The following is a 55,234-nucleotide window of genomic DNA, read 5'->3' on the forward strand; positions in this document are numbered from 1 at the left end:
CGCAGCAGCCGCGAGAAGGTGTCGTGGCTGGGGGCTGCGTCATAGTCGATCAGCCGCGACAGCGCCTGCTTGCGCTCCTGCGCGAACAGGGCAAATTCCGTCGCATTGCTGGCGCCGCACAGGCTTGCTGCGATCATCATCACGATCAGGTCGCCAAGCCGGTGCGTGGCGTTGGGCGCGCGTGGATCAGGCACCGCGCCAAAGTAGCTCTCAAGGCAGGAAATGGCAGTCGCTCCTTCGCTCAACTGCCTCTCCAAAGAATCCTTTCTCAGCCTAAACTCAACCCCAAAATCGCCATATGCGATTCCCCTGCCCCTCAAGGGGGGAGATTACGCAGCTCAACCCGCCAGTCGGCTAACCATCTCGTGCTGCGCGTAGGCGCGGCCGAAGCGGTTGGCCAGGAAGGCGTCGAGCGCGATGTCCTCCTGCTTGATGAAGCCCTTTGCCGGCAAGGTGCCATCGGCCAGCATGTCGAGCACGGCGCAGATGGCGGAGGCAGTGGTGATCTGGATGGCGCTGCGTACCGTATCGCCGACACGCCTGGCGTAGATCTTGTTGGCGTAGGTCTCCTGCAGCAGGCGGCCGTTCTTGCGGCCGCTGACGGTGACGAAGACGATGACGACGTCCTGCAGCGTCGCCGGCAGGGCGCTTTCGAAAATGTCCTTCAGCACGTCGCGGCGGTGGCGCAGGCCGAGGTCGTTGAGCAGCGCCTTCATGATCGCGGCGTGGCCGGGGTAGCGGATGGTGCGGTAGTTCAGCGTCCGCACCTTGCCTTTCAGCGTTTCGGCCAGCGTGCCCAGCCCGCCCGAGGTGTTGAATGCCTCGTAGCTGACGCCGTCGAGCGAGAATTCTTCACGCTCTTCCAGCGGCGGCACTTCGACCAGCTCGCCTTCGACGATCGCCTCACAAGGCTCGCAATATTCGTTGATGACGCCGTCGGTGCTCCAGGTCAGATTGTAGTTCAGCGCATTCGACGGGTATTGCGGCAGCGCGCCAACCCGCATGCGCACGCTTTCCAGCGTGTCGAAGCGGCTGGCGAGATCGTTGGCAACGATCGAGATGAAGCCCGGCGCCAGCCCGCATTGCGGGATGAAGGCGCTGTTGCCGGAGCGCGCCAATTCCTTGACGCGCCTGGTGCTGACGACGTCCTCTGTCAGATCGAGATAGTGCACGCCGGCGCTGGCCGCCGCTTCGGCGATGCGCGTGGTCAGATGGAAGGGCGCAGCGCTGAGCACCGCGAACTTGCCGGCCAGGGCGGCTTCGAGGGTGCCGACGGCCTCGATGTCGAGTTCCAGCGTCTCTACGCCGGCCGGCAGTTCGGCCGCGCCGAGCTGCGCAGCCGAGCGGTCGACCAGGGTGACATGGTAGTCGCCCGTGGATGCCAGCATCTCGGCTATGGTCGAGCCGATCTTGCCGGCGCCGACGACGATGATTTCCTTCATGACCGGTCCCTCGCACCAATATTAAATAGACGGCTAGAATCGCAGCTTGCCTGTCGAAAGGAAGCGTGGGATTGTGCAAAACGCAGTCTCTGTTTGATCAATGCGCCGGCAAGGTTCGTCGAAATGCTTAGTGATGCCGACCAGGCGCTGCTTTCCCTGCTGCGCATCAATGCACGCGCCTCGACCGCCGAACTGGCGCGGCGGCTGGGCGTCTCACGGACGACGGTGCAGAGCCGGATCGAGCGGCTGGAGCAGCGCGGCACCATCACCGGCTACGGCGTCAGGCTTTCGCCGGATTACGAACAGGGACTGGTGCGGGCGCATGTCCTGCTCACCGTCACGCCCAAGCTTGCGGACAAGGTGGTGCGCAGCCTGCAGGCGCTGCCGCCGGTGCGGACGCTGCATTCGGTGAGCGGCAATTTCGACATGATCGTCATCGTCGAGGCGCCGTCGATCAGGGATCTCGACACGCTTCTCGACCAGATCGGCGCCATGGACGGGGTCGAGCGGACGTCGTCGTCGATCATCCTGTCGACGCGGATCGATCGCTGAGCGGGCTGGTGTCGCGGGTCAAGACGCTGGCGGGACAGCGCCCCCCTCTGCCCTGCCGGGCATCTCCCCCTTTTGGGGGGAGATCGGCAGCTTCGCTGGCAGCGCACCTTTTGCAAGGTCGGTGGTTGGCGAAATCAGTGATGACGGCCAATCTCCCTCCTAGTGGGGGAGATGCCAAGTAGTGGGAAAGAGGGCAGGACAGAGGGGGGCGCGAAGGGTCACCGAGCGTGGTGACCAAGCTGGCGCTCCCGCAGCAAAGCGATATAGCTTCCAAAATGTTGGATGAGAACCGCGGTGGCAGGCATAAGGGCGGTCACGCAAGATTTCCAGAGGAGGCCTCCTTGCCCAAGCAGTGTTTCGGAAAATCCCATGTGCCGTTGTCGCCGGCGGTCAGGGCCGGCGATTTCGTCTATGTCTCCGGCCAGGTGCCGGTCGGCAGCGACGGGCTGGTGGTCAAGGGCGGCATCGCCGAGCAGACCGAACAGGTGCTGTCGAACATCAAGGCGGCACTGGCGCTGGCCGGCTGCACGCTGGACGACGTGGTCAAGACCACGGTCTGGCTCGAGGACGCGCGCGATTTCGGCATCTTCAACACCGTCTATGCCCGGCATTTCCCGAAAGACCCGCCGGCACGCACGACGGTGGAGTCTCGGCTCATGATCGACATCAAGATCGAGGTCGAAGCCGTCGCCTACAGGCCGGCCTGACGGAAAAGCGGAGACAGGCGCAATGCAATTCGATCTCCTGATAAAAGGCGGCCGCCTCATCGATCCGGCGTCCGGCCTCGACGCACAACGCGATCTGGCGATTGTGGACGGCCGTATCGCGGCTATCGACGCCGAAATCCCCTTCGAGCGTGCCGCCCGCGTCATCGACGCCACGGGCTCCATCGTCGCGCCGGGCCTGATCGACCTGCACAGCCATGTCTATTGGGGCGGCACCTCGCTCGGCGTCGATGCCGACCGGCTCGCCGCAAAGAGCGGCACGACCACCTTCATCGATGCCGGAAGTGCCGGCGCCGGCAATTTCCTCGGCTTTCGCCGCCACGTCATAGAGCGCTCGAAAGTCCGCATCCTGGCCTACGTCAACATTTCCTTTGCCGGCATATTCGGCTTCTCGCAGACCGTGGCGGTCGGCGAGTGCAGCGACCTCCGGCTCTGCGAACCGCGCGAAACGGTGGCGGCGGCGCGCGAGCACGCGGACGTGGTTGTCGGTGTCAAGGTCCGTTCGGGTCGCCATGCCGGTGGCACCAGCGGCATCGCGCCGGTCGATCTCGCGCTCGAAGCCGCCGACAAGGCCGGCCTGCCGCTGATGGCGCATATAGACGAGCCGCCGCCCGGCCGCTCGGAAGTGCTGCCGCGGCTGCGCAAGGGCGACATCCTCACCCACTGCTTCCGGCCGTTTCCCAACGCGCCGGTCTTCGCCTCGGGGGCGGTGCGGCCGGATATGCGGCTGGCGCGCGAGCGCGGCGTCATCTTCGACATCGGCCACGGCATGGGCTCGTTCGATTTCGAGGTGGCCAAAGCGATGCTCAGCGAGGGTCTGGCGCCGGACGTGATCAGCAGCGACGTGCATCTCTACTGCGTCGACGGGCCGGCCTTCGACATCCTGGTCTGCATGTCGAAACTGCTGGCGCTCGGCATGCCACTGGTCGAGGTGCTGCGCGCCGCAACGCAGCGGCCAGCGGAAGCGATCGCCAGGCCAGATCTCGGCAGGCTGGCGATTGGCGTGGTCGGTGACGTCGCGGTGCTGCGTCTGCGTCCAGGCCACTTCACCTTTGTCGATTCGGTCGGCGCCTCGCTGGTCGCCGAGCAAAGGCTGGTCTCGGCCGGCATCGTGGTCGGCGGCACCTGGTGGCCGAACGAGGCGGTGGACGATCTCGGCGAGACCGAACGCTTCGAAGCGCATGCGCACGACACGCATGTCGAGGTGGCGAGCCGGCATTTCGGACATAGCCACTATTGACGGCGATGTGGCTCCCCTTCTCCCCTTGTGGGAGAAGGTGTCGCCGAAGGCGACGGATGAGGGGTGCTCCAGCTTGGCACCCACGGCGATCCGTCCAACACCCCTCATCCGTCTCGGCGCTACGCGCCGATCCACCTTCTCCCACAAGGGGAGAAGGGAAAGGCAGCCCTATCGCACCGGCGCTCCATAGACTGGCGTCGGAATGCCTTCCATGCGCGCCTTGATCTGCAGCGCCACGAATTTTGAATAGAAGCGCGACAGCGCAAGATTGCCGCCGTGGAACCACAGCGCTTCCTGCGCTGTCGGCTTCCACATGTTGCGCAACTCGCCTTGCCACGGACCCGGGTCGCCTTTCACGCCCGAGCCAATCCCCCAGCACGGCCCGACCTTGTCGGCGACTTCGCGCGAAACGATCGCCGCCACTGTCTCGTTCATCGAGAGATAGCCGGTGCAGGCGATGATCGCGTCGGCCGCCAGTTCCGTGCCGTCGTCGAAGAGGATGCCTGTCGGCGTCAGCGACTTGATCCCGACGCCGCTACGGATGCCGATCTCGCCGTCGATGATCAGATCGCAGGCGCCGACGTCGATGTAGAAGCCCGAGCCGGTGCGGTAGGCCTTCATCAGGAGCCCAGTCTCGTCGTCGCCGAAATCGATGGCGAAGCCGGTGCCGCGCAAGCGGTCGTAGAAAGCCGCGTCGCGCGCCTTGATGACGTCGTAAAGCGCCCGCTGGCCTTGCGGCAGCAGCGCGAACGGCGTCGAGGCGACGATCATGTCGGCCTTCTCAGTGGTGATGCCGCGGGCCAGCGCCTTTTCCGAAAATATCTCGAAACCGATCTCCATCAGCGTGTCCGACTTGACCACCGTCGTCGGCGACCGCTGGACCATCGTCACCTCGGCGCCGCTCTCCCAGAGATCGACGCCGACGTCATGGCCGGAACTTGCCGCGCCGATGACGGCGACCTTTTTGCCGCGGAATTTCTCGCCGCTGGAATACTGGCTGGAATGCAGGATTTCGCCGTTGAAGACCTCGGCGCCCGGCAGGTCGATGCGCCTGGGCGGGCCATAAGCACCGGTCGCGAAGACGATGTGCTTCGGCTTCAGCGTGATGCGCTCGCCGGCGCGGTCGAGCTCGACCGTCCAGACCTTTTCGGTCTCGTCATAGGAGGCACTGACGCATGTCGTGGAGGTCCAGTAATTGAGCTCCATGACGCGCGTATACATCTCCAGCCAGTCGCCCATCTTGTCCTTGGGCGTGAACACCGGCCAGTTCTCGGGAAACGGGATGTAGGGCAGATGGTCGTACCAGACCGGGTCGTGCAGCACGAGCGAGCGATAGCGCTTGCGCCAGGAATCGCCGGCCTGGGCGTTCTTCTCGATGACGATGGCCGGCACGCCCAATTGCCTGAGCCGCGCCCCCAGCATGATGCCGCCCTGGCCGCCGCCGATGACCAGGCAATAGGGCTGCTGGCTAACGCCGAGGTCACGCGCCTCGCGGCGCCTTGCCTCCAGCCAGGTTTCGCGTTCCGGATCGGCCTTGTGGCGGACGCCCAGCGGCCGCGCCGGGCCTTTGCGCTCTTCAAACCCCTTGAGATCGCTCATCGCCGTGAACAGCGTCCGGCACTTGCCGTCCCTGAGGCGCATGATGCCTTGGCCCCACGCCGATGACGTCTCGAAAGAAAACCAGGCTTCGATGGTGCCTTCGTCCGAAGTCGCTTCGCCGCTGAGCTGCCATTGAGCAGGCCTTGTGGTTGCCAGCGTCGCCGCCAGCATGTCGCGGATCGCGGCCGCCCCCTCCATCGTCTTGATGTTCCAGGTGAAGGTCAAAAGATCGCGCCAGTAGCAGTCCTCGACGAACAGATTGGTTGCGGCCTCGACGTCGCCCGCTTCGAGCGCTCGCGCAAAAGAACCGAGCCAGGTGGCCGCCTGTTTCGACGGTGAGATGTCGAGCATCTATCCTCCTCGTCGACCAAGAGTGCCAGAAGCCGCGCAAAATTCGGTAGGGCCAGTACAAAATTCAGAAGGGATCGTAGCCATCTACTCCCGTTATAACGGCTCCTCGGCGGTTGCCAGGTGGGACCATGATTTCCGTGCCGTTGTCAAATCTGACCCGAACCGTGTCCTCCAAGGCTACTTCTACAAGTCGCGTTCCGACCAAAGCCCAGATTAAGCTTAAATCGCCGCTACGGTTATCCGGTTTTATCCAGACGTCAGGCCCTCCGTCGTAGGCCACCTTGAATAAAGTCCAGAGTTGGACGGTAACGCCAGCAAACTCCAAGTGCACTGAGTCGTTCTCGAGAAGCACTCTGATCAGCTCGTTTCCAACCCACGAGTCACGCATAGCGCATCTTCTAGCAACCTTTCTCCCTGCTGTCAGGCCCGCGCGCGGGCCTGATCCGAACCGCTATCCAGCCATGCAAGATCGTCCGGCGAAAGTGAGATGTCGAGCGCCTGGAGGCTGTCTTCCAATTCGTCGAGCGAGCGGGGCCCGATCAGCGGGACGGACGGGAAGGGCTGCGCCAGGACGTAGGCGAGCGCGACGTGGATCGGGCTTTTGCCCAGCCGCTTGGCGAGCTCGATGGCACGGTCGCGACGGCCGAAATTCTTGTCCGAGTACCAGACCCGGACCAACTCCTCATTGTCGCGCCGGTCGCGGCCGGCGCGGTCGGTGAAGAAGCCGCGGCCCTGGCTCGACCAGGCGAAATTCGGCATCTGCCGGGCGGTGAGCCAGGCCTTCCACGCGTCGCTGGAGGAGGTGACACAGCCTGCCCAGATCGGCTCCAGCATCTCGGCCAAGGAGAAATTGTTGGAAAGCGCGCCGGGCTTCTGCTTGCCGGTGCGCTCGGCATAGGCAATCGCCTCGTCCATGCGTTCCATCGTCCAGTTCGAGCCGCCGAACGGACCGCGGATGCGGCCGGCCTTGACCTCGCGGTCCATCGCATCGACGAATTCGTCGACCGGCACGTCCGGATTGTCGCGGTGCATGAAATAAACGTCGATATGGTCGGTCTGCAGCCGCTCGAGCGACTGGGTGAGCTGCTTGCCGATGACGTCGGGATAGCAGAGCGGCGAGTGCGCGCCCTTGCCGATGACCACGGATTGCTCGCGCACGCCGCGGTTTTTCAGCCATTGGCCAAGCAGGGTCTCGGTATAGCCGGAACCGTAGACGAAGGCGGTGTCGAACAGATTGCCGCCGGCCTCGAAATAGGCGTCGAGCAGGATGGCGCCCGACGAAAAGGTGCGGAAATCCTCGAAGCCGAGCGCCAGGCACGAGGCCCGCCGCGGCAGGCCCGGAATGCTGCGCTTGGAGATGGCGGTCCCGCCGGAGCGCAGCTTCCGTCCGGAGATCGTGTTGACGCGCTTTGCCGGTTTCTCGATGTCGTATTCGAGCCCGATCGCGGCACGCCATTTGTCGAGCACGCGCAGATTGCCGAGACTGTCGGCCCAGCCCATGCCGGGCCAGGCGAACTCCTGCTTCCCGCCGAGAATGGCCTCGCCGGCGGCGTCGACCTCGAACGCGTAAAGCCAGCCGTCCTCCTTGACCTCGACCACCTCGGTGTTACCCGGACGGATGATGCGGATTTCGCCGGTGCCGCCTTGCTGGCCGCCGGCATACCAGAAGTCCGCCACCTCGATGCGGCCTTTGCTGCCGAGAATGCGCAAGACATTGTCCTGAGCGAGCGAGATGCTGCAGGAGACTTCCGCGACGATGCCGCCCGGAAAATGCAACAGCGCCGACGCCCATTCGTCGACACCGGATTGGCCGAGATGCGCAGTACCCACCACTTTGTCCGGCTCGGCGAAGGGCTTTCCCGCCGCGGCGCCGGCAATCAGCCGCGCCATCGACACGGGATAGCCGCCGACATCGAGGATGCCGCCGCCGGCAAGATCCTTGGCGTAAAGCCGGTGCTCCGGCATGAAGCCCGGCATGGCGAAGCCGAAGCTGGATTTGATCATCTTGATCTCGCCGATCGCACCGGCACTGATCAGCTCGACCAGCTTGGCCGTCTGCGGATGCAGCCGGTACATGAAGGCTTCGCCGAGAAAGGTGCCGGCCTTGCGCGCCGCATGGATCATCGCGTCGGCCTCGAAGGCGGTCAGGCCAAGCGGCTTTTCGCAAAGCACATGCTTTCCGGCCTCGGCTGCCTTGATCGCCCATTCGGCATGGCTCGGATGCGGCGTCGAAATATAGATCGCGTCGACATCCGGATCGCCAAGCAAAGCCTCGTAGCCGTCGAGGATGCGGGCGCCGGGGAAAGCCTCGGTGAGCCCGGCCTTGCCGGGATTGCGCGCCCCTAAGGCGACCAAGGTGCCGGTGCGCGAATGGGCGACGCCGCCGGCAAAGGCCTTGGCGATGTTGCCGGGCCCGAGAATGCCCCAGCGAATTTTTTCTGGTTTGGAAGTCATGTCAAATCTCCGTGGGGTGGCCGCGAGCAATCGCGATCGGACAAAAGAAAGATGGGTTAGCGAATGCGTGCGCCGGTGGCGTCGAAGAGAAGCGAGCGGTCGGCCTTGATCGACACCACCAGGTCGTCGCCGTTGGCGCGATGCCGCGAGGCCTCGCGCTCGATGATCAGTTCTTCGCGCCCGCCCCCGGTCCCGGAATTGGCATAGACATAGCTCACCGATCCCAAGTGCTCGGCGACGTCGGCCTTGAGGGTAAGGTCGCAATCGCCCTGGCCGGCGTCGAAGAAATGCTCCGGCCGCACGCCAACCACGACATCGCCGCCTATCGCAGGCAAGGCATCGGAAAGCGGCTTGCGCAGTCGCACGCCGCGATGGTTGACCAGCTCCACGATCGCCGCGCTGTTGTCGGTTCCGACCACTTTCGCCGCCAGAAAATTCATCTTCGGCGAGCCGACGAAGCCGGCAACGAAGCGGTTGGCGGGGTCGTCGTAGAGATCGAGCGGCGCGCCGATCTGCTCGATATTACCGGCGTTGAGCACGACGATCCTGTCGGCCAGCGTCATCGCCTCGGTCTGGTCGTGCGTCACATAGACCATGGTAACGCCAAGCTCCTTGTGAAGGCGCGATATCTCGACGCGCATCTGCACCCGGAGCTCGGCATCGAGATTGCTGAGCGGTTCGTCGAACAGGAACACTTGCGGCTCGCGCACGATGGCGCGGCCGATGGCGACGCGCTGGCGCTGGCCGCCCGACAATTGCCGCGGCCGCCGCTTCATCAGCTCGGCGATGCGCAGGATTTCGGAAGCCCGCTTCACCCGCCGCTCGGTATCTGCCTTGGGGTTGCCGGTCATTCTCAGGCCGAAGCTCAGATTCTGCTCAACCGTCATGTGCGGATAGAGCGCGTAGGACTGGAACACCATGGCGATGCCGCGATCGGCCGCCTCGACGTCGTTCACCACCTTGCCGCCAATGGCGATCTCGCCGTCGCTGATGTCCTCGAGCCCGGCGATCATCCGGAGCAGCGTGGACTTGCCGCAGCCGGAAGGGCCGACGAAGACGACGAATTCGCCGTCATCGATATCGATATTGGCGCCGTGGACGATCTCGAAGACGCCGAAGCGCTTGATGACGTTTTTGAGTGTGACTGCCGCCATGCTGATCCTTACTTGATAGCGCCGGCGGCGATGCCGGCGACGAAATGGCGCTGTAGAAGCACGAACACGACGAGCATTGGCGCCGTCAGCATCACCGCGCCCGCCATGATGCCGCCCCAGGACACCTTGGTGAGACCGATCAATGTGCCGAGCGCCACCGGCGCGGTCATTGCGCCCGGCTTGGAATTGATCAGCAGCGGCCAGAGATAATTGTTCCAGGAGGCAAGGAACAGGATGATGGCGAGCGCCGCCAGCATCGGCCGCGCCAGAGGCAGGGCGACGAACAGGAATATCCGCCATTCCTTGACGCCCTCGACCTTGGCGGCGTCGAACAGCTCGTGCGGCATCATCGAAAAGCTCTGCCGCATGAAGAGCACGCCCAGCGAATTGAACAGCGGCGGCACGATCAGCGCCACCCAGGTGTTGGCGAGCTTGAAGTCGCGCGCCACCATGATGAATTGCGGGATCAGCACGACCGCATAGGGCAGCGTGATGGTGCCGAAGATGATGGCGACGACCATGCCCTTGCCGAAGAAGTTGTAACGCGCCAGCGCCCAGCCGGCCATCGAGGTCAGCATCACCGACAGGAAGGTGTAGGTCACCGCCACCGAGACGGAGATGCCGATGGCACCGATGAAATTGGTGCCGCGCTGCAGATTGCTGACATTGTCGAGGAAATTGCCGTGCGGCAAAAGCTCGATGTCGGGGCTGAAGATGCCGTTGTCGGGCATCGTGGAAAAGACCACCATCATCCACAGCGGAAACAGCCAGACCAGCGCCAGCGGCGTCAGGAACAGATGCAGCGCGATGCTGCGGCCCAATCTGGCCTGGGAACGGCCGACCCGGGAATGGCCGATTGGGGAGCGCGAGGTCATTTCGGTTCCCTCGTCAGCCATATCTGCACCAGCGAAATGGCAATCGCCAGTCCGGCCATGGTGTAGGCGATGGCCGAAGCGTAGCCGAAATTGAGCGACCGGAAGCCCTGGCGATAAAGCAGCAGCCCGAGCGTTTCGGTGCCGCCGCCCGGCCCGCCGCGCTCGGTGATTAGGAAGGGCTCGGTGAACAGCTGCATGGTGCCGATGATCGACAGCACGGCGCAGAACACGATGATCGGCTTGAGCAGCGGCAGCGTGATGTAGAAGAACTGTTTGACCTTGCTGACCCGGTCCAGGGTCGCCGCCTCGTAAACATCCTCGGGGATGGACTGCAGGCCGGCGAGCAGGATGATGGCGTTGTAGCCGGCCCAGCGCCACGTCACCGCCATGATGATGACCGCCATCGCCGGGATGACGTTGGTAAACCAGTCGACGTTGGGCAGGCCGATGCTGTTCAGCAATTTGTTGATGATGCCGTAGTCCAGATTGAACATCAGCCGGAAAACCGCCGAATAGGCGACCTCGCCGACCACGACCGGCGCGAAGAAGGCAAAGCGGAACAGGCCACGCGCCTTGAGCAGCGGCGAGTTCAAAAGCACCGCCATCACAATCGCTAGCGAAATCATCACCGGCACCTGGATGACAAGGATCAGCAATGTGTTCTTCAAGGCATTGAAGAAGGCCGGATCGCCGATCAGCCGGCCCCAGTTGAAGGTCGGCGCGAACCGCCACGGCACGGTGCGCGTCGCCTGGAACGAGATCAGGAAGGAATCGATGATCGGCCACAGCCAGAAGATCGAGAAGATCAGCAGATAGGGCGCAAGGAAGCGATACGCCGTGGCGTTCTGGTAGCGCATCGTTCTCCTCCTTTCTTCTTTCGCCTGCTGGGGCGCGCGGTGTTGATGTTTCAGGTGATGCGGCGCCGCAAACGGCGGCTTGTTCGAAGGCCGGTGCCGCCCCTCATCCGCCTGCCGGCACCTTCTCCCCGTAAGTGACGGGGAGAAGGGGCTGGGCCGCAACGCTGGTGACCCCCTCTCCCCGTTCTTCACGGGGAGAGGGTAAGGGTGAGGGGCAGCGCAAGCGCCCGGTAACTGACTCTGGGATCATTCCGTGTCAGATCACGACTTGACCGGCAGGCCGGTCGCCGCGGCGATCTGGCTTGCGGCATCGTCGAGCGCTGCCTTGGCGTCGGGATAGCCCCCGGCCAGATATTTGGTCTGCACCGCGCGGATGATGATTTCGGCGTCGCTCTGGAACGGCGTACCGCGGCTGGGGACGACCTTGGGCAGGGTGCCGAGGATGTCCTTCCACACGGCTTGGCCACCCCAATAGGGCAGGCCCTCGGAGACATAAGGGTCGTTGAGCGCCGAAATCAGCGACGGCACCAGGCCGAAGCCTTTCAGCATGGTGATCTGGCCCTCATTCGTCCCTAGCGTGTATTTCAGATAGGCGTAGGCGGCTTCCTTGTTCTTCGACACCGAGGTGATGGCGAGCGAGGAGCCGCCGAGATTGGCGGCGCGCGGACCGTCGGCGGTCAGGCTCGGCATCAAATAGACGCCCCATTTGCCTGTCCCATCGGGCGATTCGGTGCGCACAGTGCCTTCATACCAGCCGCCATACATCTGCGTGGCGACCTTGCCGGCGGTGTTGTTGGTGATCTTGGTGCTCCAGTCGGCAGAGGAAATGATGCCGGCGTCCTTCATCTCCTTGATCTTGGTCATGGCATCGACGCATTTGGGCTGGTTGACCGTGATCGATTGACCATCGGCGGAGAAGTAGGCGCAGCCCTGCTCGTTGGAGATCATGCGGAAGAATTCGGAATCGCCGTTGAAATCGGCGTTGGTCATCGTCACGCCGGGATTGGCGGCCTGGATCTTCTTGGCGGCAGCGATGAAATCGTCCCAGGTCTTGATCGAGGACGGATCGACGCCGGCCTTCTCGTAGAAGTCGCGTCGGTAGAACATCGCCACCGGCCCCGAATCCCACGGCATCGCATAGGCCTTGTCGTCCACCTCGAGCTCGGTGCGCTTGAAGTCGGGGAATTTTGCCTGGTCTTCCGCGGTGTAGCCGAGCGTGTGCAGGTCGACGAAGCAATCCGGGAACTGGCTCCAGTAGTTTTCCGCTTCGCCGTTCTCGATCGTCACGATGTCCGGCAGGCCCTCCCCACCGGCGGCACAGCCGGCGATCGACTTGTCGTAGGTCGGCTGGTTGCCGAGGTCCTCGACCGTGACCTTGATGTCGGGAAACTGCTTGTTGAAGCCCGCTATGGTGGCCTTCAGCGACGAAGCGGCGATATTCCAGCTCCAGATCGTGATTTCACCGGACTGCGCAAAGGCCGGGCTGGAGCCCAAGGCAAGCGCGAGCGCGGCGCAGGTCAATTTTATGCGCATTGAAATCCTCCCATTTCAGTTGCTCTCTGTTTGCGAGCGTGGCTAGACTAGGCCTCGGGAAAGCCTTGTCCGCGACAAAGGGAATAAGAAATGAGCGGAAAGTAAGATGCCGGAAAGGCCGTTTTACCAGCCTGGCGCCAGCAGCGTGGAGGGCCTGCCGCTGCTGCTGCAGATGTTTCACACCCAGCCCCTGGTGATGCTCAAGCCGCATTGGCACGCCCAGGTCGAGGTGAATTTCATCGTGCGCGGGGCCGTGCATTACCGCATGGACGGGCACGAGCTTTCGCTCTCTGCTGGCGACATGTGTCTGTTCTGGGGCGGCCTGCCGCACCAGATGGACGAAGCCTCCGACGATGCCATCTATGCCGGCGCGCATCTGCCGCTGGTGCATTTCTTCCGGCTGCATTTGCCGGTCGACGTCCGCAACAGGCTGATGACGGGCGCGACGCTGGTAACCGACGCCACCGACCGGTCGGACGACCACAATTTCGAGCGCTGGAACCGCTATGCCCGCTCCGGCGACCCGGTCAAGGCCGAGCATGCCGTCAACGAGCTTTTGCTGCGGCTGGAGCGGGTGCGCTTCGAGCCTTACCGGCTCGCCCCCGAAACCCCGGTCGAACAGGAGATAGGCAGTCCCTTCGATCAGCAATCGCTGCGCAATGTCGGGCGCATGTGCGACTTCATCGCCGAGAATTTCCTCTACGAGATCGATTGCGTCGACATCGCCGCGGCGGCCGACATCCATCCCAAATACGCCATGAGCATCTTCAAGAAATCGACCGGCATGACGCTCAACGAATATGTGAATCTGCTGCGCCTCAGCTACGCGCAGGCGCTGCTGATGCATCAGGATGCCAATGTACTGCGCGTCGCCATGGAATCGGGCTTCGGCTCGCTCAGCGCCTTCAACAAATCGTTCCGCAAGCTTGCCGGCATGTCGCCGTCGGATTTCCGCAGGGGCGTGGCCGGCGCCAGGTAAGGGCACCGGCTGGATTCAGCCTATAGTCCCCAGGCGCCTCGGCAAGCGGTTCATCGGCAGCGGCCCGTTCGCGGTGATCAGGAACTGGTCTTCGAGATTGAAGCTGGCGAGACCGTCGATGTAGAGCGGGATCTCGAATGCCAGCACCATGCCAGCTTCGATCACGACATCGCTGTCGGCCGAGATGAACGGCCATTGCTCGGAAAACACGGAATGGCCGACGCTGTGGCCGAAATGGCCGCGGCGATAGGAACGCAGGCCCTGGCGCGCCAGGCTTTCGCTGGCGGCGCGATGCACGCCGGCGAACGGCTTTCCGGGCATAAGCGCGGCAAGCCCATCGGCGAAGGCGCGCTCGGCTATCGCATGCAATTCGGCCTGTTCGGGCGACGGCGGCCCGAAGGTGAAATTCCTCGACATGTCGGAGGCATAGCCGTTCACGCTGCAGACCATGTCGGCCTTCAGCGGATCGCCGGCGGTGGCTGCCACATCGGCGCTTTTGGGCCGAGCGCCCAGTGTGACGTATTCCGCCGTCGAGATTTGCAGCGAGGACCCGGCGGCTGCTTCGGCGACGCCTTGCCGGTAGAGCGCGACCAGCTCCGACTGACGCATGCCGGTCGCCGCATGCTGCTGCAGTCGCGACAGGCCGGTTTCCGACAGGACGATGCCCTGCCGCAGAAGGTCGATCTCGCTTTGCGATTTGATTGCCAGCAGCCTGTCGAGGATCGGCGAGCCGTTGACCAGGGCCGTGCCGGGCAACATCGCCTGCATCGCGGACAAATCGCTGGCCGAGACAAAATCCAGCTCGATGCCGAGCGTTGCACGCTCCAGCCCGAATTCGGCGAGCATCGTCTTCAGCTCGCGGACAGAGCGGGCAAGCTCGAAGGTCGCTGGACGTGCAAAACCGGGGGCGCGGCCAACCAGGCCGGCCTCGATGCGCTGCGCAACGGGCCGGCCGGCTGTCGCCGGCTCAAGCGACGCGGATTCGATCCAGATCGGATGCGTGCGCACCACGGCATCCGCCACCGCCGCCCGGAGCTGGGCAGCCTGGAAATCGGCAACCACTACGCCGATCGGCAGGTCGTCTCGTCTCGGGATGACCACGAAACCGGCGCCGGCCCGGCGGAACAGGCCGGCCGGGCCGATCCAGGCGCCGGTGGCATATTGGAATGCCTCAGGCTCGCAAAGCACCAATGCCTCGATATTGGCACGCTGCATCAGGTCTGTTGCGCGTTCTCGGTCGACAAAGCCGGTCACGGGATCTCCTCGCATGCAATCGAATCCGACGCCGATGCGGCGGCGTTTGGCCTCAGCGTAGCTTCAGGGCCGCTGTGGAGCAGCTTTTTTCTGGAAGCGCTGTTGACCTGCCGACCCTAAAAGCGCGGTGCGTTCGACCGGCCTCATGCGACGCGCTTCAGGTTCTTGTTTCATGCATGTCGGTGTCGCAAAACCGCTGCACAGTTTTGCGCGACATGCATCAAAGGCCTTGAGAGTTCGAACGCCAGGCGGGGAAACGAAAAAAAGCCGCGGCGAACCACGGCTTTCAACGCGACAAGTTGTCAGTTTCGAATGCTTACTCGGTTTCGTCAGAGGTGTCGTCGGCAGTGTTTGCCGCGTCTTTCGCGGCCTTCCTATCCAGCGCTGCCTGCAAGGCCAGGGTGGCCTGCGGTGAGGCCGGTGTCGTGGCAACGACCGCCATTGCATGAGCAACTCCGGTCGTCGACTTGTCCTTGGCCGCGGCCGAGGTGGCGGCTCCGTGTCCCTGCGAGCCGGCCCCAGCCGAGTTTCCGCCGTTGCCGTGGCTGCCGCCATTGCCGTTCCCGCCGCCATTGCCGCCGGGGGCAGCGAGGACCGGAGACGCGACAAGGGTGAGAGCGGCCGCCGCTGCGAATAGATAGGTGCGCGTTTTCATAATTCCTCCTTCGAGTGGCCCTCCCGCCAGGATGGGTTCCAGTGAGAAACGTGAGGACTTTCCAAAGTGGAGCCCGCTGTCCAACAAGTTCCGTTCAAATAGAGCATTCTGCAAGACGGACCTTGGTCCGAGGACGACACGCAAAAGTCCTGAATTCTATCTGCAGCGTACTTGGCGCGACCGCAGCGCCTGCTGGCAAGTGCGTCCTGTGCCGCCCAAATGCGAAAAAGCCGCGGCGGACCGCGGCTTTTCGATGCTTGATTTCCCTTGAGAGAAACTGGAGCGGGTGAAGCGATTCGAACGCTCGACCCCAACCTTGGCAAGGTTGTGCTCTACCCCTGAGCTACACCCGCTCGCGCGGCTTTCGGGCCGCAAGCCGCGCCTATATGGCTGAAGAGCGCGGCGATTGCAACAGGGAATTCGCAGGCTTTTTGCTTCGCCGGCAATGCGGACAAGCCGTCCCGCGACACGTCGCAAGGCAATCACCCCTGCATTGCGCGACGGGCTTGTCTTGGCCGCATCATTGGCCGTAAACGGCGTAGGCCGAACAAGCCGTTGAAAGCGGGCCATCAGAAGAAAGACCGATGCCGAAGACCGAAGCCGACCTTTTCGCCTTTCTTGCCGGACTCGGGATCGAGGTATCGACACAGCGGCATCCGCCGCTGTTCACTGTCGCCGATTCGCAGGTGCTGCGCGGCGAGATCGCCGGCGGCCACACCAAGAACCTGTTCCTCAAGGACAAGAAAGATAATTTCTTCCTGGTCAGCGTCGGCGAGGAGGCGGTGGTCGATCTAAAGCAGATCCATCATCTGATCGGCGCCGCGGGCCGCGTGTCTTTCGGCCGGCCGGAGATGCTGATGGTGCTTCTCGGCGTCGTCCCGGGCGCGGTCACCGTTTTCGGGCTGATCAACGACACGGAGCGAAGGGTCAAGGTCGTTCTCGACGAGGAGCTGATGAGCCATGCTGTGGTCAACGCCCACCCGCTGACCAATGAGGCGACGACTTCCATCGCCGCCACGGACCTGGTCAAATTCGTCGAGGCAACCGGACATGATGCTGTTATCTTGAAAGTCTCGGCATGATCGCCACATGGGTGACTGAAACCGGGTTCTGAAGAAGGATGTTGCGCCTGTCCCTTGGCCGGCGGCGCGACCGAAAGGGCGACGAGATGAGCGATAGCAACCCCTTTGGCCGCCCATTTGGCAGCAATGGCGGTCAGTATGCCACCACCGTGCAGTATGGCGGCACCGATGCCGCGCGTGAGAAGGTCGCACTTGCGGAGGTGCCGGCCGACGTCATCAAGGACACCACGACCGCTGGATTTGCCGCCGACGTCATCCAGGAATCGCGCCGCCAGCCGGTGCTGGTCGATTTCTGGGCGCCATGGTGCGGCCCCTGCAAGCAATTGACCCCGCTGCTGGAAAAGGCGGTGAAAGCCGCCGGCGGCAAGGTCAAGCTGGTCAAGATGAACATCGACGACCATCCATCGATCGCCGGCCAGCTCGGCATCCAGTCGATACCGGCGGTCATTGCCTTCAAGGACGGCCAGCCGGTCGACGGCTTCATGGGCGCCATTCCCGAGAGCCAGATCACGCAATTCATCCAGAAGGTCGGCGGCAAGGATGGTGGCGCACCGCAAGTGGCCGAGGCGCTGGCCGCGGCCGCCGAGGCGCGCGAGGCCGGTGACGTGCAGACCGCGGCCGACATCTACGACGCTATCCTGGAACAGGCGCCGGAGACGATCGAGGCGATCGCCGGCTTGGGCGATCTGCTGTTCGAGGCCGGCGATACCGAAGGTGCCGATGCGATGCTGGCGCGGGCGCCGGAGGCAAAGAAGGATGCGCCGCAGCTCGCCGCGCTGCGCGCCAAGATGGCGCTCGCCGCGCAAGCAGCAGTGCTCGGCAATCCGGCGGAACTGGAACGGCGGCTGGCCGAAAATCCCGGGGATCACCAGGCGCGGTTCGAGCTTGCGATGATCCAGAACGCCAAGGGTGATCGCATGGCGGCGGCCGACAATCTGCTGGCGATCATCAAGGCCGACCGCTCGTGGAACGACGATGGCGCCAGAACCCAGTTGCTGCAGCTCTTCGAGGCATGCGGCATGACCGACGAGGCAACGCTGTCGGCACGGCGCAAACTGTCGTCGCTGCTGTTTTCCTGAGCCGGCGCAGACTGTTTTGTCCGGCGGGCTTGCGGTCGGCGGCGGCTGCGCCAGATTAGGTTTTCGGACGGCATTCGATTTCGGGTTTCCGGTGTCGCGCCTTGTGCCGGCCGGGAGGAGACGGGTTTGGTGTGCTTCCTGACGAAGCGATCGGAGGATTGAGGTGCAGGCGGGAAACGCGCATTACCGACTCGCTGCGGACTTACCGTCGACCATGCCGATCTTTCCGCTTGAGGGCGCATTGCTGCTGCCGGGAGGCCGCATGCCGCTCAACATCTTCGAGCCGCGCTATCTGCAGATGGTCGATGAGGCGATCGCCGGGGCGCGGCTGATCGGCATGATCCAGCCCAGCCTCGACGGTGCGCTGCGTCCCGACGGCGAGCCGGAACTCTGCAATGTCGGCTGTGCCGGGCGCATCATCGCGCTGTCCGAGAGCGGCGACGGTCGTTATCTGATTTCGCTGCAGGGCGTGTGCCGGTTCCGCATTGTCCAGGAACTCACCGTCAGGACGCCGTTTCGCCAGTGCCGGTTGGCACCCTTTCTCACCGATCTCGACGACGACCAGGCGGAAGCCGAGATCGACCGGCCGGCGCTGCTCAAAGCGTTTCGCGCCTATCTGCAGGCCAACGATCTGGAGGCCGACTGGGAAAGCGTCAGCCGCGCCGAAAACGCCATGCTGGTCAACGCGCTGTCGATGATGGCGCCCTACGGGCCGGCCGAGAAACAGGCGCTGCTCGAAGCGGCCGATCTAAAGACACGTGCCGAAACGCTGATCGCCATCACCGAAATGGCGCTGGCGCGCGACAATGAGGATTTCGGTTCGAGTTTGCAGTAGGCTCTTGCCTTCTCCCCTTGTGGGAGAAGGTGGATCGGCGCGTAGCGCCGAGACGGTTGAGGGGTGCTGGACGGAGTGCCGTCGGTGCCAAGCTGGAACACCCCTCATCCGACCGAGATTCGCTCGGCCACCTTCTCCTACAAGGGGAGAAGGGAAGTCCGCGCGCGAAACCCCGAAGCGGTTGCCTTGTGGAAGGACGGATCGAATGGCGGATGGACGTGACGGGAACAGGACTGTCGATCCCAAGCTGCTGGAACTGCTGGCCTGCCCGCTGACCAAGGGGCCGCTTGCCTGGGATCCGGAGCGCGGCGAGCTTGTCTCGCGGGTGGCAAAGCTTGCCTATCCGGTGCGGGACGGCATTCCTATCATGCTGCCATCGGAGGCGCGGGTCATCGCCATAGACGATGCCATGCCACCGCCGCGCCTGGGTGGCTCGGAATAAGGGCCGCTCCGCAGCGATCCTTCGCGCCCCCCTCTGTCCTGCCGTCATCAAATTCCGCACCGCAGCAACGCTCTGACGAAGACAGGGGGCCTATTGAAAATTGCGTCCCTTGGGCATGACCTTCTCCGCCTTTCCCAATAATTCCGTTTGCGCGATGCTGCCCGGCCGAGCCTCGTCTGTACGGCTCGAAGGCTCAGGTCCTGCCTCTTCCAGCAGCACCGACAGCCACGGCGTCAGATCCTCGACCTTCTCGGCGACGATATGGATGACGTCCGATTCCGATTGCAGCTTGCCGGTGACGCGGATGAGACGTGCGCCCATGACGATGGGGCGGAAGCGGTCGAAAGTCCTTTCCCAGAAAATGATGTTGGCGACCGCATTCTCGTCTTCCAGCGTCAGGAAAATCGCCTTGCCATTGCCCGGCCGCTGCCGCACCAGCACGAGGCCGGCGACCGAAACGCGCCGGCCGTCCCGCACCTGGCCGAGCCGCGCATTGGGCGTGACGCCGGACCGATCCAGCCTTTGACGCAGGAAGGCGACCGGGTGCGCCTTCAGCGACAGGCCGAGCGAGCGGTAGTCGTGGACGACGTGCTCGCCGAGCGGCATTGTCGGGAGCCGGGTTTCAGGCTCGAGATCGCGCAAGCGGATCGCCGGCTGATCGAACAGCGGCAGCTTTTCGGCGGCACTCTTGCCGTCGAGCGCGCGGACCGCCCATAGAGCGTTGCGGCGGTTCAATCCAAGCGAGCGGAAGGCGTCGGCCTGCGCCAGCTTTTCGATCTCGTCGACGTTGAGGCCCGAGCGCAGCCAGACATCGCGCACGGATGTGTAGCCGTCGCCGCGCCTCACCACAAATGCTTCCATGCGCTCCTTCGACAGGCCTTTGACCTGGCGAAAGCCAAGCCGGACGGCATGGCTGGTCCGGATGACACCGCGCATTTGAACATGGCGGTCGAGAATGCGGGCCGGATCGAAAGGCGATTGCTCCAAGGCGCAATCCCAGCCGGAAAAGTTGACGTCGACCTCTCGGATCTCGACGCCATGATCATGCGCGTCGCGGACAAGCTGAGCCGGCTGGTAAAAACCCATCGGCTGGGAATTCAGAATCGCGGCGCAGAACACGTCGGGATAGAAGGTCTTGAACCAGCAGGAGGCATAGACCAGCAGGGCGAAGGAGGCGGCATGGCTTTCGGGAAAGCCGTATTCGCCAAAGCCCTCGATCTGCTTGAAGCAACGCTCGGCGAAGTCTTTTTCGTAGCCCTTGGCAACCATGCCGTCGACCATCCTCTTGCGGTAATTGCCGATCGTGCCGGTGCGCTTGAAGGTGGCCATGGCGCGGCGCAATTCATCGGCCTCGCCCGGCCTGAAGCCGCCGGCAACGATGGCAATCTTCATTGCCTGTTCCTGGAACAGCGGCACGCCCAGCGTCCTGCCGAGTATTTTTTCCAGTTCCGGCTTCGGGTATTCGGGCTTTTCCTTGCCTTGCCGGCGGCGCAGATAAGGGTGGACCATGTCACCCTGGATCGGGCCGGGCCGCACGATTGCCACCTCGATGACGAGATCGTAGAAGTTTTTCGGCCGCAGCCGCGGCAGCATCGACATCTGCGCGCGCGATTCGATCTGGAAGACGCCGATCGTGTCGGCGCGGCAGATCATGTCGTAGACATGTTTGTCCTCGGCCGGGAGAGTGGCCAACACATAGGGTTGGCCATATGCGTCCCGCGCCTCGGGATAATGATCCTGGAGCAGGGTGAAGGCGCGCTGCAGGCAGGTCAGCATGCCGAGCGCCAGCACGTCCACTTTAAGGATTTTCACCGCGTCGAGGTCGTCCTTGTCCCACTCGACCATCTTGCGCTCGTCCATCGCCGTCTTGACGATGGGTACGATCTCGTCGAGCCGGTCCCTTGTGATGACGAAACCGCCGACATGCTGCGACAAATGGCGGGGAAAGCCCATGATCTCGTTGGCGCATTCGATCACATGCCTTGTCGAGGGATCGGTCTGATCGAGGCCGCCGGCTTTTGTCTCCTTTTCGCCGAGCTCCGAGGTCGACCAGCCCCAGATCGAACTGGACAGCGCGCTCCGGACGTCGTCCGACAGGCCCATCGCCTTGGCCACTTCGCGCACCGCAGAGCGGCCGCGGTAGCTGACGACAGCGGCGGCCAGCGCGGTGCGCTTGGTGCTGTATTTGGAATAGATGTACTGGATGACCTCCTCGCGCTTTTCATGCTCGAAATCGACATCGATGTCGGGCGGCTCGTTTCTTTCTTCGGAAATGAAGCGCTCGAAAAGCGTGTCGATCTTGTCCGGGCCAACTTCGGTGATGCCGATGCAGAAGCAGACGATCGAGTTGGCGGCGGAGCCGCGCCCCTGGCAGAGAATGTTCTGGCTGCGGGCGAATTTGACGATGTCGTAGACAGTCAGGAAATAGCGCGCGTAGTTCAGGCGCTCGATCAGAGCGAGCTCCTCCTCGATGCGCTGCGTCACAAAAGCGGGCACGCCCGAGGGGTAGCGGATGGCGGCCCCCTCCTTGGCCAGCCTTTCCAGCTCGGCCTGTGGCCCGAGGCCCGATTCCGTCGGCTCGTCGGGGTAGTTGTATTGCAGGTCACTGAGCGAGAAGCTCAGCTCGCCGGCAAAACGCAGCGTTTCCGCCAGCGCTTGCGGATGCCTGCGGAAAAGCCGTGCCATCTCCAGCGGTAGCTTTAAATGACGCTCGGCATTGGCCGCCAGTTCCAGCCCCACCTCGGCGACGGGCACATTGAGGCGGATCGCCGTCAGCACGTCCTGCAGCGGGCGCCGTTCCGACGTATGGTAGAGCACATCGTTGGTCGCCATCAGCGGGATGCCGGCCAGTTCGGCCATCGCCGCCGCCTGCTCGATACGGAAGCGGTCGCTGCCGCGGTAATCCGGCGAAACCGCAAACCGCAGGCTTTCGCCGAAGCGATCCGTGAGCCGGCTAAGCACAGCAAGGCTATCGGCCGCGCCCGTCGACACATCCGGCAGGATGGCCAGCGACAAGAGATCGCCCCATTCGAGAAGATCGCTTTGTTTGAGAAGCGTTGCTCCCTTTTCGTTTTCGTCGCGCAAATTGGCCTGCGTCAGCATGCGGCAGAGATGGCCCCAGCCCTTGCGGTTCTGCGGGTAAGCGAGAATGTCCGGCGTGCCGTCGCAAAATACCAGGCGGCAGCCGGGATGATAGGAAACACCCTCCACCTTGGCCTGCTGCCAGGCGCGCACGACGCCCGCCACCGTATTGCGGTCGGCGAGCCCGATCGCTGAAAACCCCATGAATTTCGCCGCGACCACCAGCTCCTCCGGTTTCGAGGCGCCGCGCAGGAACGAGAAGTTCGACTGGATGCCGAATTCGGCATAGGGAACGGCTGTCAGCGCATTCATGCGAAGACTCCATGCATGAACCAGCGCGGAGCGGGCTGCGAGGCGCCGTAGAGGCCTTGGCGGTAAAGCCAGTAACGGCGGCCGTCGGCATCCTCGATGCGGAAATAGTCCCGGGTCGGCGCATCTTCCCGTCCCGCCGCCTCTCGCCACCATTCAGGCGCAATGCGCTCCGGCCCTTCGGCGCGCGCGACCCGGTAGAGCGCGCGCCGCCAGCGGAAGTTCAAAGGTGGGCCTTCCGGCATTTCGGTGGCCGGCACCTCGATCGGCTCGGGCGAACGGAAAAGCCGGATCGGCCGTTCCGGCTGGAAGACGGTCGTGGGAGCATCCTTCACCTTGTCCGGCTGCTTCGGCGGCGAGCTTCTCTGCGGCGCTTCGGCGAAGGGAATGGCGGCGACGGCGCGCTCCGGCAGATGGCTCTCGACGGCGACCGGCTTCAAGACCGCGCCTTCGCCGAGCCGGGCGCGGATGCGGTCGGCAAAAAGCGCGATGTCGGCGCCCCCGTCGTTCGTCTCGCCGGCAAGGTCTGCCTGCTGCATGTCGAAGGCGGCGGCGGTCAGCACCGAGAGGCGCACGAGATCGAAACCATAGCCGGCGTCGATATCCTGTTCGAGCGCGGCAAGCCTTTCGTGAAACAATTTCTGGATCAGCAGCGGCTCGCGCAAAGGTCGCGAGGTGCCGACGGCGATGCGGCTGACGCCGCCATCGACGCGAAAGAGCAGCAGCGCCAGCCGCCTTGCGCCCTCGCCGCGACGCTCGAGGTCCTTCTTCAATGTGGCCGCCAGCATGCCTGTCAGCCGCTCGATGTCCTCGGTCAGCATGATCGGCTCGGCGAGGTGGCGTTCGACCGAAAGCGGCGCGACCGGCAGGCGCGGCGACACGGCTTCGTCGAGGCGGCCGAGCGCCTGGTCGAGGCGCAATAGCAGCGATGCGCCGAAGCGGCGGGCCAGCGGCGCGCGCGGTGCCGCCATGACGGCGCCCGCCGTGCGCAGGCCGACGCTTTCGAGGCTGGCGCGGACCTCTGGATCGATGCGCAGTGCCGCCAACGGCAAGGGCGCGAGAAGCGCTTCCTCCTCACCATCGGGAACGATGCGGTCGCCGGCAAACCGCGCCGCCGCCCAGGCCGAGCCCGGCGTGGCGGCAAGCCCGGCGCGGACATCGAAGCCCTGATGGAAAAAACGCGACAGGATGTCGTCCAGCATCGAGCGTTCGCCGCCGAAAAGATGGGTGCAGCCGGTGACGTCGAGATAGAGGCCATCGGCCCCGTCGAGCGCCACCAGCGGGGTATAGCGGTCGCACCAGTCGGCGAGGCCTTCGAGCAGGCGCCGGTCGGCTTCCGGATCGGCCTCCACGATGTCGATCGAGGGATGCATGGCGCGTGCATCGGCTATGCCCATGCCGCGTTTCAGGTTAAGCGCTTCGGCCCGCTCGTCGAGGGCGGCGATGCGCTGGGCGTTCCGGTCGCGGTGACTGATCACCAGCGGCAGGTGATCCGACGGCCGGGAACGCCAGGACCGCCCCAGGCGCTGCCGCAGGATCCTCTCGGCGGCGAGATGTGGAAACCACAGGGACAGGATTCTTTGCCCATTCCTCGCCCCGTCTTTCTTCGAATATGCGTTCATCGGGGTTCCACTCCAGTGTGAATTTTCCGGGCAAGGCAGTGCGGCTCTTGCCGATGGTGATGGTGAAGGCGGGCCGGCCGATCGAGCCGGCGAGCGGCCCGGCGATCGTCTCGCGCGCTGCCGCCGGTGCCGCCGACAGGATGAGGCGGACGGGCGCTGCCGTCGGCTCGGGCTCGCCGGCCTGGCGCAGCAGGAAAAGCGGCCGGCCGGCACTCTGCGCCCGGGCGTGCAGCCGCCGCGTCGCGGTGAGATCCAGCCGCTGCGGGTTGCCACGGATTTCGAGGATGACTGCGGCCAGCGCCGTCATCCTGGCGGCCTCCTCGGCGACCCACAGCGCATCGAGCAGCCTTGGCGCCTCGGAAAACAGCAATTGCTCCGGCTCGATGCCGAAGAAGGCGTGAAGCCCCCCGGCATAGGGAAAGCCGGCCTCGCGGAAAACCTCGGATGTGCCGATCCACAGCACCGGCAGTCGCGGCCCCTGGCTGAGGATCAGGCTGATGAGCGACAGGACAAAACCGGCGACTGCTCCGGCATCGCGGGTCGCGGCGCCATGAAACTCGCTCAGCGCCGCCTTCGGCAGGCCGCCGCTCAGCGCAGCATCGAGGCGCTCGGCACCGGTGCGCAAAAACGCATCGGGCGGCGCCACGGCGAGGCCGCGACGGACAATCGTCAGATTCCGAGCGGGTGTCGGATTCCGAGAGGATGCCAGACTCTGGCGAGGCACATCCGCGTCAAACGACGAACCGGCCGGCGCTTCCAGGCGCTCGGACAAGGTCCCTTCGATCTTCGCGATCTGGCGGCGCAGGGCAAAAACAGTCTCCCGCGCCACGGCGCTTGTCGCCATGACGGTCAGCTTCCACTCACAATTGTTCCTGTTATGTTCCTATAGATTCCAGAGGGCGGCCAAAGAGTCAAGCGGAGTCATGGGGAATTTATTCCTGCCTTGATGGCATGGTCCGGGCGCTCCAGCCCGACCATTTGCCGAGTCCGGCCCGAAAGCCTATATGCCGGGATCAAAGGACAAAGCATGGCTCGCATCTACCAAACACGCATCTGGCACGACCAGCTTTCGCCAACGATGGAGGAAATCGAGCTCCTGGCGCTGGAGGCCTATGCCCATCTGCCGGAGGAGTTTCGCAAGCTGACCGGCGAGATCGTCATTCAGATCGCCGAATTCCCGACCGACGAGATCATGGACGACCTTTCGCTGGAAACGCCCTTCGACCTGCTCGGCCTGTTCGAGGGGCGCGGCATCGCCGAGCGCTGGAATCCGCAGACCGGCGAAGGCCCGAACCGGATCACGCTCTACCGCCGCGCCATCCTCGACTACTGGGCCGAGAACGAGGAGACGCTGGGCGACATCGTCACCCATGTGCTGATCCATGAGATCGGTCACCATTTCGGCCTGTCGGACGATGATATGGAGAAGATCGAAGAGGCAGCGGAGTGACGTCGTTTTGGGACTGGAGAGCGCAGCGTTCCTTCGCGCCAGCGTCCAGAAGTGTCCCGCATTCGCGGGCACCCGAAGCGATGTCAGCGCTACCAGTCGCTGAGCTTGGTGTCGGGGCCGTATTCCTGGCCTTCGATGTCCTTCACCACCGCCTGGCCGCAGCGCATGGTCTTGGCATTCTTGTCATAGGCATAGGTCGGCGAGCCGAACAGGTGCCAGCCCTTGTTGAGCGCCGCCGTCACCTTGTGGCAGAAGCTGGCGTCGTCCGGGCCGGACAAAAAGCGGTAGAGTTTCATTTTCAATCCCGTCGTGAGTTACAATCATGCGCGAACAGCGGCGGCCTTCGCCAGCAGTTTTTCGGCCTGCGCCAAATGCAGCTGCTCGACCATCTTTCCGTTCAGCGCAATCACCGCCTTGCCGGTATTTTCGGCAAGCGCGAAGGCATCCTTGATCGCGCCCGCCTCGGCTATCGCTTCAGGCGACGGCGCAAAGGCCCGGTTTGCGGCCTCGATCTGGGCCGGATGGATCAGCGATTTGCCGTCGAAGCCCATGGCGGCCGCTTCCGTGCACTCGCGCGCAAACCCGTCCATATCGCTAAAATCATTGAAGACGCCGTCGAGCAGGTCGAGGCCGCCGGCGCGCGCGGCGACCACCATCTGCATCAGCCACGGCACGAGATAGCGCCGGTCGGGCGTGGTGAGAATTCCGGTGTCCTTGACCAGATCATTCGTTCCGGCAACGAAACAAACCAGTCGAGAGGCTGGGTCGCGGCCAAGCTCGGCGATCGGGCCGATGTTGAGCAGCGCCTTGGGTGTCTCCATCATCGCCCATAGCTTGACCTCGTCCGGCGCAAAATTGTCGTCGAGAACGTCACCGGCCTCGAGAATGTCGCGCGGCGTGTCGACCTTGGGCAGCAGGATGGCGTCGGGAGCGCATTTTGCCGCAGCCAGCAGATCGTCGGCGCCCCATTCGCTCGACAGCGCATTGATGCGCACAACCATCTCGCAGCGCCGGTTGGAACGGCCGGCGAAAATCCCCGCCAGTTTTTCGCGCGCGGAAAGCTTGTCGGCCGGGGCGACGGCGTCCTCGAGATCGATGACGACGGCATCGCAGGCCAGCGACCGGATCTTGGCCAATGCCTTGTCGTTCGAAGCCGGGACGTAAAGCACCGAGCGGCGCGGGCGGGAGGGTTCGGCAGTCATGTCCGATCTATGCCGCCTGCAGACGGCCGAGGCAAGCCGTGCATAAAAACTGCACGCAATTTCGGAAAATCTCCTCGTCTCCGCCCCGCTTGCCACCCGACAGAATGCGACAAGGGCGGCATGCAAGAGCAAACAAATTGCCGTTGGTCCCTGCCGTACCGGCTTCGCCGCGACAGCTGGTGGCTTGTCGATCCGCCGCCGGCAAACCTCCTCCCTTTCGTCCGCAAATCCCCGCCCAGATATTCCGGCCGCATCAAAGCGGCCGAGAAAGCCCGATCATGACAGCGTTCCTCACGCCGGCGCCGAGCTATTGCAGCCGCTTCGGCGTTGCCGTCCTGCTCGTCGCGCTGGCCGATTTTTTCTTCTATAGCCAACCGGCCGGCATCACGCTTTTCCTGTTCGGCGTTGCGATTGCCACCACGAGCATGGCTGTCCATCCTCTCGGCTCCTTCAACGATGGCAGGCCCTGGTTCAAGCCAGTTGCGCTGCTTGTGGCGCTGCTGCCGCTCGCGGAAAATGTCAGTGCGCTGTCCGTCTCGATCGGGCTGGCGGCGCTGGCCGTCTTCGCGCTTTCGCTGGCCGGGCGGTTGAAGCACGGGGTTGCCCGCATTGCCGGCCAACTCTCGCTATTCCTGCTTGCAACGCCCTTTCGGTTCGTCCTGGATTTCTTTCGCTGGCGCAAGGCGGCCCGGCAGCTTGGCCGACGGCGCGTGCGCCTTGCGACGATTGCCGTCTGGGTCATGCCGCTAAGCCTCGGCGCGGTGTTTCTCGCGCTGTTCGGCGCCGCCAATCCGGTCGTCGAATACTGGCTGTCGCTGATCGACCTAATGGCACTGCTCGAGCTCATCCAGCTGCCGCGTCTCGCCTTCTGGCTGTTCGTGCTGGTCGGCGTCTGGGCCTTTCTGCGCCCGCGCCTACCGCGCTTTCTCCGCTCCATTCCGCGTGTGCTGTCGCCTGTGCCTGTCGGCCGGGCGACGACAAACCCCGCCAAGGCGATCGAGGACATCATCTTCGGCAAGGCCGCGATTCTTCGTGCGCTGGTCGTCTTCAACATCCTTTTCGCGATGCAGACCGCGCTCGACGCCACCTATCTGTGGGGCGGCATCGCGCTTCCCGACGGGCTGACCTACGCCGCCTATGCGCATCGCGGCGCCTATCCCTTGATCATCACAGCGCTGCTCGCAGCCGGCTTCGTCCTGGCGGCGCTGCGGCCGGGCAGCACGACCTCCAGCGATCCGCTCATCCGCCGGCTGGTCTACGTCTGGGTGGCGCAGAACATCGTGCTGGTCATCTCGTCGATCCTGCGGCTCGACCTCTATATCGGCATCTACGCGCTGACCTACTGGCGCATCGCCGCCTTCGTCTGGATGGGACTGGTGGCGGCGGGCCTTGCCCTGATCATCGCCCGCATCGCGTTCGAAAAATCCAATGAATGGCTGCTTTCCGCCAATCTTCTGACGCTTTCAATGACGCTCTATGCCTGCTGCTTCGTCAACTTCGCGGCGCTGATCGCCAACTACAATGTCGAGCACTCATTCGAAATGACCGGCCAAGGCACCGAACTCGATTTCTGGTATCTGCGTACGCTCGGTCCCAGCGCCTGGCCGGCGCTCGACCGTTTCCTCGAGCATCAGGGCAGGACGAATGCGGCCAGCGTTTCCTCGTACCGCGAACTCGCCCGTTTGCTTGGGCAGGACGAGGCCCGCTACCGCGCCGGCCTAGAAAACTGGCGCGCCTGGAGCTTTCGCGACTGGCGGCGCCTTCGTGCTCTCGACACACGTATCCCGTTCGTGGTTCCTCCGATGTCCGAACCCTTCATGCCGGGCCGCTGATTTGATGCCGCACCACATACTGGTCGCCGACGACGATCCGCACATTCGCGAAATCATCTGCTTCGCGCTCGAAAAGGCCGGCATGAAGACGCTGGCGGTGCCGGACGGCGCGGCTGCCTTGCAGGCGATCGAACGCCGCGCGCCCGATCTCGTCGTGCTCGACATCGGCATGCCGGAAATGGACGGGCTGGAAGTGTGCCGGCGGCTGCGCCACACATCCGACGTGCCGGTGCTGTTCCTGTCCGCGCGGGATGAAGAGATCGACCGCATCCTCGGGCTGGAAATGGGCGGCGACGACTATGTCACCAAGCCGTTCAGCCCGCGCGAGCTGGTCGCCCGCGTCAACGTCATCCTGCGCCGCGCCCGGCCTGCGCCCGAACATGCCGACGATCGGCAATTCTCGCATGGCAGACTGGCCTTAGTGCCGGCAAGCCATACAGCCAGCTTCGACGGCAAGCCGCTGGTGCTGACGGGCATCGAATTCGCGATCCTGAAAGGGTTTTTGGCGCGTCCCGCGCATGTGCTCGGCCGCGACATGGTGATGGCTAATGCCTATGCTGCCAATATCCACGTCGCCGACCGCACCGTCGACAGCCATGTCCGCAACATCCGCGCCAAGCTGGCGGCGGTCGGCTGCGTCGATGCAATCGAGACCGTGCATGGCGTCGGCTTCCGGCTCGGCAAATGCGGCGCGTGAGCGCCCAAGAACGGATTGGCAGCAAATGGCGGCCACGGCTTGCCACGGTCGTCATTGCCATCCTGATCATGGTGATGGCACTGCCGCTGGCCGGCCTGTTCTTCTTCCGGCTGTACGAGAACCAGCTGATCCGCCAGACCGAGGCCGAGCTGATCGCGCAAGGTGCCGCCCTTGCCGCGATCTATGCGCTAGAGGTCCGTGAGGCCGGCCTTGCCCCGGAAAAGCTCGGCACACCCATGCCTCCACCCAGTACAAGGGATCGGGCTTCTGCCTACCAGCCGATCGAACCGCGCCTCGATCTTGCGTCCGACAGGATACTGCCGACCCGGCCCGCGGCCACGGCGGCCAGCGTCGATCCTGCCTTCGCGGCAATCGGCGCGCGGCTGTCGGGCATTCTTGCCGAGACGCAGAAAACCACGCTGGCCGGCTTTCGGCTGCTCGATCCCAGCGGCGTGGTCATTGCCGGCCGCGAGGAGGCCGGCCTGTCGCTCGCCGCGGTCGAAGAGGTTCGCGCAGCGCTTGCCGGCCGCTACGCCAGCGCGCTCAGGCTGCGGGTTCCCGACCAGCCATCGCCGCCGCTCTATTCGGTCAGCCGCGGCACCAAAGTCCGCGTCTTCGTCGCCATACCAGTTGCGGTCTCCGGCAAGGTCGCCGGCGTGGTCTATCTGTCGCGGACGCCGAACAACATCGTCAAGCATCTCTTTGGCGAGCGCGGCAAGGTGGCGCTGGCGGCAATCGCCATCCTCGGCGGCACGCTGCTGATCGGGCTGGTCTTCCTGCGCACCGTCAGCCGGCCGATCTATGCACTGATCGAGCGCACCGAGCGCATCGCCGCCGGCGACCGTGAGGCGATCAGGTCGCTTGATCACCACGGCACGCGCGAAATGGCGGCGCTCTCCGCGGCCTTCCTCGACATGGCCGAAAAGCTGCATGCGCGCTCCGACAGCATCCAGACCTTCGCCACCCACGTCTCGCACGAACTCAAATCGCCGCTGACGGCGATCCAGGGGGCAGCCGAACTGCTGCGCGATTCGGGCGGCGCGATGGACGAGGCCGAGCGGCGGCGTTTTTCAGACAATATCGTCACCGATGCCGGCCGGCTCAATCTGCTGGTGCGCCGCCTGCTTGACCTTGCGCGTGCCGAAAATCTCGAGCCCAGCGGCCAAGGCACATCACTCGCTCCGGCACTGGCGCTGCTGCCGGCCGACCACAGGCTGGCGGTGCGCCTCGAGGCGGGCGCCGATATCGGCCTGCGCATATCGGCCGAAAACGCCGCGATCGTGTTGGCCAATCTCATCGACAATTCGGCGCGACACGGCGCGACGCTGGTCTCGGTCACGGCAGCAAGCGCGGACGGCAAGGCCACCATTGTGGTGGACGATGACGGCGCCGGCATTTCGCCCAGCAACCGAGGCCGCATCTTCGAGCCGTTCTTCACCACGCGCCGCGATTCCGGCGGCACCGGCATGGGCCTCGGCATCGTGCTGGCCCTCCTGAAAGCGCATGATGGCACGATCCGGCTGGTTGACTCGGCGAGCGGCACGCGCTTCGAGATCATCCTGCCGGCGGCGTGACTCGGCGGTTCAGACCGGAAGGGCGAAAAAGGTGCATTACGACATCATCATCATCGGCGGAGCCATCGTCGGCTCCTCGGTCGCCTATTATCTGCGCGAGGAAGGGTTTTCGGGCCCGATCGCGGTTGTCGAGCGCGACCCGCAATTTTCCCATGCGGCGACAACGCTGTCCTGCGCCTCCATCCGCCAGCAGTTCTCGATCCCTGAAAACATCCGGCTGTCGCAGTTCACGCTGAAACTGTTCCGGCGGTTGAAGGAAGAATTCGGGGCGGACGCCGATATCGGCTTTCGCGAAGGCGGCTATCTGATCCTTGCCGGCGAAAACGGGCTGCCTATCCTGCAGGCCAACCACGAGGCGCAGATGGCCGAGGGCGCCGACATCGTGCTCGAGGATGCCGAGGCGCTTGTTCGTCGGTTTCCGTGGCTATCGGCCGAGGGTATCACTGCCGGGGCCTACGGCCGCAGCGGCGAGGGCTGGTTCGACGCGCATGCGATGCTGATGCTGTTCCGCAAGGCGCTGCGGACGAAGGATATCGACTTCATCACGGCGTCGGTGACCGGCATCGAGCGGCAAGGCGGCCGCGTCACCGGTGTGACCCTCGAAAATGGCGAGCGGCTTGAGGCCGGCATCGTCGTCAATGCTGCCGGGCCGAATGCCGGCAAGGTGGCAGCAATGGCCGGGCTGGCGCTGCCGGTGGAGCCGCGCAAGCGCAATGTCTTCGTCTTCGAGGCGCGCGAAAAATATGACGACATGCCGCTGCTGGTCGACCCGAGCGGCATCTATGTCCGGCCGGAAGGTTCGGTCTACATCACCGGCGGCGCCGAGCCGGAAGAGGGCGAAGGCCCCGCCGACCCCACAGATTTCGAACCCGACTGGCCGCTGTTCGAAGAGGTGATCTGGCCGGTGCTGGCGACCCGTATTCCGGCCTTCGAGGCGATCAAGCCGACGCGCGCCTGGGTCGGCCATTACGACTACAACACGCTCGACCAGAACGCGGTGATCGGTTCGCATCCCGAGGTCGGCAATTTCTTCTTCGCCAACGGTTTTTCCGGCCACGGCTTGCAGCAGGCGCCGGCGGTCGGCAAAGCGCTGGCCGAACTGATCGTCCATGGCGGCTATCGCACGGTGGATTGCTCGGCGTTTGGGTATAGCCGAGTCGCTGAGGGGCGGGCGTTTCGTGAATTGAACGTGATTTGAGGGAAGGCCGCCCAGAATAAGCCGCTCTGTCGAGTTCCCGCCCTCCCCTCTGTCCTGCCGGACAGAGGGGAGGCTGCCCCGCCGATATCAAAAGTCCGCACGCTAGTAGTCAAAACCTGACGCTTGGTACCCGAAACGGAATACCGCTGCCGACTCATTTCGGACATCTAGGGCAGATACTTAAAGAGCCATGGAAAGCAGGAATTTGGCTTGACCTCCACTAGTTGGAAGGCACTCAGTGTTGATGTTCGCAATTATCCCATTCTCTGGATGCAGCAACGACCCTGAGTCACCGGAGAACAAACGTATATACTCTGTTCTCCAGCATCAGGAGTTTGAATTACGTCAGCAGAATAATCGTGCCAATTATTTTTTTGGCAAGCGAGTAATGGATACTGAAATCAATACTATCGCCTTCCCTCTCGCCGGTGAGGCGAAAGGCTATGTAGTGTTTTATGCCACGCCCGAAGAGGGTGGGTTAATTCTGTCGGTTCCGCAGCAATATGACGATATCAGTCTGACGAAGCAGACGCTTGAAGCCATCGTTGATAAAGGCCTCATCTCAAAGCCGCTTGAAATTCACCTTGCGTCACGCGCGCACTGAGCGCTTTGCCAAAAAGTACATGGTAGCGTCCGCTTTCCACCCTGAGCGGGCTTACGGCCCCGGAACCAAGCGTCAGATTTCGACCACTAGTGGTTAAGTTCTAACGCTTGGTACCCGATCGTGAGCGCGGCCACATCGCGAGCGCTCCTTCTCCTACAGGCAGAAATGTCTGACGCCATCTGGCCGCAAATGTTATCTCTAGCGATCCGTCCTCGATCGAAGAAGGATGCAGTCAGTGGATGACTGGAGAATCGGGAATATCTGGATAACCAGAATTCTGGAGATGTGCGACCCTCTGCGGACGCCGTCGGAATGGTTTCCCGACTGCACCGATGAAGCGCTCGAACCGCATCTTCATTGGCTCACGCCGCGATTAATATCGCCTGCAACCGGCCGGCTTATTCTTCCCATCCAGAGTTTTCTTGTTCGTACCGGACACCACACCATTCTGGTCGACAGTTGCGTCGGCAACGATAAGACGTTCGCATACTTCCCCCATTGGCATCGCCGCAATGACGGCACCTTTTTGGAGAGCCTGGCAAATGCAGGTGTTGCTCCCGAGCAGATCGACTATGTGCTGTGCACCCATCTTCATGTCGACCATTGCGGTTGGAACACACGATTGGTGGACGGGCGTTGGGTACCGACATTCCCGAACGCCCGCTACATCATGGCGCGGCGCGAGTTCGAGGCCGCACAGGCGGCCTCCGGTGATGACGAAGATCGGACCTATGAGGACAATGTGTTGCCAATCGTCGAGGCTGGTCGGGCTGTGCTGTCGATATGGATTATGAACTCGATGGCGAAGTGTGGCTGGAACCGACGCCGGGCCACACCCCGGGGCACGTAGCCATCGGCCTGAAATCTCGAGGCGTAGGGGCAGTGTTTTCCGGCGATCTCATGCATTGGCCGATGCAATGCATATACCCTGACTGGAGCTTTCGGTACGACACGGACCCTGACCAGGCACGTCGGACGAGATGGGCATTCCTGGAGGCTTGCTCGGACAATGGCCGCATCGTAATGACGTCGCATTTTCCCTTGCCGTCGGTGGGAACCATCTCGCGACGCCAGTCATCATTCTGGTTCGAGGATCAGCAGCCGCCGTAATCGCCGAGGACGCCGACTGGGCGATCGCCCTCGGCCACCCGCACTTGTCGAAGCGCCGCTCAAGCGCGGCGTCTTCACTCGGTGGTCGACCTCCAGGGCGGCAATCTACCCCTTCCTCGCCGAGCACAACCAGCAGCCCAAACCCTTCATCTGGACCGCCGACCCCGACAGGATCGCCGCCGCGGTCAAACGCGGGCACCAAACGTTAGATTCGATCCACTAGCTGGCAAGGCAACGCGTCAGCGCTTGCGGTCGAACCAGAACGCGTCGGACACGCGCTTCATGCCGATGCGCTCATAAAAGCCGACGGCGTCGGGCATGGAAATCAGGCTTATGGCAACGGAAGGCCCGAGTTGCCGGCGCGCTTCATCAAGCAGGCCCTTGCCGATGCCGAGCCCTTGCGCCGATTTGCAAACGGCGAGCTCGGAAACGAAACAGACCCACGAGAAATCGGTAACACCGCGGGCAACACCGACCAGCGGCTTCCCTTCTGTATCGAGACGCGCGGTGAGCACCAAATTGGCCCCTGACAGCATCGCGTTCAATCGGGTGTCGTCATCGACGGGGCGATTGGCGCCGAGGCCGGATTCCACCAGAACGCGGCGGAACTCGGCGATGCCGAGACCCGGTTCGCTGGCGTAGAGGACCTTGGATCGCGTTGTCATGTCGACAAAAGTGCACCATGGGCCGGTGGTTTTGAAGCTGTTTTGTACCGATCTTGCGTTTCGATCGACGACGGAGGTCCAAAAAACAGCCGCCTTTTATTTGCCCGCGGCTTTGTGTAAACCGGGCGCCAGCAATTTCCCGCAACAAGAAGAAGACGGGCAAGGACATGGAAAAATTCACCAAGCTCACCGGCGTCGCCGCGCCGATGCCGATCGTCAATGTCGACACCGACATGATCATCCCCAAGGATTATCTCAAGACGATCAAGCGCACCGGACTCGGCACCGGCCTGTTCGCCGAAATGCGCTACAAGGACGATGGTTCGGAAAACCCGGACTTCGTGCTCAACAAGCCGGCCTACCGCAAGGCGCAGATCCTGGTCGCCGGCGATAATTTCGGCTGCGGCTCGAGCCGGGAACATGCGCCGTGGGCGCTGCTCGATTTCGGCATCCGTTGCGTCATCTCGACCTCGTTCGCCGACATTTTCTACAACAATTGCTTCAAGAACGGCATCCTGCCGATCACCGTCAGCCCGGAAGATCTTGAGAAACTGATGGACGATGCTTCGCGCGGTTCGAACGCGACGCTGTCGGTCGATCTGGAGGCCAAGGAAATCCGTGGGCCTGACGGCGGCGTGGTCAAGTTCGACCTCGACGAGTTCAAGCGTCATTGCCTGCTCAACGGGCTCGACGATATCGGCCTGACCATGGAAAAAGCCGGCGCCATCGCTTCGTTCGAGAAGAGGAACGCCGCTGAGCGCCCCTGGGCCTGAGCGGTACGATGCCCCGCCCGCGACAGGCCGGGTTCGTGGCGGCTGAACGGAGGGACAGTCATGACACGTTCGCTTCTTGTCGGGGCCTGCGCGCTGGCGTGGATTCTGATGCCGGTGGCTGGCGCGCATGCACAGACCGACATGGTGCTCGTGCCGGCTGACGATGCGCCCGGCAGGGCCGCCGACCAGGGCGCGTTGAGCAATGCGGCCCTAGCCGACAATGACAAACAGGCGCCGATCCCGTTCGAGGGCGGCCAACTGACCATCACCCAGGAGGAAGAGTACGGGGAACGGGTGCTCGCCTTCGACGGCAAGGAACTGGCGCGCAATTACGACGTCTTCTTCGACAAGATCGTCGAGGTCGGCGGCGTCAAGGTGGCGCTGGTCGATGTCGGCGACGGCGGCAATCAATGCGGCCCGGCCAAGGTGATCGTGTGGAAGCCGGAAGGCGGCACGATCCAGACGGTCACGGTCGAGCAGGATGAATGCGGCGCACCGCCGGCCGCGATCTCCGACAGCGCCATCTATTTCGTACCCTATCTTTTGCCGGGCGATTCCAAGCCGGCGCTGCAATGGTCGCCGACGGCCGGGCTGACGACCTCGGGCAATCTCACCTATATGCCGGAGCCGGGCACCGACTGGAAGGACGTCGATCCGTCGAAATACGACAACGTCATCGATGCCTTTCACAACGAGGCTGTCTACAGGCTAGCCGAGACGCTGCTCGGCAAGGACATGCCCGACATGGCGACTAGCCTGCTGGTCGGCGGCGGAACTGAGAAGACCGCTTCGGGCGCCTTTTTTGCCAGCGGCTGCGTGCCGCATGATTGCGGCGGCAATGACGGCTTCATGGCGGTCGACCCGGTCAAGCACAAGCTCTATTTCGCCCGCCGCGGCGACAAGCCCGAGCCGGACGCGTGGCCAGCGGTGAGTACATGGCCGGCCGACGTCAAGGAAGCGCTGGACAAGGCGCTGGGGTCGGCGAATTAGGTACTTTTGCAAAGCGCAGTGACCACCACGCCTTGGACGAGAGGGCTTTGTCGAGGCGGGAGACTCATAACAACCGTCAGTTCTATCTGGCCCATGGCGGGATCGGCTCGTTCCCTGCAAGATATCCGCGACGATTTGCGGAGGACCCATGCGAAAACTGATCTCCACCGGTTCGCCCTTCGAAAAGACCGCCGGCTATTCGCGCGCCGTGGTGCAGGGCGACTGGTGTTTCGTGTCCGGAACGACCGGCTACGATTATGCGACCATGTCGATGCCGGAGACCGTGGAGGCACAAACGCGCAATTGCCTGACGACGATCGCCAAGGCGTTGCGAGATGGCGGCTTCGAAATGGCTGACGTGGTGCGGGCACATTACTACATCACCGATGCGGCTTTCGTAGATGTGGTGTTCCCGATCCTCGGCGAGGCGTTTGGCGAGATCAGGCCGGCAGCAACGATGATCGTGTGCCAGCTCAACAAGCCGGAAATGAAGGTCGAGATCGAGGTGACGGCGCTGCGGCGCACAGCCTGATGCCTGTCACGGTTGCGACAACGACACGGTTAGCACGAGGATCGGCCCATGGTGAAGGTCAGACGCATCGTTGCAAACATAGACACGCAGGATATCGCGGCGGCAAAACCCTTCTATCAGGATGTGCTCGGCCTCGATCTCAAGATGGATATGGGCTGGATCGCTACCTATGGCTCGCAAGAGACGATGTCCGTGCAGGTCAGTTTCATGGCCGAAGGGGGATCAGGAACGCCGGTGCCGGACATCTCTATCGAAGTCGACGACGTCGATGCCTCGCTTGAAAGCATGAGGACGGCCGGCTTTATCATCGAGTACGGTCCGGCAGACGAACCCTGGGGCGTGCGGCGCTTCTTCGTGCGCGACCCGTTCGGCAGGCTGGTGAATATCCTTTCGCATCTGTAGACGTTTTGTCTTGAGCATCGGATTTTCCCAAAACCGGTTGCCACTTTTGGCTCCGATGCTCTGAACCGCAGGCTTGCGCGTCGGTCGCTTGGCGTTTAGCAAGGCCGCGTTCATGCGCTAAAATAATCGGGACGGTTCTCATGGCTTCGAAAAATCTTCTCCTGCTTGCCGGCGATGGCATCGGCCCCGAGGCGATGGCCGAGGTGAAGAAGCTGATCGCCGCGATGAACGACAAGCTCGGCAGCGATTTCGTCACCGATGAGGGCCTTGTCGGCGGCTGCGCTTACGACGCACATGGCGCGGCGATTTCCGATGCCGACATGGCCAAGGCAATGGCGGCGGACGCGGTGCTGTTTGGCGCCGTCGGCGGACCGAAATGGGATGCCGTGCCTTACGAGGTGCGCCCGGAGGCGGGTCTGCTGCGGCTGCGCAAGGACATGGAGCTGTTCGCCAATCTTCGACCCGCCATTTGCTATCCGGCGCTGGCGGCGTCCTCCTCGCTCAAGCAGGAGGTGGTCGAGGGGCTCGATATCCTCATCGTGCGCGAGCTCACCGGCGGCGTCTATTTCGGTGAGCCGAAGCAGATCATCGATCTCGGCAACGGCCAGAAGCGCGGTATCGACACCCAGGTCTACGACACTTTCGAGATCGAGCGCATTTCGGGCGTTGCCTTCGAATTGGCACGCACGCGCAAGAACCACGTCACCTCGATGGAAAAGCGCAATGTGATGAAATCGGGCGTGCTGTGGAACGAGGTCGTCAGCCAGACGCAAAAGGCCAGGTATGCCGACGTCAAGCTCGACCATATGCTCGCCGATGCCGGCGGCATGCAGCTGGTGCGCTGGCCCAAGCAGTTCGATGTCATCGTCACCGACAATCTGTTCGGCGACATGCTGTCCGACATCGCCGCCATGCTGACCGGCTCGATCGGCATGTTGCCGTCGGCCTCGCTCGGCGCGCCGGATGCGAAGACAAAAAAGCGCAAGGCGCTCTACGAGCCGGTGCATGGCTCGGCGCCCGACATCGCCGGCAAGGGCATCGCCAATCCGATCGCCATGATCGCCTCCTTCGCCATGTGCATGCGCTATTCCTTCGGCATGGTGACTGAAGCCGACAAGCTCGAAGGTGCGATCGCCGCCGTGCTCGACGACGGCCTGCGCACCAGGGATATTCATTCGCCGGGGATGACCGAGGTCGGCACCGCTGAGATGGGCGACGCGATCATCGCCAAGTTCCTGGGCTGATCCTGTGTAGGTCGACGTCCGCTGGGCGACTGCCGCCGATGCGGCGGCACTCCCGCGGTTAGATTTGGACACCCGCCGGCACCGGACCCCACTGGTTTTCACGCGGCTGGGTCGGGATCAGCGCAAAGATCAGGATGATCACGGTGCCGAAGGTCGGGATCAGGAAAAGCAGGAAGAGCCAGCCGGTCAGGCCGATATCGTGCAGGCGGCGCACGTTGAGCCCGAACCACGGCAGGGCTGTCGCCAGCAGGAAGAGGCCGCAAAGGCCGACCGTCACTGCCGGCAATTCACTGTTGTCGAGATTGCCCATGGCGTCGTCGATGAAGACGCCGAGTCCTGTCGCCACGATCAGCGCGATCGTCCAGAACAGGCAATAGCCCCAATATTCCTTGCGGCGGGCACGGCCGGCGAAGTTGAAATAATTTTCGGTCAGGCCACGCGAGAAGTAGCTCCACAGGCCGGTGGATTCGGCGGTTTGATTTTCAGCGGAACGGCCGAAATGTTGCGGCTGACGTGCCGCGGGCGCATTGCCGGCCTGAGATGGGGCGGCCGTTGCAGCGGAGGCACGGGCGGGTGCACTGGCAGGTTGGGCGTGGATCGAAAAAACATCGCGTGCCCGTCCGCCAGCCGGCTGGAATTCGACGGTCGTGCCTCCGGCAACCGACGCTTGGCGGCGCAAGTCCTCGCGCGCGAAGCTGTAGCGGTTGCCATCGGCCCCGGTAATGAAACCGAAGGCCTGGTCCTCGTCATAGTGAAGAACTTCGCCGCGCATGTCCTGCCCACCCCATTGCCCTGCCCCAGACTGTGCAAAGTTCCGGTAGACCGCAAGGGGCGTGCGCGAAATGGAAGGGGCAGGCTATTCACCCCGGCCGTTTCTTCGATTTCTTGTGTTTCGCCGGTCCGCCTTCGAATTTCGCCTTGGCCGGTTTGCCGGCCCAGGGCTTTGCCTCGAATGCCGGGCGCTGGTCAGCCGGTGCGCGCTTCTCGAATTTGGGCGCGTTCTGATCGAATGTCCGCTTGCCGCGGTGCGGCTTCTTGTCGGGGCGCGGCTCCTGATAGCCGGCCCGCGACAGATCGGGCGTGCCGTCCAGCCGCTTGACCGCAATGTTGCCCTGCAGCTTGCGGTCGGGGCCGATCGCGGCGAGGAAGCGCTCGGCCCAGTCCGCCGCGATCTGCACGAAGGTTTCTTCCGGCTGCATCTTGATGGCGCCGATCTCGCGCTTGGAGATGCCGCCTGTCCGGCACAGCATCGGGATCAGCCAGCGCGGCTCGGCATTCTGCCGGCGTCCGACCGACAGCGAGAACCAGACGCTGTCGCCGAAATCGTCGCGGCGGCTCGGTGCCTCGTCCCGGCGCGCAAATTTTTCGCCCGACGGCGTGAACGGTGCGACGTCGAGAAGATCCTCCGGCGCCGAGCGGCTGGAGCGGCACATCCGTACGAAGGCTGCGGCGACCTGTTCGGGTCCGTGCTGATCGAGAAGCGCCTGGACGAAGCCTCGCTCCTCATCCTTCATAGGCTCGCTGAGGACCGGGTCGGCGAGAATGCGCTCGTCATCGCGCCGGATCACGTCGTCGGCCGAGGGCGGGCTCGCCCAGGTCGCCGCAAGGCCGGCACTCTGCAGCAGCCGCTCGGTGCGTTTGCGGGCATTGTTGGGCACGATCAGCGCGCTGACGCCCTTGCGCCCCGCCCGTCCCGTTCGCCCGCTTCGGTGCAGAAGCGTCTCCGGGTTGGTCGGCAAGTCGGCATGGATCACCAGCTCGAGGTTGGGCAGGTCGATGCCACGCGCCGCGACGTCAGTGGCGATGCAGACCTTGGCGCGGCCGTCGCGCATCGCCTGCAGCGCGTGGCTGCGCTCGTTCTGGCTCAGCTCGCCGGACAGTGCCACGACGGAAAAGTTGCGGTTGTTGAAGCGCGCTGTCAGGTGATTGACGGCGGCACGCGTGTTGCAGAACACCAGCGCGTTCTTCGCCTCATAGTACCGCAGCACGTTGATGATGGCGTTTTCGCGGTCGGCCTGCGCGACGCCCAGCGCCCGGTATTCGATGTCGAGATGCTGCTTCTCCTCGCCCGAGGCCGAGATGCGCACGGCATCGCGCTGGTAGCCCTTGGCCAGCGTGGCGATGGAGCGCGGCACGGTCGCGGAAAACATCAACGTGCGGCGCTCGGCAGGGGCGGCGTCGAGGATGAATTCCAGGTCCTCGCGAAAGCCGAGATCGAGCATCTCGTCGGCCTCGTCGAGCACGACTGCCTTGAGCGCCGACATGTCGAGAGAATTGCGGGTGATGTGGTCGCGCAGGCGGCCGGGCGTGCCGACGACGATATGGGCGCCACGCTCCAGCGCGCGTCGCTCGGTGCGCATGTCCATGCCGCCGACGCAGGACGACACCGTGGCGCCTGTCAGCTCGTAGAGCCATTCCAGCTCGCGCGTCACCTGCAGGGCCAGCTCCCGTGTCGGCGCCACGGCCAGCGCCAGGGGTGCCGCCGCGTGGGAAAAGCGCTCGGCGCCGTCGAGCAGCGTCGGCGCCAAGGCCAGTCCGAAAGCGACGGTCTTGCCGGAGCCGGTCTGGGCTGAAACCAGCGCATCGGCCTGACCGAGCTCAAGAACCGCTTTCTGCACCGGTGTCAGCTCGACATAGCCGCGTTTTTCCAGCGCCTTTGCCAGCGCGGGGACAATAGCTTCGAAGTTGGACATATGCTTCTTTCGAAATTCGGATTCTTAAATGCCCGGCGACGGGTCTGATGTCGGCAAGCGCCACGACGGGCGCCACGAGCCAAACGATGCCCGTTCGTACTTCGTGCCGCCCTCGTTGTACAGGGCGGGCGATCCGCCTGGTTGCGATTGACTCCTTACGCAAACCGCGTAAAAGCCGGCACCGAACGGGATAGTTTTCGATGCGCGGCCTTTTGATGGCGCTTCTTGCCTTCGACATCCCCGGCCCCAATGCGAACCATTGGGCCGGACGTCTCGGTGCGCCTTTCCGTTCCAGCAAAACCACGTTCTTGGTCAAAAAAACCGGTAAAACGACCACCAAAACGGTCTGATTCCCTTGGCCTAACCACCCTCTCCCGGGTCCGGCCCGGGGTGAAACCCGCATTGGCCGGCGGGTTTCTCCAGAAACCGAGCGGAGAGGGACAGGAGATTTCGATGAGTTTCAAGGTTGCGATCGTCGGCGCCACGGGCAATGTGGGCCGAGAAATGCTCAACATACTGGAAGAGCGCGGCTTTCCGGTGAGTGAGGTGGTGGCGCTGGCCTCGCGGCGCAGCCAGGGCACGGAAGTGTCGTTCGGCGACCGCACGCTGAAGGTCCGGACGCTCGACCAATATGATTTTTCCGACACCGACATCTGCATCATGTCGGCCGGCGGCAACGTCTCCAAGGAATGGTCGCCGAAGATCGGCAAGCAGGGCTGCGTCGTCATCGATAATTCATCGGCCTTCCGCTACGACCAGGACGTGCCGCTGATCGTTCCCGAAGTGAACCCGGATGCGATTTCGCTGTTCACACGCAAGAACATCATTGCCAACCCGAACTGCTCGACGGCGCAGCTGGTCGTGGCGCTGAAGCCGCTGCATGACTTCGCCACCATAAAGCGCGTCGTCGTCGCCACCTACCAGTCGGTCTCCGGCGCCGGTAAGGAAGGCATGGACGAACTGTTCACGCAGACGCGGGCGGTGTTCGTCGCCGATTCCGTCGACGTCAAGAAGTTCACCAAGCGCATCGCCTTCAACGTCATCCCGCATATCGACGTCTTCCTCGACGACGGCTTCACCAAGGAAGAATGGAAGATGGTGGCCGAGACCAAGAAGATGCTCGATCCCAAGATCAAGCTGACGGCGACCTGCGTGCGGGTGCCGGTGTTCATCGGCCATTCGGAAGCGGTCAACATCGAGTTCGAGAAGCCGATCACCGCCGATGAGGCGCGCGAGATCCTGCGCGAGGCGCCGGGCTGCCAGGTCATCGACAAGCGCGAGGACGGCGGCTACATCACGCCGCTGGAATCGGCTGGCGAGGACGCCACCTTCATCTCGCGCATCCGCGAGGATTCGACCATCGACAACGGCCTGTCGATGTGGATCGTCTCCGACAATCTGCGCAAAGGCGCGGCACTCAACGCGGTTCAGATCGCGGAGCTGCTGGTCGAGCGCGGGCTGATCCAGCCAAAGAAGAAGGCGGCATAACTTCTCGCTCACGGGCCGCATCGCCGCTTCGCGGCTGGCCCTCCGCGGGGGCGCCGGACGGCCGGCGGCCCGCGGTCGCAGGCTTGTGAGATGAGCATTGCGACTAAAATCGCGCTGCGTCCGGCTAACGGGTCGGACGCAGGCGCAATTGCCAGGATCATGCGCGCAGCGCTTTCGTCGTTCGACTGGATGCCGGTCCTGCATACACCGGATGAGGATATGGCCTTCATCAGCGGCACCGTGCTGGCGCAGCAGCACGTGACGGTCGCCGAAATCGACGCGGCCATTGTTGGCTTTGTCGCCGTTGCAGGAGAATGGGTCGAGCAGCTCTATCTGGATCCTGCCTGGACTGGCCAAGGCATCGGCGCCCGGCTGCTGACACAAGCAACCGCGAATTTGCCGGTTGTGAAATTGCATTGCTTTCAGTCGAACTCAGGCGCTCGGCGCTTCTACGAGCGCCATGGCTTTCGCGCGGAAGCTTTGGGCAACGGCACGAACAATGAAGAGCGATTGCCCGACATTTTGTACGTCCGAAGGCATTGATCCTTATCGTGCGGCGTCCGCAGCGAGTTTCTGCAAAACATCCAGCGCCTCCTCCGCCCGGTCGGCGGGCACGAACAGGTGATCGTGGTAGAAGGCCGAGACCGGATTGACGCCGATGCCGGCGGTGGCCAGCCGCGCGGTGATGGCGGCGAGGAAGCCGACCGCTTCCAGCGACGAATGGACGTTCAGCGTCAGCATCCGGCAGCGGAACACGGTTTTCAGGCCAGCGGTCTTGGCCTGGTCTTCAAGCACGATCAGCGTCATGCCCTCGTGCTCGCGAAACAGCATTACCGGATCGAGCTGGTCGGGAACGGCCGCATCAGGTGGCAACGTGGTGAAGACATGAACGCCGGCAAGCAACTCCGGCGTCATTGCCGCCAGCAACTTTTTCAGGTCGGTCTCTCCGGCCATCGCTTACTTTCGTTGTGCGATTAGGCGGCTGCTGCCGTCGCTTACTTTCGTTGTGCGATTAGGCGGCTGCTGCCGTCGAGCGCTCGGGAGATACCCTTACGGATTTCCAATAACGCCCTCCACCTCACCTCGCAAGGTGGACTTGGCCAGGTTGGTTGCTGGCTGAACTTGCACATCCAAGGTCGCCGTCCCCGGAGTGAAAAAGCACTGGAGGCATGTCGGATGGCCGTCATGGGACGCGTCCTTGGTTCGAGCTGGCAGAAAAGCCAGTGCTCGCAACGACCGGAGGGAACATCAATGACCAAGTCTCAGGCAGCATCCGTCTCACCGCGCGCCCTCTGGGCCGGTCGCGTGCTCAGCGCCGTCATCGTGCTGTTCATGATCTTCGACGGCGTCATCAAGCTACCGCCGCTCGAAATCGTCACCCAGACCATGGTGCAGCTCGGCTGGCCAGCCGATGCCAATGTCTCGCGCATGCTCGGCATCATTGGATTGGTCTCGACAGCACTTTATGTACTGCCGCGCACCTCGGTGCTCGGCGCCATCCTGCTCACCGCCTATCTCGGCGGCGCCATCGCCACGCATGTGCGTATCGGCAGCCCTTTGTTCTCGCATATGCTGTTCGGCGTCTACCTTGGCGCCATCCTCTGGGGCGGCCTGTATCTGCGCGATCCAAGGGTGCGCGCGCTGATCCCGTTCAGCCAATAGCAGCGACTTCCAAAGCCGTTCGATGGCGGCCACGCCGCCAGAGAGGGCGCTGTCTGCCGCCGCCTTTCTTCTCTTTGGATCAAATCGAGCGCCGCCCGGTCTGCTGCCGATCTTCTTCTTTGGATCAAATTGGCTGGTTGCGAGTTAGGGGGCGCAGCGGCGAGGACGGCACCCTGTTGGAGAGGAACGACAATGAAAAAGGTGATGATCTTGATGGCCCTGCTGGTGCCGCTCGGTGCCTGCTCCCGTACTGAGCAAGGCGCGGCCGTTGGTGGCCTGGGCGGTGCGGCGGTCGGCGCCGCAGTGGCCGGCAACCCGACCAAGGGCGCGGTGATCGGCGGTGCGGCCGGCGCCTTGGCCGGTGCGCTGATCGGCCGTGCCAGCGAAAGCGGCCAGTGCCGTTATCGCGATCGCAATGGCCGTGTCTACGTTGCGAGTTGCCCGGAAGGCTATTGATCGGGCCGCATCATACGGATGGACAGCAAAACGGCGGGCAAAGGCCCGCCGTTTTGTGACTGGTCAGCCGTTTTGTGAAGGGCAATCGATGACTTATTCGGCGCTGGCGGCTTCCGCCTCGGCCGGCGCGGCGGAAGCGGCGGCAACAGCGGCTGCAGCTTCCTCCTGCGCCTTCTTCAGCAGGGCTGCGCGCTCTTGCGCCTTCTTGCCGGGCTCGGCCTTCTTCGGGTTGGCGCGGGCTTCGCGCTTGGCGAGGCCGGCCTCGTCGAGGAAGCGCAGCACGCGGTCGGTCGGCTGGGCGCCGTGCGACAGCCAATGCTTGACGCGCTCGGCGTCAACCTTGACGCGTTCGCCGTCCTTGGGCAGCAGCGGGTTCCACGAGCCAAGCGACTCGATGAAACGGCCGTCGCGCGGCGAACGGGCATCGGCGACGACGACGTGGTAATAGGGACGCTTCTTCGAGCCCGCACGGGCCAGTCGGATTTTCAGTGGCATTTCTTTTCTCCTAAAAAGCTCTGATTTGGTTGATCGGTTGGTGGCTGGTCCTCAGCCGGTTTTCGTTATGCCGTTGGATGCGGCGATCTGCTCGTGATGGCGGATCACTTCGCGGACGACGAAGTTCAGGAATTTTTCCGCGAAATCCGGGTCGAGATGGGCGTCCTTCGCCAGTTGGCGAAGACGGGCGATCTGCTGCTGCTCGCGTGCCGGATCGGCAGGCGGCAGGCCATGCTCCGCCTTCAGCACGCCGACCGCCTTGGTGCAGCGGAAGCGCTCGGCCAGCATGTGGATCAGCGCCGCGTCGATGTTGTCGATCGAGGCGCGATAATTGACCAGCGCCGCGCGCGCGTCAGCCATGTCCTTTTCTTCGTTCATGGCGCCCTCATTTCTTCTTGCCGAGGCCAGGCAGCCCGCCGCCGGATCCCGGCAAACCAGGGAGCTTCATGCCGCCGGGCAAGCCAGGCAGGCCACCGCCAGCGGGAAAGCCGCCGGGCAGGCCCTTCATGCCGCCGAGCCCGGCCGCCTGTGCCTGCTTCTGCAAGGCCTCGAGCTGCTTGGGGTCCATCTTGGACAGATCGGGCATGCCGCCGCCCATCATGCCGCCTTGGCCGCCCATGCCGGGCATCATGCCGCCGAGCCCCATCTTGGAAGCGAGGCCGCCCATCATGCCGCGCATCAGGCCGCTACCTTTGCCCTTGCCGCCCATCGCCTTCATCATGTCGGCCATGCCGCGATGCATCTTCAACAGCTTGTTGATTTCGGCCGCGTCGGTGCCCGAGCCGGCGGCGATGCGCTTCTTGCGCGAGTGCTTCAGAATATCGGGATTGGCGCGCTCGGCCTTGGTCATCGACGAGATGATGGCGAGCTGGCGGCCGAACATCTTGTCGTCGAGACCGGCGGCGGCCATCTGGTCCTTCATCTTGCCCATGCCCGGCATCATGCCCATGATGCCGCCCATGCCACCCATTTTCGACATTTGCTGAAGCTGGCCGGCGAGGTCGTTCAGGTCGAACTTGCCCGACTGCATCTTCTTGGCCATCGCCGCCGCCTGCTCGGCGTCGATGTTCTCGGCTGCCTTTTCGACGAGGCTGACGATGTCGCCCATGCCGAGGATGCGGTCGGCGATGCGCTTGGGGTGGAATTCCTCCAGCGCGTCCATTTTTTCGCCGATGCCGATCAGCTTGATCGGCTTGCCGGTGACGGCGCGCATCGAGAGTGCTGCGCCACCGCGACCGTCGCCGTCCATGCGGGTCAGCACGAGGCCGGTGATGCCAACACGCTCATCGAAGCTTTTCGCCAGATTGACGGCGTCCTGGCCGGTCAGCGAATCGGCAACCAGCAGGATCTCGTGCGGCGACGACACCTTCTTGATGTCGGCCATCTCGACCATCAACGGCTCGTCGATGTGCGTACGGCCGGCGGTGTCGAGGATGACGATGTCATGGCCGCCGAGCTTTGCCGCCTGCACGGCGCGGCGGGCGATGTCGACTGGCGTCTGGCCGGCGACGATCGGCAGCGTCGCGACCTTGACCTGCTCGCCGAGCTGACGGAGCTGCTCTTGCGCGGCGGGACGCCGCGTGTCGAGCGAGGCCATCAAGACCTTCTTGTTCTGGCGCTCGGCCAACCGCTTGGCGATCTTGGCCGAGGTCGTCGTCTTGCCGGAACCTTGCAGGCCGACCATCATGATGACGACCGGAGCCGGCGCATTGAGGTCGATGGCGACGCCCTCGGCGCCGAGCATCTCGACCAGCTCGTCATGGACGATCTTGACGACCATCTGGCCGGGCTTGATCGACTTGACCACGGCGGCGCCGACGGCCTTCTCGCGCACCTTGTCGGTGAAGGAACGCACCACTTCCAGCGCCACGTCGGCCTCGAGCAGCGCGCGGCGCACCTCGCGCAGCGCCGCCGAGACATCCGCCTCCGACAAGGCGCCGCGGCCGGTGAGGCCGTTCAGGATCGAACCAAGACGTTCCTGTAGCGATTCAAACATTCTTTTTCCTTTTCCCTGGCACCCGGATGATGCCCGAGAGGTAATGCGTTCGCGCCAGCTGTCCAAGCAAAAGCCGGTCCGGGCAAAAGCCCAAAGCCAAAAAGCACCCGGGGGCGCACAGCGCTGCCGGGTGTTGGCCTCCGGGATCGATTTACAGCACTTCACCTCAAAGAGGTTTCGGCGTCCCGGTCGGTTTGCTCGGAGGAATACTCGTCGCGGAATTTCGCGGCGTGTAGACAGGAAATCGGCCGCGGAGTCAAGCTTTGGTCAGGCTTTGCGCCAAATATGCTCAGGACAACCAGGCAAGGCGCATCAGCGCACGCTGCTGGCGCGCGCCATATCCGGCTCGACCTTCAGCGGGGAGCGCGGATGCAAAAGCAGCAGAACGGTCAACAGGCTGCTGACGATGCCGATCGCGGCGATGAGGACGGCGTCTGAAGTCGTCCAGCCGGCGGCTTCGAGCGGCTTGGCGTTGAACAGGGCGAAGGAATTATAGCTTTGCTGGTGCGAAATCAGCAGGAAGCCGGTCAGATTGTTGCCGAGATGGGCGCCGAAGCCGGCACCGAGATTGCCGGTTGCATAGACCAGAAGCGTCAGCAGCAGCGCAAAGGCGGCGATCGAGGCCAGCACGCAGGCATTGATCGCGGCGCTCGAGCCTGGGCTCCAATGTAGCGAGGTGAACAGCAATCCCGGCAGCAGCGCCCAGATGAAAGGGTTCTGGAACCGGCTCGCCAGGCCCCTGAGCAGATAACCGCGAAACAGCATCTCCTCCGACGAGGTCTGCAGAAAGGTCAGCGCAGCGATCGGGATCAGGAACAAAAGCCACGAGGACAGGCCGATCGTACCGCGCGCAATATCGGGCTGCAGGCCGTAAAGCAGGATCTCGGAAAGCAGCGAGGTGATCAGCACGGCGGCCAGCCCTTTCAGGAACCCCGACCATGAAATGCGCCGGCTGACGCCGATCAGGGCCGTCAGCTTCTCGCGATGGATCCAGCGCATGGCAGCCCAAAGGCCGAGCCAGATTCCGGCAAACGAAGCCAGCGCCGCGAGGATGCCCGCTGGAGAGGCCATGAAATCCTGCACCGCTCCTCCACCTGGCGGGGCGGTGCCAGACGACGCCTGCCAAACGGCAAAGGCATAGGTGCCGCCGAACAGCACGGCGGCAGTGATTCCGAGCCAGAACAGGATGACGACGACCGTTCCAAGCAGAAGGCGCGGCAAAGTGGTCTTCTCGTTGGCGGTGTGCCGGTACTGTTGGAAGGCGGTCGGGTCGATCGTCACGCGGGCTCGCTGGCTGGTGCTTCGGCTCGCATGATCTAGAGCATCGGACGCAAAAGTGGAAACCGGTATTGCAGCGGCAATGCCGGCTTGTGGCAATGTCGGGGTGTGAGCGGCCGCCATTACAGGGCGACCGCCCTGTTTTGCGCGTCAGCGCACGACGTACACGATACGCCGGCTGCTCGGATCGACCAGCGCCGGCTGGCCGTTCACATAGACGTAGCGATAATCATAATCGGGTATCTCGCGCAGCTCGACGGTGTCGGGCAACATCGCGCCGGTAACCACCTCGCCTTCGAGATAGACCGGATCGAGCCGGTTCGTTTCGACATAGGTGCGGATTTCCGCCGGCGGCCGCCGGATGGGCTCGATCGCCTCGCCGGCAACGATCGCTCCGGTATAGCTGTCGGAATATTCGGCGCTATCGGCAGGCGGTGTCACGACGGCAATGTCGGCGCCGGCCGGACGCTGTGTCAGGACCACACGGCTGCCGCCGAAATCGGCCGTCACATAGTCGGAATAGACCCAGCCCTGGCCGTTGGCCTCGGCGATGGTGCACCATTTGCTGTTGGCGATGCAGCCGTCGAGCGTCGCCGACTGGCCGGCCGCGAGTACCCCGATGACCGGATATTGCGGGCCGGGGCCGGCGCGTACATTGAGATCGGTGATGGCCGAGACGGCGGTTTCGGCCAAAGCAGAGCCCGACATCGCTATGAGCGCTCCGGCCACCGCCGGAAACAATATGCGTTTCATGGTTTTCTCTCCGTTTCACAGTCCCTCGGGACCGAAAACGAAGCAAAGCGGCATGCGTTCCGGCTAAAAAGCCTCCGCCGGCTCACGATTTGTTCCAATAGTTTTCGGCAGGTCAGTCAAAAGCTCGTGAACAAAAGCAAGCTTTTGCGCCGCCACGTCGGAGATTACGAAGGGATACAGATCGGGCAGGCCCATGCAGCGGTTGATCGAGTTGGAAGCTTCCGACAGCACCAGCCAGCGGTCGAGGATCTTTTCGAAAGGCTCCGGCCTGGTGGCGGGTTCCGATGGTGCCGGCTGCAGCTCGCCGCCGGTATCGGCGCGCGGCAGCTCGTTGGCTTCGACGGTCTCCAGCCGGCCGAGCGGGAAATTCAGCGCATGCACCATCTCCAGCGTGTCGGTGATGTGCATGTGATGCGCCCATGTCTCGGCCCAGTCCTCCCACGGGTGCGACGTCGCATAGGCCGAGATATGGCGCTGCTGCCAGTCGGGCGGCGCGCCATCGGCGTAATAGGTCTTCAGCGCTTGTTCGTAGCCGGCGCGTTCGTCGCCGAACAAAGCGCGAAAACCGGCAAGCTTTTGCGGATCGTCACGGATCAGGCGGTCCCAATAGTAATGGCCGAGCTCATGGCGGAAATGGCCGAGCAGCGTGCGGTAGTTCTCGCCCATCTCGACGCGCCGCCGCTCGCGCTCAGCCGAGTCCGCCTCGGCGACGTTGAGCGTGATCAGGCCGTTGTCATGGCCGGTCAGGATACGCTCGCCACCGGGACCGCCACCGATAGGATCGGCAAGAAAATCGAAAGCGAGGCCGATCTCGTCGCCGGGATTCTGCTTGGATGCGACCGGCAGGCCGAAGGCGAGCAGCGAATAGACGGCACGCTTCTTTGCCGCCTCGACACGGATCCAGCGGCGGCGATTGCCGTCGACCGACAGATCCGGGATCAGCTGGTTCAGCGTGCAGGCGCGGCAGAAGGCGTGGCCAGGCTCCGCCATCCAGTTGCAGGCGCATTCGTCGGCGTTGGTGCATTGGAAGATGTCGTCGATGCCGGACAGCACAAAACGCGCATGCTCGGGATCATAGAGCACGAGGCTGGCGCAGTTCAGGCATTGCGCGTTCTCGAAATAGAGACGGTGGCCGCAATGCGGGCAGTCGAAAAGCTTCATTGGCGTCTCAAATCATTCGAAATGCGGAGGACGAGGCGAACAGGACAAGGCCAAACGCCTGTCACCGGCCCACGTTCCTGCCGGCCGATGCTATTTTGCCGCAAGCTGGGCCACGACCTCCCTGGCCACTGCCTCGCCCGACAATCTGGCGCCGCCGCAGGTCTGCATCAGCGGACCGGCCAAATGCTCGCCGGCGAAGAAGATCTTTTCCGCCACCGGCTGCATCAGCGTGGCGCGCGCTTGCGAGCGGCCGGGCCGCGCCGCCGCATAGGCGCCGCGCACAAACCGCTCAGCGCCCCAATTGGTCATCATTGCGCGTCCGACATGCTTTCGTACGTCGCCGCCAAAGATGCCGCAGAGCCGGTCGACGACGAAGTCGATGCCGGCCGCCTCGCCCGCCGCCGACATCTCCCAAGCGAAATCGCCGCCGACGAAACCGACCATCAAATCGAAGTCGAAGGGAAAGCAGAGGAAGTAGATGTCGTGCCGGGCCAGCCGCTCGATCAGCAAATCGTCGAACGGCTCCAAGCCAAGCCTCGTGCCGGATATTTCGACCGGCAGCTTGGTCAGCATGCCCATCGGCAGATCGAAGAAGGCAGCGAAATGCCCATCGGGGAGTGCGGGCGAGAACGCAATCTCCTCGAAGGCGAGCACTGCCGGCGAGGCGGTGACGATGACAGCCTTGGCGCGGATGGTACCGCGATCCGTGACGCAGGCTACGCCCGGCCCATCCCAGAGGATCTTGCGCACCGGCGTCGACAGCTCCACCGGCACGTCGGCGCCGAAGCGCGCAACCAGCGTGCCGAAGCCTTCCCTGGTGAAATAGTTCGGATCGAGATCGGCGGCGGCCTGAAAGTCGCGGATCGATATCTCGTCCTCGTCGGCGCCGAAATCCATCGGCCCCGCGAAGGTTGCGGCGGCGCGCGGCGCGTGGCCTTTGGCGAGCAATGCCGAAAGGCGGTCATCGTCGCCTTCCCTCACCTGACGTGCCGCCACCAGTTCGAGCAGTCTTGCGTCGGCCACCTTCATCGCGGCCTCTTCGGCTTCGCTTGCCTTTCGCTCGCGGTAGTAGAGATGATCGACATTCATGTCGTGGTGATGAAGCGTCCAGGCGGCGGCTTTCGCCTCGGGAAAGTAGGGATTGCGGTCTGCCGCATGCAGCCAGGCGCAGCCGATGTCGAACGGCACGCCGAAATGCTGGTCGCTGGTCCAGGCGCGGCCGCCGACGCGGTTCATCGCTTCTAACAATTTGAAGGAAAAACCGGCGGCGCGCAGGGTCTTGGCAGCCGAAAGTCCGGCCGAACCGGCGCCGACGATCACGACATCAACGTCTTTCATGCTTATTCTGTCCCCGCCACAATAATTACTTGATCGTAGGCAAATTCCCGGGCATCCGCCAGTGTGGTGGATTTGAAGTTCCTGCTGTATTGAGTGCATCGGCGCAGCGCCGGGACAGTGACAAGCAGGTGTTTCGCTGGCAAATTCGCAATTGGGAACGTGATTCAGGCAACCAGGAGAGCAGCATGGCATTTCTTGCCAAGGGGAAGATGTTTGTAGTGGCCACGGTGGTGGCGGTGCTTGCGCTGGCGACGGGCGCGCAGGCGGCGGCCAGTTGTGGCAAAAACGGCGCCGGCTTCGAGGCGTGGAAACCGGAGTTTGCCGCGGAGGCCAAGGCCGACGGTGTCGGCTCGAAGGGTCTGGCCGCTCTGGCTCGCGCAACCTACGCGACAAAGACGATCTCCGTCGACCGCGCCATCCATAAGGCTTTCAGCGGCTCGGTCGAAGCTTTCATGAAGCGCCGTGGCGCGTCCGCGATCATTGCCAGGGGCCGTGCGCTGAAGAAGGCCAATGCGGCGCTGTTCGACAAGATCGAACGGAATTACGGCGTGTCGCCGGGTGTGTTGATCGCCATCTGGGGTATGGAGACGGGCTTCGGTTCCGCCATGGGCAACCAGAATACGGTCTCTGCCATTTTAACGCTCGCCTATGATTGCCGCCGTCCGGAGTTCTTCTATCCCCATGCCATTGCAGCCCTGAAGCTGGTCGATCGCGGAGCGTTGAGCGCCTCGTCGGTCGGTGCCGCACATGGCGAGATCGGCCACACGCAGTTCCTGCCCGGAAATGTTTTGACGTATGGCGTCGGCAACAAAAATCTGCGCGACAAGAGCACTGCGTTGGCTTCCACGGCCAACTTCCTCAAGGGCCATGGTTGGCGGGCCGGAGCGAGCGCGCAGGCGAATATGGGCGCAATCGCTGGCTGGAATTCCGCTAGCGTCTATCAACAGGCCATCGCCCGCATGGCCACAGCCATCGATGCCGACTGACAGAAATCTCTATTCGATAGAATGATTCGACAGAAAGCCCGGCCATGCGCCGGGCTTTCTATTTCACGTCGAGCGCGTAGGAGCAGCCGGCGAGAACCTTGCCGGGATGTGAATTAACGGTTGAGACATTGAGCGCAATGTGCGTGGAAAATGTCATGCCGTCGGCTTCCTCGCTGCTTTCGACGAGCACCTTCTCGCCAAGGAATTTGTCCGGTGTCGAGATTTGCGCTGTGACGCCGAGCGCTCGAGCGAGATCGGGCGCGGAAACATCGTCAAACACCGCCATCGGCCCGGTCGCGGTAAGGACGACGGCCGCCGTTTCGCGCCCGAAGACGCCGACCGTGGCCGGCAGCTCGTATTGCCTGAGGAAAGGATTGCCGGCGGTGACTTCCTTCCAGCCAAGTTTTTCCGCCGCGCCGGGCTCACCGCTCAGCCACAAGGCGAATCCGTTATAGGCCGGCACGTCGGCCCTGCATTCAATCAGCGCGGCGAGGTCGAGCGAGGTGGGATCGAATTCCTCCGCTCCGGCTGCTGCCAGGCCCGCCAGCAACATCAGCGGAAGTCGCGTGGCGCGTCGCAAACTAACCATCGCCGACCTGTCACTTGCCTTTGATGACCTTCCAGATGTCGGTGGATTGGTCGAGCTGAAGGCTGTTTATGTCGGAGAAGCCAATTCGGCCGCTGCGCACCGCATCGCCCAAGCGCCGGCAGAAGAGGCTCGGCATGCGTTCCTGAGAAACGCCCATGAAGGCTGCGATCTCATGTTTGAACGTAATGGTCCATGTAGCGACAGCGGCGATGCATCCCGCCTGGGGATCCTTCTTCGTGATGTCCTGTCCGGTCTGGCAGCCCGCCAGAATGCCGATCATCGCCGTCAAAATCAAAAGACCAAGTCGCATTATTACAGCCCCATTGCCCAAAAAAACAATTGGACAATCCGGCCATGAGGTCAAGCAAGAAAAGCTCTGCAGCTGTCATTAGAAACAACTACATTAGCTCACTAAGAGTATGGATCCAGGCTAAGCAGGATTTTCATGAATATATACTTAGCCTTTACGACCACGCGCCGCCAGCGTGCGCAGCCTCAGCGCATTGAGGCGGATGAAACCTTCGGCATCTTTCTGGTCGTAGGCGCCGCGGTCGTCCTCGAAGGTGACCAGCGCGTCGGAATAGAGCGTCTTCCTCGACTTGCGGCCGGTGACAATGACGTTGCCCTTGTAGAGCTTCAGCCGCACGATGCCTTCGACGTCTTCCTGGCTGTTGTCGATCATCGCCTGCAGCATCAGCCGCTCGGGCGCGAACCAGAAGCCGTTATAGATCAGCTCGGCATAACGCGGCATGAACTCGTCCTTGAGATGGGCGGCACCGCGGTCCAGCGTGATCGATTCGATCGCCCGGTGGGCCGATATCAGGATGGTGCCGCCGGGGGTCTCGTAGACGCCGCGCGATTTCATGCCGACGAAACGGTTCTCGACCAGATCGAGCCGGCCGATGCCATTGTCGCGGCCGAGATCGTTCAGCGCCGCCAGCATCGTTGCCGGCGACAGTTTCTTGCCGTTGAGCGCGACGGGATCGCCCTTGAGGAATTCGATTTCGATCTCTGTGACCTCATCCGGCGCATCCATCGGCGAGATGGTGCGCTGGTGGACGAATTCCGGCGGCTCGCTCCACGGGTCTTCCAGCACCTTGCCCTCGGAGGAGGAATGCAGCAGGTTGGCGTCGACCGAGAACGGCGCATCGCCCTTCTTGTCCTTCGGCACCGGAATCTGGTGCTGCTCGGCGAAATTGATCAGATCGGTGCGCGACTTGAACGACCAGTCGCGCCAGGGCGCGATGACCTTGATGTCGGGGTTGAGCGCATAGGCCGAGAGTTCGAAACGCACCTGATCGTTGCCCTTGCCGGTGGCGCCATGGGCGATCGCATCGGCGCCGGTCTCCCTGGCGATCTCGACAAGATGTTTCGAGATCAGTGGCCGGGCGATCGAGGTGCCGAGCAGATAGGTGCCTTCATAGACAGCGTTGGCGCGGAACATCGGAAAGACGAAATCGGATACGAACTCCTCGCGGACATCGACGATGCGAATATCCTTGATGCCCATCATCTCGGCCTTGCGCCTAGCCGGCTCCAGTTCGCCACCCTGGCCTAGATCGGCGGTGAAGGTCACGACCTCGGCGCCGAGCTCGGTCTGCAGCCATTTCAGGATGATCGAGGTGTCAAGGCCGCCAGAATAGGCGAGCACGACTTTCTTGACGGCTTTTGCTTTCGACATGGTGGGCGGTTCCGCGACAGGATTCTTGCGGGCGAGGTATCACGGCGTTTCGGGGCTGCGCAAGGGAGGAACAGGCGCCTGGGAGCCGCAAGCGCTGGACCAGACGCCGTGGCGGCGAGATGCTGGCGTCGGCGAGGCGCCTGCGCTATAGGCTGCGCCTTCTTGTCCGAGGCCGCCAATGTCCTTCATTCCCGACAACGCTACGCTTATCCAATTCGCCATCGCGACGGTGATCCTGGCGATTACGCCTGGGCCGGACATGACG

General features: G+C 63.4%; 56 protein-coding genes, 1 tRNA gene and 1 pseudogene (1 of these 58 cut by a window edge). 28 read left to right on the top strand and 30 right to left on the bottom strand.

Going from position 1 to position 55,234, the window contains the following annotated elements; translation table 11 throughout:
• Together NKJ93_RS04950 and NKJ93_RS04955 are read right to left on the bottom strand one after the other, a co-directional pair.
• Positions 1-245: transposase family protein (locus NKJ93_RS04950; RefSeq protein WP_352587962.1), on the bottom strand; the 245-nt coding region annotated here is incomplete at its 3' end.
• 93 nt (positions 246-338) lie between these two features.
• Entirely contained in the window at positions 339-1,442 is a 1,104-nt protein-coding gene (locus tag NKJ93_RS04955) for a saccharopine dehydrogenase family protein (RefSeq protein WP_352587965.1), read from the bottom strand.
• Positions 1,443-1,565: 123 nt separating this feature from the next.
• On the opposite strand from NKJ93_RS04955, the gene NKJ93_RS04960 reads away from it, so the two are divergent.
• The 3 genes from NKJ93_RS04960 to NKJ93_RS04970 all read left to right on the top strand — a co-directional run bounded on the left by NKJ93_RS04960 (position 1,566) and on the right by NKJ93_RS04970 (position 3,959).
• Positions 1,566-1,994 carry an Lrp/AsnC family transcriptional regulator gene (locus NKJ93_RS04960; protein WP_352587968.1) on the top strand — a complete coding sequence of 143 codons (429 nt, stop codon included), beginning with the start codon at positions 1,566-1,568 and terminating at the stop codon, positions 1,992-1,994.
• A gap of 341 nt (positions 1,995-2,335) precedes the next feature.
• Positions 2,336-2,701 (top strand): RidA family protein, encoded by a 366-nt coding sequence (locus tag NKJ93_RS04965; protein WP_023718738.1) that lies wholly within the window; start codon positions 2,336-2,338, stop codon positions 2,699-2,701.
• A gap of 22 nt (positions 2,702-2,723) precedes the next feature.
• The gene (locus NKJ93_RS04970) at positions 2,724-3,959 is read left to right on the top strand and encodes an amidohydrolase/deacetylase family metallohydrolase (protein ID WP_023718737.1); all 1,236 of its coding nucleotides are present in this window, start codon (positions 2,724-2,726) and stop codon (positions 3,957-3,959) included.
• Positions 3,960-4,127: 168 nt separating this feature from the next.
• On the opposite strand, the gene NKJ93_RS04975 is transcribed toward NKJ93_RS04970, so the two are convergent.
• The 6 genes from NKJ93_RS04975 to NKJ93_RS05000 all read right to left on the bottom strand — a co-directional run bounded on the left by NKJ93_RS04975 (position 4,128) and on the right by NKJ93_RS05000 (position 12,782).
• Positions 4,128-5,909, bottom strand: a complete 1,782-nt coding sequence (locus NKJ93_RS04975) for an NAD(P)/FAD-dependent oxidoreductase (protein ID WP_023720567.1) — start codon at positions 5,907-5,909, stop codon at positions 4,128-4,130.
• Positions 5,910-6,329: 420 nt separating this feature from the next.
• Positions 6,330-8,363 (bottom strand): aldo/keto reductase, encoded by a 2,034-nt coding sequence (locus NKJ93_RS04980; protein WP_023720569.1) that lies wholly within the window; start codon positions 8,361-8,363, stop codon positions 6,330-6,332.
• Positions 8,364-8,419: 56 nt separating this feature from the next.
• Positions 8,420-9,517, bottom strand: coding sequence for an ABC transporter ATP-binding protein (locus tag NKJ93_RS04985; protein WP_023720570.1), 1,098 nt, complete (start codon positions 9,515-9,517; stop codon positions 8,420-8,422).
• 8 nt (positions 9,518-9,525) lie between these two features.
• Positions 9,526-10,392, bottom strand: a complete 867-nt coding sequence (locus NKJ93_RS04990) for a carbohydrate ABC transporter permease (RefSeq protein WP_352587971.1) — start codon at positions 10,390-10,392, stop codon at positions 9,526-9,528.
• Complete coding sequence (locus NKJ93_RS04995) at positions 10,389-11,249, bottom strand: carbohydrate ABC transporter permease (protein ID WP_352587974.1); 861 nt, start codon at positions 11,247-11,249, stop codon at positions 10,389-10,391. Before NKJ93_RS04995 ends, NKJ93_RS04990 begins: the two co-directional genes overlap by 4 nt.
• A gap of 261 nt (positions 11,250-11,510) precedes the next feature.
• Complete coding sequence (locus tag NKJ93_RS05000; protein WP_352496003.1) at positions 11,511-12,782, bottom strand: extracellular solute-binding protein; 1,272 nt, start codon at positions 12,780-12,782, stop codon at positions 11,511-11,513.
• Positions 12,783-12,888: 106 nt separating this feature from the next.
• Between NKJ93_RS05000 and NKJ93_RS05005 the strand changes: the two genes are divergently transcribed.
• Positions 12,889-13,761 carry a helix-turn-helix domain-containing protein gene (locus NKJ93_RS05005; protein ID WP_023720574.1) on the top strand — a complete coding sequence of 291 codons (873 nt, stop codon included), beginning with the start codon at positions 12,889-12,891 and terminating at the stop codon, positions 13,759-13,761.
• A 15-nt stretch (positions 13,762-13,776) separates the two neighbouring features.
• On the opposite strand, the gene NKJ93_RS05010 is transcribed toward NKJ93_RS05005, so the two are convergent.
• The 3 genes from NKJ93_RS05010 to NKJ93_RS05020 form a co-directional block, all read right to left on the bottom strand.
• Positions 13,777-15,015 (bottom strand): M24 family metallopeptidase, encoded by a 1,239-nt coding sequence (locus NKJ93_RS05010; protein WP_352587977.1) that lies wholly within the window; start codon positions 15,013-15,015, stop codon positions 13,777-13,779.
• Between the two features lie 316 nt (positions 15,016-15,331).
• The gene (locus NKJ93_RS05015) at positions 15,332-15,670 is read right to left on the bottom strand and encodes a hypothetical protein (protein WP_023720576.1); all 339 of its coding nucleotides are present in this window, start codon (positions 15,668-15,670) and stop codon (positions 15,332-15,334) included.
• A gap of 278 nt (positions 15,671-15,948) precedes the next feature.
• Positions 15,949-16,023: transfer RNA gene (locus NKJ93_RS05020), tRNA-Gly, on the bottom strand.
• Positions 16,024-16,254: 231 nt separating this feature from the next.
• On the opposite strand from NKJ93_RS05020, the gene NKJ93_RS05025 reads away from it, so the two are divergent.
• The 4 genes from NKJ93_RS05025 to NKJ93_RS05040 all read left to right on the top strand — a co-directional run bounded on the left by NKJ93_RS05025 (position 16,255) and on the right by NKJ93_RS05040 (position 19,108).
• Positions 16,255-16,752 carry a prolyl-tRNA synthetase associated domain-containing protein gene (locus tag NKJ93_RS05025; protein WP_352481098.1) on the top strand — a complete coding sequence of 166 codons (498 nt, stop codon included), beginning with the start codon at positions 16,255-16,257 and terminating at the stop codon, positions 16,750-16,752.
• 86 nt (positions 16,753-16,838) lie between these two features.
• Entirely contained in the window at positions 16,839-17,831 is a 993-nt protein-coding gene (gene trxA / locus NKJ93_RS05030) for a thioredoxin (RefSeq protein ID WP_352587980.1), read from the top strand.
• 163 nt (positions 17,832-17,994) lie between these two features.
• Complete coding sequence (locus NKJ93_RS05035; protein ID WP_023720579.1) at positions 17,995-18,666, top strand: LON peptidase substrate-binding domain-containing protein; 672 nt, start codon at positions 17,995-17,997, stop codon at positions 18,664-18,666.
• Positions 18,667-18,871: 205 nt separating this feature from the next.
• Positions 18,872-19,108, top strand: coding sequence for a Trm112 family protein (locus NKJ93_RS05040; protein WP_023720580.1), 237 nt, complete (start codon positions 18,872-18,874; stop codon positions 19,106-19,108).
• 90 nt (positions 19,109-19,198) lie between these two features.
• On the opposite strand, the gene NKJ93_RS05045 is transcribed toward NKJ93_RS05040, so the two are convergent.
• Genes NKJ93_RS05045 through NKJ93_RS05055 form a run of 3 tightly spaced genes read right to left on the bottom strand, consistent with a single transcriptional unit; the run spans position 19,199 to position 24,964 of the window.
• Positions 19,199-22,501 carry an error-prone DNA polymerase gene (locus NKJ93_RS05045; protein ID WP_352496001.1) on the bottom strand — a complete coding sequence of 1,101 codons (3,303 nt, stop codon included), beginning with the start codon at positions 22,499-22,501 and terminating at the stop codon, positions 19,199-19,201.
• Positions 22,498-23,976: a DUF6504 family protein gene (locus NKJ93_RS05050; RefSeq protein WP_352587983.1), complete on the bottom strand. Its 1,479-nt coding sequence runs from the start codon at positions 23,974-23,976 to the stop codon at positions 22,498-22,500. The genes NKJ93_RS05045 and NKJ93_RS05050 overlap by 4 nt, the downstream gene beginning before the upstream one ends.
• Complete coding sequence (locus NKJ93_RS05055) at positions 23,909-24,964, bottom strand: ImuA family protein (protein ID WP_352481094.1); 1,056 nt, start codon at positions 24,962-24,964, stop codon at positions 23,909-23,911. The genes NKJ93_RS05050 and NKJ93_RS05055 overlap by 68 nt, the downstream gene beginning before the upstream one ends.
• 183 nt (positions 24,965-25,147) lie before the next feature.
• Between NKJ93_RS05055 and NKJ93_RS05060 the strand changes: the two genes are divergently transcribed.
• Positions 25,148-25,570: a metallopeptidase family protein gene (locus NKJ93_RS05060; RefSeq protein WP_023721935.1), complete on the top strand. Its 423-nt coding sequence runs from the start codon at positions 25,148-25,150 to the stop codon at positions 25,568-25,570.
• A gap of 89 nt (positions 25,571-25,659) precedes the next feature.
• Here the strand turns inward: NKJ93_RS05060 and NKJ93_RS05065 are convergent, their stop codons facing one another.
• Both NKJ93_RS05065 and NKJ93_RS05070 read right to left on the bottom strand, forming a co-directional pair.
• A complete protein-coding gene (locus tag NKJ93_RS05065) occupies positions 25,660-25,866 on the bottom strand; it encodes a DUF1737 domain-containing protein (protein WP_023721934.1) in 207 nt (68 codons plus the stop codon).
• A 24-nt stretch (positions 25,867-25,890) separates the two neighbouring features.
• Positions 25,891-26,772, bottom strand: coding sequence for an HpcH/HpaI aldolase/citrate lyase family protein (locus NKJ93_RS05070; protein WP_023721933.1), 882 nt, complete (start codon positions 26,770-26,772; stop codon positions 25,891-25,893).
• A 278-nt stretch (positions 26,773-27,050) separates the two neighbouring features.
• Here NKJ93_RS05070 and NKJ93_RS05075 point away from each other — a divergent pair, with 278 nt between their 5' ends.
• The 7 genes and pseudogenes from NKJ93_RS05075 to NKJ93_RS05105 form a co-directional block, all read left to right on the top strand.
• Positions 27,051-28,604, top strand: a complete 1,554-nt coding sequence (locus tag NKJ93_RS05075; RefSeq protein ID WP_352587986.1) for a DUF4153 domain-containing protein — start codon at positions 27,051-27,053, stop codon at positions 28,602-28,604.
• 4 nt (positions 28,605-28,608) lie between these two features.
• A complete protein-coding gene (locus tag NKJ93_RS05080) occupies positions 28,609-29,301 on the top strand; it encodes a response regulator transcription factor (RefSeq protein ID WP_352481091.1) in 693 nt (230 codons plus the stop codon).
• Entirely contained in the window at positions 29,289-30,875 is a 1,587-nt protein-coding gene (locus NKJ93_RS05085) for an ATP-binding protein (RefSeq protein ID WP_023721930.1), read from the top strand. Before NKJ93_RS05080 ends, NKJ93_RS05085 begins: the two co-directional genes overlap by 13 nt.
• 31 nt (positions 30,876-30,906) lie before the next feature.
• Positions 30,907-32,073, top strand: coding sequence for an NAD(P)/FAD-dependent oxidoreductase (locus NKJ93_RS05090; protein WP_023721929.1), 1,167 nt, complete (start codon positions 30,907-30,909; stop codon positions 32,071-32,073).
• Between the two features lie 238 nt (positions 32,074-32,311).
• A complete protein-coding gene (locus tag NKJ93_RS05095) occupies positions 32,312-32,677 on the top strand; it encodes a hypothetical protein (protein ID WP_352587989.1) in 366 nt (121 codons plus the stop codon).
• A gap of 235 nt (positions 32,678-32,912) precedes the next feature.
• Complete coding sequence (locus NKJ93_RS05100) at positions 32,913-33,527, top strand: MBL fold metallo-hydrolase (protein WP_352587992.1); 615 nt, start codon at positions 32,913-32,915, stop codon at positions 33,525-33,527.
• Positions 33,528-33,845: 318 nt separating this feature from the next.
• Positions 33,846-34,010: pseudogene (locus NKJ93_RS05105) on the top strand (IS630 family transposase); the annotation flags it as partial.
• Between the two features lie 16 nt (positions 34,011-34,026).
• Here the strand turns inward: NKJ93_RS05105 and NKJ93_RS05110 are convergent.
• On the bottom strand, positions 34,027-34,452 hold the full coding sequence (locus NKJ93_RS05110; RefSeq protein WP_023721925.1) for a GNAT family N-acetyltransferase: 426 nt from the start codon (positions 34,450-34,452) through the stop codon (positions 34,027-34,029).
• A gap of 167 nt (positions 34,453-34,619) precedes the next feature.
• On the opposite strand from NKJ93_RS05110, the gene leuD reads away from it, so the two are divergent.
• The 5 genes from leuD to leuB all read left to right on the top strand — a co-directional run bounded on the left by leuD (position 34,620) and on the right by leuB (position 38,393).
• On the top strand, positions 34,620-35,225 hold the full coding sequence (leuD, locus tag NKJ93_RS05115) for a 3-isopropylmalate dehydratase small subunit (RefSeq protein WP_023721924.1): 606 nt from the start codon (positions 34,620-34,622) through the stop codon (positions 35,223-35,225).
• Between the two features lie 60 nt (positions 35,226-35,285).
• Positions 35,286-36,215 carry an Ivy family c-type lysozyme inhibitor gene (locus tag NKJ93_RS05120; protein WP_023721923.1) on the top strand — a complete coding sequence of 310 codons (930 nt, stop codon included), beginning with the start codon at positions 35,286-35,288 and terminating at the stop codon, positions 36,213-36,215.
• Between the two features lie 148 nt (positions 36,216-36,363).
• Positions 36,364-36,747: a RidA family protein gene (locus NKJ93_RS05125; protein ID WP_023721922.1), complete on the top strand. Its 384-nt coding sequence runs from the start codon at positions 36,364-36,366 to the stop codon at positions 36,745-36,747.
• A gap of 51 nt (positions 36,748-36,798) precedes the next feature.
• Positions 36,799-37,149 carry a VOC family protein gene (locus NKJ93_RS05130; RefSeq protein WP_352481122.1) on the top strand — a complete coding sequence of 117 codons (351 nt, stop codon included), beginning with the start codon at positions 36,799-36,801 and terminating at the stop codon, positions 37,147-37,149.
• A gap of 140 nt (positions 37,150-37,289) precedes the next feature.
• Complete coding sequence (gene leuB / locus NKJ93_RS05135; protein WP_352495996.1) at positions 37,290-38,393, top strand: 3-isopropylmalate dehydrogenase; 1,104 nt, start codon at positions 37,290-37,292, stop codon at positions 38,391-38,393.
• Positions 38,394-38,451: 58 nt separating this feature from the next.
• On the opposite strand, the gene NKJ93_RS05140 is transcribed toward leuB, so the two are convergent.
• Both NKJ93_RS05140 and NKJ93_RS05145 read right to left on the bottom strand, forming a co-directional pair.
• Positions 38,452-39,165, bottom strand: a complete 714-nt coding sequence (locus NKJ93_RS05140; protein WP_352587995.1) for a DUF805 domain-containing protein — start codon at positions 39,163-39,165, stop codon at positions 38,452-38,454.
• Positions 39,166-39,253: 88 nt separating this feature from the next.
• Positions 39,254-41,086: a DEAD/DEAH box helicase gene (locus NKJ93_RS05145; RefSeq protein WP_352587998.1), complete on the bottom strand. Its 1,833-nt coding sequence runs from the start codon at positions 41,084-41,086 to the stop codon at positions 39,254-39,256.
• A 200-nt stretch (positions 41,087-41,286) separates the two neighbouring features.
• On the opposite strand from NKJ93_RS05145, the gene NKJ93_RS05150 reads away from it, so the two are divergent.
• From NKJ93_RS05150 to NKJ93_RS05160, 3 genes are all read left to right on the top strand, one after another.
• On the top strand, positions 41,287-41,436 hold the full coding sequence (locus NKJ93_RS05150; protein ID WP_023721917.1) for a hypothetical protein: 150 nt from the start codon (positions 41,287-41,289) through the stop codon (positions 41,434-41,436).
• Between the two features lie 103 nt (positions 41,437-41,539).
• Positions 41,540-42,574, top strand: a complete 1,035-nt coding sequence (locus tag NKJ93_RS05155) for an aspartate-semialdehyde dehydrogenase (RefSeq protein ID WP_023721916.1) — start codon at positions 41,540-41,542, stop codon at positions 42,572-42,574.
• A gap of 159 nt (positions 42,575-42,733) precedes the next feature.
• A complete protein-coding gene (locus NKJ93_RS05160) occupies positions 42,734-43,117 on the top strand; it encodes a GNAT family N-acetyltransferase (protein ID WP_352516117.1) in 384 nt (127 codons plus the stop codon).
• Between the two features lie 3 nt (positions 43,118-43,120).
• Here NKJ93_RS05160 and NKJ93_RS05165 read toward each other — a convergent pair whose 3' ends face one another.
• Positions 43,121-43,528 carry an ACT domain-containing protein gene (locus NKJ93_RS05165; RefSeq protein ID WP_352481080.1) on the bottom strand — a complete coding sequence of 136 codons (408 nt, stop codon included), beginning with the start codon at positions 43,526-43,528 and terminating at the stop codon, positions 43,121-43,123.
• Between the two features lie 297 nt (positions 43,529-43,825).
• On the opposite strand from NKJ93_RS05165, the gene NKJ93_RS05170 reads away from it, so the two are divergent.
• Positions 43,826-44,236, top strand: coding sequence for a DoxX family protein (locus NKJ93_RS05170; protein ID WP_023721914.1), 411 nt, complete (start codon positions 43,826-43,828; stop codon positions 44,234-44,236).
• 192 nt (positions 44,237-44,428) lie between these two features.
• Positions 44,429-44,692: a YMGG-like glycine zipper-containing protein gene (locus NKJ93_RS05175; RefSeq protein ID WP_023680734.1), complete on the top strand. Its 264-nt coding sequence runs from the start codon at positions 44,429-44,431 to the stop codon at positions 44,690-44,692.
• Between the two features lie 93 nt (positions 44,693-44,785).
• Here the strand turns inward: NKJ93_RS05175 and rpsP are convergent, their stop codons facing one another.
• From rpsP to NKJ93_RS05210, 7 genes are all read right to left on the bottom strand, one after another.
• Positions 44,786-45,187, bottom strand: a complete 402-nt coding sequence (gene rpsP / locus NKJ93_RS05180; RefSeq protein WP_023721913.1) for a 30S ribosomal protein S16 — start codon at positions 45,185-45,187, stop codon at positions 44,786-44,788.
• A gap of 51 nt (positions 45,188-45,238) precedes the next feature.
• Positions 45,239-45,565: a chorismate mutase gene (locus tag NKJ93_RS05185; protein ID WP_023721912.1), complete on the bottom strand. Its 327-nt coding sequence runs from the start codon at positions 45,563-45,565 to the stop codon at positions 45,239-45,241.
• A gap of 7 nt (positions 45,566-45,572) precedes the next feature.
• Positions 45,573-47,183 (bottom strand): signal recognition particle protein, encoded by a 1,611-nt coding sequence (ffh, locus tag NKJ93_RS05190; RefSeq protein WP_352481079.1) that lies wholly within the window; start codon positions 47,181-47,183, stop codon positions 45,573-45,575.
• A 312-nt stretch (positions 47,184-47,495) separates the two neighbouring features.
• On the bottom strand, positions 47,496-48,464 hold the full coding sequence (locus NKJ93_RS05195; RefSeq protein ID WP_023721910.1) for a CPBP family intramembrane glutamic endopeptidase: 969 nt from the start codon (positions 48,462-48,464) through the stop codon (positions 47,496-47,498).
• A gap of 147 nt (positions 48,465-48,611) precedes the next feature.
• Positions 48,612-49,214 (bottom strand): DUF1236 domain-containing protein, encoded by a 603-nt coding sequence (locus NKJ93_RS05200; protein WP_023721909.1) that lies wholly within the window; start codon positions 49,212-49,214, stop codon positions 48,612-48,614.
• 63 nt (positions 49,215-49,277) lie between these two features.
• On the bottom strand, positions 49,278-50,375 hold the full coding sequence (locus tag NKJ93_RS05205; protein WP_352481078.1) for a zinc-binding metallopeptidase family protein: 1,098 nt from the start codon (positions 50,373-50,375) through the stop codon (positions 49,278-49,280).
• Between the two features lie 90 nt (positions 50,376-50,465).
• Positions 50,466-51,713, bottom strand: coding sequence for a flavin monoamine oxidase family protein (locus tag NKJ93_RS05210; protein WP_352495992.1), 1,248 nt, complete (start codon positions 51,711-51,713; stop codon positions 50,466-50,468).
• 185 nt (positions 51,714-51,898) lie between these two features.
• On the opposite strand from NKJ93_RS05210, the gene NKJ93_RS05215 reads away from it, so the two are divergent.
• Positions 51,899-52,699 (top strand): lytic murein transglycosylase, encoded by an 801-nt coding sequence (locus NKJ93_RS05215; RefSeq protein ID WP_023721906.1) that lies wholly within the window; start codon positions 51,899-51,901, stop codon positions 52,697-52,699.
• A 58-nt stretch (positions 52,700-52,757) separates the two neighbouring features.
• Here the strand turns inward: NKJ93_RS05215 and NKJ93_RS05220 are convergent, their stop codons facing one another.
• The 3 genes from NKJ93_RS05220 to NKJ93_RS05230 all read right to left on the bottom strand — a co-directional run bounded on the left by NKJ93_RS05220 (position 52,758) and on the right by NKJ93_RS05230 (position 54,969).
• Positions 52,758-53,252, bottom strand: coding sequence for a hypothetical protein (locus NKJ93_RS05220; protein WP_352495991.1), 495 nt, complete (start codon positions 53,250-53,252; stop codon positions 52,758-52,760).
• 46 nt (positions 53,253-53,298) lie between these two features.
• Positions 53,299-53,598: a hypothetical protein gene (locus tag NKJ93_RS05225; protein ID WP_352481075.1), complete on the bottom strand. Its 300-nt coding sequence runs from the start codon at positions 53,596-53,598 to the stop codon at positions 53,299-53,301.
• A 147-nt stretch (positions 53,599-53,745) separates the two neighbouring features.
• Positions 53,746-54,969, bottom strand: coding sequence for an argininosuccinate synthase (locus NKJ93_RS05230; RefSeq protein ID WP_352481074.1), 1,224 nt, complete (start codon positions 54,967-54,969; stop codon positions 53,746-53,748).
• Between the two features lie 178 nt (positions 54,970-55,147).
• On the opposite strand from NKJ93_RS05230, the gene NKJ93_RS05235 reads away from it, so the two are divergent.
• Positions 55,148-55,234: the beginning of a LysE family translocator gene (locus tag NKJ93_RS05235; RefSeq protein ID WP_023721902.1), read on the top strand. Its footprint extends 555 nt past the window's final position; 87 of the gene's 642 nt are visible here — the first part of the coding sequence; the start codon lies at positions 55,148-55,150; its stop codon lies off the right edge, out of view.

The organism is Mesorhizobium sp. M0028, from assembly GCF_040323855.1.
In the GTDB taxonomy this organism is placed as follows: Bacteria; Pseudomonadota; Alphaproteobacteria; order Rhizobiales; family Rhizobiaceae; genus Mesorhizobium.

Excerpts from the sequence above, each read along its gene's own strand:
- NKJ93_RS04955 (WP_352587965.1), bottom strand. The coding sequence starts at position 1,442 with ATGAAGGAAATCATCGTCGTCGGCGCCGGCAAGATCGGCTCGACCATA.
- NKJ93_RS04960 (WP_352587968.1), top strand. The coding sequence starts at position 1,566 with ATGCTTAGTGATGCCGACCAGGCGCTGCTTTCCCTGCTGCGCATCAAT.
- NKJ93_RS04970 (WP_023718737.1), top strand. The coding sequence starts at position 2,724 with ATGCAATTCGATCTCCTGATAAAAGGCGGCCGCCTCATCGATCCGGCG.
- NKJ93_RS04975 (WP_023720567.1), bottom strand. The coding sequence starts at position 5,909 with ATGCTCGACATCTCACCGTCGAAACAGGCGGCCACCTGGCTCGGTTCT.
- NKJ93_RS04980 (WP_023720569.1), bottom strand. The coding sequence starts at position 8,363 with ATGACTTCCAAACCAGAAAAAATTCGCTGGGGCATTCTCGGGCCCGGC.
- NKJ93_RS04985 (WP_023720570.1), bottom strand. The coding sequence starts at position 9,517 with ATGGCGGCAGTCACACTCAAAAACGTCATCAAGCGCTTCGGCGTCTTC.
- NKJ93_RS04990 (WP_352587971.1), bottom strand. The coding sequence starts at position 10,392 with ATGACCTCGCGCTCCCCAATCGGCCATTCCCGGGTCGGCCGTTCCCAG.
- NKJ93_RS04995 (WP_352587974.1), bottom strand. The coding sequence starts at position 11,249 with ATGCGCTACCAGAACGCCACGGCGTATCGCTTCCTTGCGCCCTATCTG.
- NKJ93_RS05000 (WP_352496003.1), bottom strand. The coding sequence starts at position 12,782 with ATGCGCATAAAATTGACCTGCGCCGCGCTCGCGCTTGCCTTGGGCTCC.
- NKJ93_RS05005 (WP_023720574.1), top strand. The coding sequence starts at position 12,889 with ATGCCGGAAAGGCCGTTTTACCAGCCTGGCGCCAGCAGCGTGGAGGGC.
- NKJ93_RS05015 (WP_023720576.1), bottom strand. The coding sequence starts at position 15,670 with ATGAAAACGCGCACCTATCTATTCGCAGCGGCGGCCGCTCTCACCCTT.
- NKJ93_RS05025 (WP_352481098.1), top strand. The coding sequence starts at position 16,255 with ATGCCGAAGACCGAAGCCGACCTTTTCGCCTTTCTTGCCGGACTCGGG.
- trxA (WP_352587980.1), top strand. The coding sequence starts at position 16,839 with ATGAGCGATAGCAACCCCTTTGGCCGCCCATTTGGCAGCAATGGCGGT.
- NKJ93_RS05040 (WP_023720580.1), top strand. The coding sequence starts at position 18,872 with ATGGCGGATGGACGTGACGGGAACAGGACTGTCGATCCCAAGCTGCTG.
- NKJ93_RS05045 (WP_352496001.1), bottom strand. The coding sequence starts at position 22,501 with ATGAATGCGCTGACAGCCGTTCCCTATGCCGAATTCGGCATCCAGTCG.
- NKJ93_RS05055 (WP_352481094.1), bottom strand. The coding sequence starts at position 24,964 with ATGGCGACAAGCGCCGTGGCGCGGGAGACTGTTTTTGCCCTGCGCCGC.
- NKJ93_RS05060 (WP_023721935.1), top strand. The coding sequence starts at position 25,148 with ATGGCTCGCATCTACCAAACACGCATCTGGCACGACCAGCTTTCGCCA.
- NKJ93_RS05065 (WP_023721934.1), bottom strand. The coding sequence starts at position 25,866 with ATGAAACTCTACCGCTTTTTGTCCGGCCCGGACGACGCCAGCTTCTGC.
- NKJ93_RS05070 (WP_023721933.1), bottom strand. The coding sequence starts at position 26,772 with ATGACTGCCGAACCCTCCCGCCCGCGCCGCTCGGTGCTTTACGTCCCG.
- NKJ93_RS05075 (WP_352587986.1), top strand. The coding sequence starts at position 27,051 with ATGACAGCGTTCCTCACGCCGGCGCCGAGCTATTGCAGCCGCTTCGGC.
- NKJ93_RS05080 (WP_352481091.1), top strand. The coding sequence starts at position 28,609 with ATGCCGCACCACATACTGGTCGCCGACGACGATCCGCACATTCGCGAA.
- NKJ93_RS05085 (WP_023721930.1), top strand. The coding sequence starts at position 29,289 with ATGCGGCGCGTGAGCGCCCAAGAACGGATTGGCAGCAAATGGCGGCCA.
- NKJ93_RS05110 (WP_023721925.1), bottom strand. The coding sequence starts at position 34,452 with ATGACAACGCGATCCAAGGTCCTCTACGCCAGCGAACCGGGTCTCGGC.
- leuD (WP_023721924.1), top strand. The coding sequence starts at position 34,620 with ATGGAAAAATTCACCAAGCTCACCGGCGTCGCCGCGCCGATGCCGATC.
- NKJ93_RS05120 (WP_023721923.1), top strand. The coding sequence starts at position 35,286 with ATGACACGTTCGCTTCTTGTCGGGGCCTGCGCGCTGGCGTGGATTCTG.
- NKJ93_RS05125 (WP_023721922.1), top strand. The coding sequence starts at position 36,364 with ATGCGAAAACTGATCTCCACCGGTTCGCCCTTCGAAAAGACCGCCGGC.
- leuB (WP_352495996.1), top strand. The coding sequence starts at position 37,290 with ATGGCTTCGAAAAATCTTCTCCTGCTTGCCGGCGATGGCATCGGCCCC.
- NKJ93_RS05140 (WP_352587995.1), bottom strand. The coding sequence starts at position 39,165 with ATGCGCGGCGAAGTTCTTCACTATGACGAGGACCAGGCCTTCGGTTTC.
- NKJ93_RS05145 (WP_352587998.1), bottom strand. The coding sequence starts at position 41,086 with ATGTCCAACTTCGAAGCTATTGTCCCCGCGCTGGCAAAGGCGCTGGAA.
- NKJ93_RS05150 (WP_023721917.1), top strand. The coding sequence starts at position 41,287 with ATGCGCGGCCTTTTGATGGCGCTTCTTGCCTTCGACATCCCCGGCCCC.
- NKJ93_RS05155 (WP_023721916.1), top strand. The coding sequence starts at position 41,540 with ATGAGTTTCAAGGTTGCGATCGTCGGCGCCACGGGCAATGTGGGCCGA.
- NKJ93_RS05160 (WP_352516117.1), top strand. The coding sequence starts at position 42,734 with ATGCGCGCAGCGCTTTCGTCGTTCGACTGGATGCCGGTCCTGCATACA.
- NKJ93_RS05165 (WP_352481080.1), bottom strand. The coding sequence starts at position 43,528 with ATGGCCGGAGAGACCGACCTGAAAAAGTTGCTGGCGGCAATGACGCCG.
- NKJ93_RS05170 (WP_023721914.1), top strand. The coding sequence starts at position 43,826 with ATGACCAAGTCTCAGGCAGCATCCGTCTCACCGCGCGCCCTCTGGGCC.
- NKJ93_RS05175 (WP_023680734.1), top strand. The coding sequence starts at position 44,429 with ATGAAAAAGGTGATGATCTTGATGGCCCTGCTGGTGCCGCTCGGTGCC.
- rpsP (WP_023721913.1), bottom strand. The coding sequence starts at position 45,187 with ATGCCACTGAAAATCCGACTGGCCCGTGCGGGCTCGAAGAAGCGTCCC.
- NKJ93_RS05185 (WP_023721912.1), bottom strand. The coding sequence starts at position 45,565 with ATGAACGAAGAAAAGGACATGGCTGACGCGCGCGCGGCGCTGGTCAAT.
- ffh (WP_352481079.1), bottom strand. The coding sequence starts at position 47,183 with ATGTTTGAATCGCTACAGGAACGTCTTGGTTCGATCCTGAACGGCCTC.
- NKJ93_RS05200 (WP_023721909.1), bottom strand. The coding sequence starts at position 49,214 with ATGAAACGCATATTGTTTCCGGCGGTGGCCGGAGCGCTCATAGCGATG.
- NKJ93_RS05205 (WP_352481078.1), bottom strand. The coding sequence starts at position 50,375 with ATGAAGCTTTTCGACTGCCCGCATTGCGGCCACCGTCTCTATTTCGAG.
- NKJ93_RS05210 (WP_352495992.1), bottom strand. The coding sequence starts at position 51,713 with ATGAAAGACGTTGATGTCGTGATCGTCGGCGCCGGTTCGGCCGGACTT.
- NKJ93_RS05215 (WP_023721906.1), top strand. The coding sequence starts at position 51,899 with ATGGCATTTCTTGCCAAGGGGAAGATGTTTGTAGTGGCCACGGTGGTG.
- NKJ93_RS05220 (WP_352495991.1), bottom strand. The coding sequence starts at position 53,252 with ATGTTGCTGGCGGGCCTGGCAGCAGCCGGAGCGGAGGAATTCGATCCC.
- NKJ93_RS05225 (WP_352481075.1), bottom strand. The coding sequence starts at position 53,598 with ATGCGACTTGGTCTTTTGATTTTGACGGCGATGATCGGCATTCTGGCG.
- NKJ93_RS05230 (WP_352481074.1), bottom strand. The coding sequence starts at position 54,969 with ATGTCGAAAGCAAAAGCCGTCAAGAAAGTCGTGCTCGCCTATTCTGGC.